The sequence below is a fragment of the Alkalibacterium psychrotolerans genome (genome assembly GCF_054784355.1).
The window spans coordinates 1-40745 of the sequence record NZ_BAAGPH010000044.1; the positions used below are offsets into that span (position 1 = coordinate 1).

Below are 40745 nucleotides of genomic sequence, written 5' to 3' on the forward strand. Positions count from 1 at the left end.
GAAGGTTCATTTAGTTAAAATCTACTTCGAGAACGCACTATTTTGTAGAAAAATTCCCAATTTTTCCAAGAACGATTAATTTATTCAAGAAACCAGCTTAAATTATAGAGCTATGAATTATTCAGGAACTTATAGTTTTAGGAAGTTCTTGAAGTTGTGAGAACTAAATTTGTAAAGGATGTAAATAGTGGCTATTAATTATGAAATAATAATTACTCGAATTATTTTATCTACTATTATTGGTAGCTTGATAGGCTATGAAAGAGAATTAAAAGGTAGAGATGCGGGAATGAGGACACATACGCTTGTTAGTATTGGAGCAACTATAATTACAATAATTCAAATTGAAGCCAGTAATACGATTATTAATATTATAGACATAAATCCAGAATTTGGCGCTGTACTATCGACTGATATAACTAGGTTAACAGCGCAAGTTGTTAATGGCATAGGTTTTCTTGGTGCAGGCACTATAATAGTAAGTAAAAAACATATCAGTGGACTAACTACAGCTGCTTCTATATGGGCGGTAGCCAGTATAGGTATTGCTATCGGTATGGGTAATTACTTTCTATCAATTTTTAGTACTCTAATCATATTAATAGTCTTAAGACTAATAAAAAAAATATTTAGCTTTAATCGTTCATATCAATTTTGTATTAAGTATAAGAATAAAGATTCAATTGAAAATACTTATGAAAACTACAACAATGAGAATAATATCTCAATAGTAGCGATTAGAAAATCCTTTTCTATAGAGGAAACTGAAGAAAAAACTTATGAGGATTATGTAACAATGAAATCAAAAAAAAATGCTTACGTAACAAAATTTCTAAATAGTCTTGAAGAGAATCCAAATATTATTTATGTTACTACAATAAATAATATACAAGACAGTTAACTATATAGGGAGATTGGAATGGTAAAAATAAATATCGAAGATTTTTGTTGGAAATTAATAGATAACTCAATAAGAAAAGAGTCTATAATTAATAATGAAACGTTATTTTCTCTCTCGAACGGTCATGTGGGAACACGCGGTAGTCTGGAAGAAAGTCATTTGGTGTCTGATTATGGGCATAGTGAAGCGACACTAGTCAATGGCTACTATGACAGTGAGCCGATCCAGTATGGCGAGTGGGCTTACGGTTATGCGAAAAATCACCAGACCGTCATACCTGTACCGCACGGCAAGCACGTGGTCATTGAAGTGAATGGTACGCCTTTTACATTGGAAGAGGGAAAGGTGTTGGAGCACTCGCGCCAGCTGAATTTAAAAGAAGGCTTGCTGACGCGTGCTTTTAAGTGGGAAGCACCAAGTGGTGAGGTCATTGAAGGACGGTTTGAGCGGCTAGTTTCTTACCGCTATCCAGAAATAGTGGCCCAGTCGCTGACTATAAAAGCCGTCGAATCGGAAGTGCCAATTAAAGTGTCCTTTGAACTGGACGAACTTGATACACTAGGAAAACAGACTGCTGAAGATGACAACGATCCGCGTGTTAAAGCACAAAAAGAGCGTCGTTTTACTATAGAAAACAGAGAATCGAAAGATGACTCCACTTATGTCCAGATTCAAACGAAAGCTTCAGACTTGTCGCTGTGGGTAGGGTCTTTTGTATCCACATATTCTGAACAATTACAGCGGAATGCTGAAAATCAGTCAGTTAGTTTCGAGGGATCAATTAAAGAAGGCGACATAGTTACATTTGAACAGTTTACTGCTTACAGTAATCAGTTTTCTTCAGGAGATGATGCTGAAAAAGTGTTGAAGCATCTTCATAATCAGATGCAGACTGTGCGTGATTTAGGTTTTGAAAAAGTGAAAGCTCAGCACTTAGAAGACATGGCTGAATTCTGGAAACAGTCAGACATTGAAATTGACGGAGACGATCAGCTTCAGTTAGGATTGCGTTTCAACTTGTTCCATTTAAATCAGGCAGCTGCTCGTGACGGCAAGCGCAATATGTCGGCTAAAGGACTGACCGGTGAAGGCTATGAAGGGCATTATTTCTGGGATACGGAAATGTATATGCTGCCATTTTTCATTTACACGCAGCCTGACGTGGCCAAGTCACTATTATCTTACCGCTATACTATTTTGGAACAGGCCCGTGACCGTGCTCGTGAAATGGCGATTCAAACTGGCGCGCTTTTTGCCTGGCGAACAATAAACGGGGAAGAAGCGAGTCCGTATTACCCAGCCGGAACAGCTCAGATTCATATCAATGGCGATATTGCGCATGCGGTTGATGAGTATGTGCAGGCTACTGATGATGCAGAATTTAAATGGAACAAGGGCCTGGAAATTGTCAGTGAAACAGCACGTTTTTATTATAATTGGGGTCATTTTGATGAGACGAAACAGGGCGCTTTTGTCCTGAATGAAGTTACTGGCCCGGATGAGTACACTGCTTTGGTCAACAATAATTACTACACGAACTTAATTGCTCAGAAGAATCTGTTGCTTGCAGCTGAGTGGATTGAAGAAGCTCTGGAAGACGATGTGAAAGAAGCGAAAGATGTATTGGATTCAATCGGCTTTTCGGAATCGGAATTAGAAGACTGGAAAGAAGCGGCCGACACAATGTTCTTCCCATATGAAGAAGAGCGTCAGCTATCGATGCAGGACGATTCCTTCTTTAGTAAGAAGGTCTGGGACTTTGAAAATACGCCTGAAGAAAACCACCCACTGCTCTTACATTATCACCCGATGACTATTTACAAACATCAGGTTAATAAGCAGGCGGATACTGTTCTAGCGCAAATTGTCTTTCCGGAAGTCTTTTCTCTGGAACAGCGGGCACGGGACTATGATTATTATGAAGGGGTTACTACTCATGACTCCTCATTGTCCCGATCCATTTTCGGCATTGCGGCTAGTGCTTTGGACCGAATGGACAAAGCCTACAGCTACTTCATGGATACGGCGCTGATGGACTTAAACGACATGCAAAGCAATACAAAAGACGGCGTCCATGCAGCGAATATGGGCGGCACCTGGATGAGTATCGTTACAGGCTTTGCCGGCATGTCAGTTGTAGATAATCAGCTGACATTTAAACCCCGCTTGCCGAAAGAATGGCAGGCTTTGCGCTTCAGCATTCAGTTTAAAAACCGCCACATAAGAGTGGAGATGACTGAAGGAGATACGCAGTATACGCTTCTTGAGGGCGAATCGCTTGAGATTAAGCATTTTGATGAAGTGAGAGAATTGAAATAGATTTATAGATGAGAGTACCCGCTGATTTCATATGATTAGCGGGTGCTTTATTTTCCTTAATAGCAATTATCTGACCATCTAAAAAAGTCTTTTACTATGTACAAATATAAATATTTATATCTAATAATTCAATGGTAACATATAATTTTTACTATATTTGCTTTACTATCTCTACCACTTCAAAAGATCAAAGAGTTCAATATTTCTAATCATATCTAGTATGATTTTTTCAATAGAATAAACAGTCAATCTCGATGGGGGGAGCTATTTCAGAATTCTGAAATAGCCGCCGCCATTCTTGATCGCCTGGTTCACCATGTTAAAGTCTTCAAGATTACTGGAAAATCATATCGTATGAAAGGGAAAATATAAATGGACTTCTAAATTAGACTGTCAAAAACCTACATTTTTATTCTGTCATAAACCTACAATTTTATACTGTCCTTGACATATGAGCAGACATAAAAACTGAATTTTAAGGATGAGTCTCGTTCTTTTAATCCTAAATTAATCAGCGTGTGATAGTATAATGAAATAGATAACGGGTTATGGAGGGAGAACAAATGCGCTTACTATTAGTTGAAGATGAACCTGAGTTGAATGAGATTATTGCCAAACGGTTGAAAAAAGAACATTATGGTGTGGATCAGTGTTTTGATGGGGAAGAAGCCTGGGATTACATTGAGTTCACGGAGTATGATGCGATTATTCTGGATATCATGCTACCTAAAATAGACGGGATCGAATTGATGAAGAGAATCCGTTCACAGAAGAGAGAGACGCCGGTCATTATGCTGACTGCCAAAGATTCCACGGAAGACCGCGTGAAGGGGCTGGATTCAGGAGCGGATGATTACCTCATCAAGCCCTTTGCTTTTGATGAACTGCTGGCGCGTATTCGGGTTCTTTTGAGAAGACATACCGGGCAGACGAGCAATACTATGACGTTAGCTGATCTGGTCCTGGATACAGATAAGAAGACCGTTAAAAGAGGAGAAAAGGCGATTATTCTGTCGAGTAAAGAGTACGCCATTTTAGAATACATGATGCATAATCAGGGTATTGTGCTTTCACGGGATAAGATCGAGCAGCATATCTGGAATTACGATTATGTTGGCGGGTCGAATATTGTAGATGTCTACATCCGTTATTTAAGGGTCAAGATCGACAAAGACGCTCCCCGAAAACTGATTCACACAGTCAGAGGAATGGGATATGTCATGAGGGAAGACCATGACTAAACTATCGATTAAAGCAAAAGTCACTCTCTGGTATGCCTTGCTGATGATATCCGTTATCGGTTTAGTGCTGGCTGTTATTTTCTATGTGGGGAATACAGTTCTGACGTCTTCTATAGAAAGCCGGCTGTTTGAGGTGGTTGAGGACAGTCTTCAGAAAATAGGGTATGATGAGGGCGATTTTGAGGTGGAAGAGGAGAACTGGATGATTGAAGAGGGGGTTTACCTTTCTTTTTATACAATGGACGGTCATTTTATAGATGGAAATACGGCACCGAATTTCACTTACAATGTGGCGTTTTCCGCAGGGGAAATTCAGACGGTGTCGATCGCAGGCAGAGGATGGGCAGTGTATGACCGCCTGATTTATATTGACGGGTACGGGAATGCATGGATACGGGGAATTGCTTCATTTTCCGAGGCTGAGTCGACTATCCAGACCATGGTCAATGTCTCGCTGATCATCCTGCCTTTTATGGTCATCATTGCCATAGTCGGTGGGTATTTTATTACGAGAAAAGCCTTCTCGCCGGTGAGAAAAATTACGGATTCCGCTGAATCGATTACAGATGGAAATGAATTATCCAGACGCATCAATCTGGGCAAAGGAAAAGATGAGATCTACACGTTAGCCAGTACCTTTGACCGTATGTTTGACCGACTGGAAAGTTCTTTTGAGACAGAAAAACAGTTCACTTCTGATGTATCACATGAATTGCGGACACCGATCGCAGTCATTATTTCTCAATGCGAGTATGCTCTGGAAAGTGCAGAAAGTGAGCAGGAGTTATTAGGTGCCCTGAAAGTCATCATGGGGCAGTCTCAGAAGATGTCCCGGCTGATTGCCCAGTTATTGTTTCTTTCCCGTTCAGACCGGAAAACCCAGCCACTGACAATCGAAGAGGTGAACATGAGTGCGTTGACAGAAGTGGTCATTGAAGAACAGAAAATACTGGCGGATAAAAAGAATATTACGATTCATCAGGAAATTGAACCCGATCTTATTCTTCAGGCTGATGAAACGATGATTATGAGCATGCTGATTAATCTGATTGCCAATGCAATAAAATACGGCAAGCAAGACGGGTATGTCTTTGTACAATTAAGGGAAACGGGGAATCAAATCGAGGGTGTCATTAGAGACAATGGGATCGGCATCAGCGAATCCGATCAAAGTAAAATCTGGACACGTTTTTATCAGGTCGATACGGCAAGAACATCTGAAAAAGAAGGTGGCATCGGTCTGGGACTGGCCATGGTCAAATGGATCATCGAATCACACAAAGGAACGATTTCTCTGGAAAGCGCACTATCAAAAGGCAGCACATTTACATTTGTCCTGCCCAAAAGAGCCAGACTGGAATAAATTCCGTCCGAATTTCCATAGATGACAGATTTCAAAAACTTTTTTAAAAAACTTTCAGCTTTAATGTTCGTTTAATCTTCAGAGCCTAAACTAATGACTATAAATAAGAAAGTTAGTTGAATGAGGGCAAACGAAAGGAGCTTGTGTCTTATGAATTAATGAGGCGAAGGTAGCGGTAAAGTTGAAGGAAACTTATTTAAAAAAGGGAGAGATTCAAAATGAACATGACAAAACAAATGAAGCTAATGCTAGTATCGTTATCATCCGTAGCGTTGATGGCTGCCTGTGGTGATGACGGCGCAAATGACTCATTGGGAACAACACCTGTCCAACCAGAAACCACAGAAGAAACAGAGATGGATGATGCTGGAGACACAACAGTAGATGAAGGTGCCGAAGAGGGTACAGCAGAAGAAGACACGACTGTGATAGATGACAGTACTAGTGAAGAAGGAACGGAAGATGCAGATGACACAGGGGTTACGGATGACTCAACCGATGCTTCTGATGCGCAGGTAAGCGATCCGGACAGTCCGGGAATCGAAAACATCGAGTTTCCAATCAGTGTCCAGGATGCCATCGAGATCTTTAATAATGAATTCGGCAGTCCCAATATAGATGAAATTAAATTTGAAAGAGACGACGGGCGTTACGTCTATGATTTTGAAGGCTGGGACGGAGAATTCGAATATGAAATGGAAATCGATGCCCAGACTGGAGAAATTTTGTCTCAAGAAACTGAAGCTGACACTGATCATGATGATATTCTTGACCTGGACGGCATAATCAGTCCGCAGGAAGCGATGGCTATTGCCCTTGAAGCAGCAGGATCAGGGTACGTTGAAGAATGGGATCTTGAGCTGGAAGACGGGTTTACTGTATACGATGTGGACATCGAAGGTGGCGAAGATCAGGAAGTCGATGCTCATACTGGTGAAATACGTTAAATTAGTTTTTCTTTCAAAAAGAAAAGAGGGTCTCATCATCAGGATGGGACCCTCTTTTTTCTGCTGATTAATTTAATGTAGGGACTGTTTTTAAATGTGAGGCCTGTGGTGAAATATATTAGTGAAAGAGACGATTTTGACCATAGAGAGTATATTAATCAAAGTCTAAATAGTGACAGGGTATTTAGAATAATAAATGACTTGATTGGTGTGAGTAGTGGATCCTCCAATAGTTATACTTATCATATAGTTACTAATCCTGACGAACATGCGGATGTAAAAGCGGTGGAAGATGTATTAACAAACACAGAGCCAAAAAACGAAAAAGAACAATTTATTAAGGAAGTTTTCCAGGAGTATTTAACTGGAGAAAAAGATATGTTTGGAATACCAAAAGGAATAAAAACTACAGAATCTAAAGATTTAAGGTTTGTTTGATACGAATGAAAATATTAATGTTGTCTCAATAAAACATAGGCGTATGCGTGAAAATTGAGTACAAACCATTACCAAAACCATTACTATATAACTATAAACGGTGATGCGAAGGGATTCAGATGAGACCCCTCAACTCCATACCCTAAGATGAAAGAAGTCTTGTTATCGTTGAGGTGAAAGCAATCTCACAACGGTGCAAGGCTTCTTTTTTATGTGTGCAGTGGTGGTGTGCATACGAACTGGTTTTCAGTATCGCTGCCTTTTTGTCATTTGAACACATATTTTCGTATACTAGAAAAACCCAGTAGAATAATTTTTACTATCAAATCGAACTAAGTTATAATAAAATGTATGGTGTTTCACTGATTAAAATGACTAATGTACTACTTTAAACCATATACATACAACCTATCTTTAAACCCCTTAATTGTGGCTTTGTTTACACAGTTGAGGGTATTTTACAATAAAGGAGCATGACTATGACCGTGATACAGGAAACCATTGCTAAGCAGCGCGTTTTTTTTGACAGCAATCAGTCAAAAGGCGTGGCTTACCGCATACAGCACTTGAAAAGATTGGGTCAGGTGATCAGACAGAAGGAAAAAGACATCATTGAGGCTTTGTATCTGGATTTAGGTAAATCCTACTTTGAAGCCTACAGCTCAGAAGTGGGCTTTATTCTGGAAAGTCTGCATCATGCCATAAATAATCTTGAAAATTGGGCGAAACCTAAGCGGGCGCGTTCGCCTTTATTTATGCCGATTTCTAAAAGTAAAGTTCACTATGAACCGCGGGGCGTGGTCTTGATTATTGGGCCATTTAATTATCCCTTTCAGCTGGTAATTGAACCCTTAATTGGCGCCATTGCGGCAGGGAACACGTGTGTCTTGAAACCATCTGAAAAAACACCCCATACCACTCACGTTATGCAGGACATAATAAAAGAAGTATTTGACCCTAGTTATGTAGATGTCATCAGCGGTGGAAAAGAAGTTGTCACGGAACTGATTCACTCAGATTTTGACTATATTTTCTTTACAGGCAGCACGCATGTCGGGAAAGTCATTATGGAGGCCGCTTCCAAGCAGCTCATTCCCGTGACCTTGGAACTTGGCGGGAAGAGTCCGACAATTGTTCATGAGGATGCAGACATCCAAAAAGCTGCCGCCAGAATTGTCTGGGGAAAATTTTACAATACCGGCCAGACCTGCATTGCCCCGGATTATGTTTATGTTCATGAGAGCGTGAAAGAAGATTTGCTGATTGCTGTAAAATCTAAAATCAAAGAATTTTACGGGGACAATCCGTTACACAGTCCAGACTACGGTAGAATTATTGATGAAAAAGAATTTGATCGACTGATTCATTTGATTGACGATAAAAAACTTTTCCATGGGGGACACGCGGACCGTGAGAAGTTGAAAATTGAACCGACTGTCTTAATGGATGTGTCCTGGTCGGACGCGGTAATGCAGGAGGAAATTTTTGGACCGATTCTGCCGGTGCTGTCTTATAAGAGTATTGATGACACACTGAAGGTGATTAGAAGCAAACCGCGACCGCTGGCTTTGTATTTATTTTCAGAAAGCAAAGAGCTGCAGAAGGAAGTCATCGAACACTACGCTTTTGGTGGCGGGTGCATCAATGATACCTTGTCTCATGTGACGTCTCCGCACTTACCCCTGGGTGGTACGGGTAACTCCGGCATGGGCTCCTATCACGGCAAGGAAAGCTTCCTTACGTTTTCAAACAAAAAATCGATGATGGAAAAGTCTACGCGCTTTGATATTAAAGCAATGTACCCCCCGTATAAAGGAAAATTGAAATTACTGAAAAAAATCATGAAATAAAGGAAGTGGAAACGTGACAATAGTGTTTATCATTATTACTCTTTTATGGATAGGAGAATTTATCTTCTTTCCTTCATTAAATAAAGAAGAACAATCCAAACAGAAGTCGTTTCGGGTCATTCTCGCAGCGATTTTATCGATTATCATTGTGAATGCTGTAATGGCCTGGCAGAACATTCTTTTAGTAGACAGTCCGTTGCTACAGGCTGTTGCGCTCGTTATTTATGGGTCAGGCCTGGTTATCCGTTTCTGGGCACTGATTATGCTGGGCACTAATTTTTCGAGGAATGTGGAAGTGTCAAAAGATCAGGAACTGATTAGTCACGGACCATACAAATACGTCAGACACCCATCGTATACCGGCCTGTTTCTGTTAGCTACCGCTGTCCCTTTGTTTGTGGGGAACTTACTAGTCTTTGTCCTTGCAGTTGCCTTAATGTACGTTGTGCTTAATCGCCGGATGAATGAGGAAGAAAGCTTTATGGAAGACGTCATGGGTGACCGTTATGTTCAGTGGAAGAAAGAACGGTATAAACTGCTTCCTTTTATTATTTAATGAATCAACTCTTATTGGACTAAAGCTGAACGTGCAGACTATCATGCACCTTCAGTTTTTTCTTTGGATGCACGCAAGGAAAATTGATGTATAATAGGAAAGATGGGTGGTGACCTTTCATCTAGTTTTGAACGGAAGACGGCCAATTAAATTAGAAGAAACAGCATAATTTTTAAATACGAGGAGTAATGATATGAAACCGAAAGCATTAGTATTTTTTGATTTAGATGGAACATTATTGAATGACCAGTCTTTAGTGGATGAGGATGTCAAAGAGGCTCTCGCACAATTGAAGGACAATGGAGCCGTTCCTTTTATAGCGACAGGCAGAAGCCCGATAGAAGTCCAGCATATAGTAGAAGATACAGTTATCGACTCCTTTATTACTCTTAATGGACAGTACATTCAATATGAAGGCAAGGAAGTCTTTCGTAATGTGATTCCAAAAGAGGTCGTCACTGACTTAAAGAAACTGACAAGCGAAAAGAATATGGCACTGTCTCTATACAGTGCAGACAAGATTCGAGCGACCTATCACAATGAAACGATTAAGAAAGCCTATGGTTTTATCCATGAGGATCCACCGGCTATTGATGACTCTCTTGATTTGAATGAAGAGATTTTAATGATGCTGGTAATTAATGAAGATTCATCTATAGACCATGAAATTACAGATGCATTTTCTAACCTGTCTTTCTACCGCAACACCCCTTACAGTATCGATACGATTTCAAAAGGACATAATAAGGCAAAAGGCATCGATGCCTTACTTGATTCTACAGGTCTTAGCGGTATTCCTTTGTATGCTTTCGGAGACGGAGCGAACGACAAAGAGATGCTGGAATGGGTTGATAACAGCGTAGCCATGGCAAATGGTCTGGATGAAGTGAAAGAGCTGGCGGATTATATCACGTCTGCTAATACAGACGGCGGTGTCATTGAAGGACTAAGACATTTTAACCTGATAGACTAAGCTCTCTATTTATATGAAAAGCATTTTTGAAATCTGAATAAAGCTTCCTTTATGCTTTATTAGATTGTATTTTAAACAGAGGAGTCCATATATGCTTTATAAAACACACGTAGCGGTGACCTATGCCACTGTTCTGCCGCTTATGGCCTCGTCGGGGAGTTTAAGCGTCGACAACTTATTTGCCTTGGGCCTGGGTTCCTTGTTTCCGGATATTGATCACCCTAAGTCATTCATCGGTAACCGCACAGGAGGAGTCAGTCATGGCGTAAGCATGGTATTCGGTCATAGGGGACTGACACATTCGTTTGCAGGAGCAGCTGTCTTTTTATTGGCAGCGCGCGCCCTGTTGTCCTTTTTTCAGCTGCCGGCAGAATGGGCCGACTGGTTTATTGTCGGCTACTTCGCGCATCTGATTCAAGACTCCTTTTCGAAAACCGGTGTCGCCTGGCTTCAGCCTATTAATAACAAACGGATACAGTTTGGCTTTAAAAAAGTGTACTACAGAACGGGGAAGCTGGCCGAAACGATTATCTTTCTGCTGGCATGTGGGGGCATCCTTTACCACTTGTCCAAAATTCTTTAATGAGGAAAGAGAGCTGGCTTAGTCAGCTCTCTTCTTTTAGATCTTTTGAAACTATTGAACGATGATTATCCACTAGTTAATCATCGTTTACACCTTTTTAAAATAATGAAGAACGATTATCCCGAGTTAATCGTTCTTCGCAGTAAAAAAAGCTGACGAACAATGATTATCTGCCAGTTAATCATTGTTCATCAGCCTATTGATTCCTAAAGTATGATTAACCCAAAAGCACAGCCATAAAACAAAAGAGACTGAACTCCAGATTATGGAGTCCAGTCTCTTTTATGTATTCTCATTAGACGAGAAAGGATTTCAGTTCGTTCAGTTCGTCATCAATGCCGTTGGGGTAATGTGAATAAAGCTGTGCCAGAAGCTTTGGATCGCTTGTAATAGTAGACAGCAAATGGGTAGTCTTTTTAAACAGCTCGTACTCGTCAAAAGAGTGACCTTTGTCACTGGATTCTTTATAGATAGCCAGTTTATCCAGTACTGCATGGAATTCTTCCACAAATAGTTTAAACTGGGGACCTTTTTGTAGTAAGACAGCTTTGTGGTTCTGATTTTTTTCATGGAGGCTTATTGCATACTCTTCGGGAGTCATGCCAATAGATTCAGCGTATTGTGTAAATTTTAGATAATCGTTATCAGCATAATTTTTCATTCGTTCACCTCGACTCGCATGTTCTATTACTGTATAGAAGAATGACGAGATATTTTATTCTTATCTAATAGTATAGGATGCATTCAAAATAGTAAATGAGTTAGACTCCACTGTCACACGAATGAAAACAAGTGTTCAAATTTCGGACACTTATTATTTGTAAGTTTACCAAGCTGAATATACTTAAATTATTCACTGTGCAAGAAAAATATAACCAATTGTCACAAATTAGACACAACCATTCTGTAAACGCTTCACTCGTTATAAAAAAAGGATTCTTAGTTTTCAAGGAGAGAAAGATGAGAAAACAATGATAACAAACTGCCTCGCCACCGATTGACAAAGGGTTAGTGCGCCGGTAAACTTTAAAAAACGTTAAGAAAAATGATAAACTTCTCATTTAAATTAAAAAACTCTTAAGGAGTGACAAGGCAATGACAGACATAAATCTAGCAAGTGAACTCGAAAAACTCTTCCCGCAGACGGTTGAGTGGAGACGATACTTGCATGAAAATCCAGAACCTTCTTTTGAGGAATGGAATACGAGACGCTATATATATGAAAAATTAAAAGAATTTGGTTACGAGGATATTGAACAGGAAGTAGGCGGTGGCGGACTGGTCACCTATGCCAGAGGAAAGAAATATGGACCGACCATTGCTTTTCGCGCTGACTTTGACGCCTTGCGTATTCAGGAAGAAACAGGCTTATCATTTTCTTCGAAAAATCCTGGAGTCATGCATGCCTGTGGTCATGATGGCCATACTGCTACGTTACTAAGCGTAGCTAAAGTACTGAAGGAGCACGAAGACCAGCTTGCCGGTTCCGTAAAATTCATTTTCCAGCATGCGGAAGAAGTCCTTCCGGGTGGAGGCAAGTCAATGGTAGACGCCGGTGTTCTGGATGATGTGGATGCTGTCTACGGCTTACATCTTAGATCGCCATTGGAATTTGGAACCGTGTCATACTGTTCAGAATATGCGATGGCCGCAGCTGACTTTTTCACCATTAACATTCAAGGTAAAGGCGGACATGCCGCTCATCCAAGTTCGACAGTCGATGCTGTGATTGTGGCTTCGTATGTAGTGAATCAGCTGCAGTCCATCATCAGCCGTCAGAAAGACCCGACTCAGTCAGGTGTCCTGACTTTTTCAACACTGCAGGCGGGTGAGGGCGCACATAACGTCATTGCAGACAAAGCAGTCTTAAAAGGAACGGTTCGGACATTTGATCCGGAACTCAGGAATTTAATAGAAGAAAAAATCAGTTCAATGACAGCAAGCATCTGTCAGGTGCATGGGGCGACAAGCGAAGTGAATTATGTTCGCGGCTATCCGGCCTTATATAATCACAAGGAAGAAACGGAACTGGTCAAGCAGCTCTTCACTGAGAAACTGACCGATGTATCGGTGGAAGCCATACCAATGCGCATGGGTGGCGAAGATTTCGCCTACTTTTTACAGGAGAAACCTGGCTCATTCTTCTTTGTCCATTCTGGCAACGAAGAAAAAGGCATTGTTTATCCTCATCATCATCCGAAATTCGATTTTGATGAACGCGCGCTTCTGGTAGGTGGACAGTGTTTTGCATCGATTGTTGAGCACTATCTTTTGGAAAGCGTAACTGAACCGACCGCAGCACACGAATCAGTAAGAGATTAGACAGAAGGAGGGGCTTAAATGGGATTTGCACAATGGAAAGAAGAACTGGAAAAGAACTACGGCGACACTGTTGCCTGGCGCAGACACCTGCACGCACATCCGGAACCTTCTTTTGAAGAAAAAGAAACAGCTAAATACATTATTGAAAAATTGAAATCATTTGGCGTGGATGACATACAGACAAACGTTGGAAATGGATACGGCATCGTCGGAAAAATAGAAGGTCAGTATCCGGGACCAACAATTGCCTTACGCGCTGACTTTGATGCGTTGCGAGTGAATGAAGAAGTGGATTCGCCCTTTAAATCGAATAGAGAAGGCATCATGCATGCCTGTGGACATGATGGACATACTGCGTCACTTCTTAGCGTAGCGAAAGTCATGGCTCAACATAAAGATGAACTGCACGGCAATATTGTCCTGCTGCATCAGCACGCAGAAGAGCTGTTGCCAGGCGGGGCCAAATCAATGGTAGAAGCCGGTGCACTTGAAGAGGTCGATTACGTTTTCGGTATACATCTCGGGGCCACTCAGCCACTCAATCAAGTCTTGTACAATGTGAGCTTTGGTTCAGCTAATTCCGACTCCTTTACGATGAAGATACAAGGAAAAGGCGGTCACGGAGCGGCACCGCATGACACACATGATGCACTGACAGTCGGAACTCAAATAGTTTCAGGGCTCCAGCAAATTGTCAGCCGCATGACCGATCCGGTTAAACCGGCTGTTCTGACCTTTGCAGGCTTTCAGGCCGGCGGGGAAGCGTACAACATTATTGCCGATAGTGCGGAGATTAAAGGAACCGTACGCACGCTGCATCAGGAAGTCCAGCAGAAAGTTGAATTCAAGCTTAAACAGATGAGTGAGATGATTGCAGCTGCCTACGATGCAACGGTTGAGATTGATTACAAAAAAGGGTATCCGTCGATTAAAAACACACCAGCAGAGGTTGAGAAAGTAAAAGAAACCTTCTTATCCGTCTTTCCGGATTCGGAAGTAGCTGAAGTGAAAGAATCGATGGGCGGCGAAGATTTCGCTTATTTCCTGGAAAGTAAACCGGGCGCCTTTTTCAGAGTCGGTGCACTGGCACCAGATAACAAAGAAGCCTATCCACATCACCACCCTAAATTTGAGATAGACGAACGCTCCTTGCTTCGTTCAGGAGAAGTGTTCCTAGCTATTATTCAGACCTATTTACAGGGTTAAGCTGAAACGGAACTAAGCAAAAGAAAGAAGGGAAAGAGATGAAAAAATACATTATCAAACGGTTGCTGACAGCTATTCCCGTTTTACTTATGATATCAGTCGGTGCCTTTATCATGATGAATCTGGCACCGGGCGATCCGACAGATTTGTACATCACGCCGGATGCAACACCGGTTCAAGTGGAAGCGACGAGACGCGCACTGGGATTGGACCAGCCTTATCCTGTACAGTATATTCGCTGGCTGGGAAGAGCACTGCAAGGTGATTTAGGAATTAACTATTCCACGCGCTACCCAGTACTCCCTATCCTTTTATCACGTGTGGGACCGACAATTGTTCTGATGGGATCAACACTCCTTGTCTCCTACCTTATCGCGATTCCGCTAGGCATATTAAGTGCCCGGAAGCATGGCACTTGGATTGACAACCTCTTGACAGGCGGGGCGTTCGTTGGTGTATCCATTCCCAACTTTTTCTTAGGGTTAGGACTCATTTATATCTTTTCAGTACAGCTGGGCTGGTTCCCGACAGGCGGGATGTCACAGCTGGGAGGAGAAAGCAGCTTTCTGAGCGTCATTCATCATCTGGTTCTACCGGTCACGGTTCTGTCCGCTTTTTATATAGCCAATATGACCCGTTACATGCGGTCGACGATGATTCAGGTGTACGGTGAAAATTACATCCGGACAGCTACGGCTAAAGGGCTGGCGGCAGAAGTCATTCTGACGAAACACGGGATTAGAAATGCCCTGATTCCAGTCATCACCATTATTGGAACAGATCTGCCGAGACTGGTTGGTGGAGCGATTGTAACGGAACAAATTTTCCAGTGGCCGGGCTTAGGTCGATTGACCATCATGGCCATTCAACAAAGAGAATACCCGATGCTGATGGCGATTACCATGCTGTCTGCTGTAGTGGTTTTGTTTGCTAACTTATTCGTAGATATTATGTATGCAGTGGTTGATCCACGAATCAAATACAATTAGAAAGGAGAGAGCCAAATGGCAGAAAATGTCGGAGGAAGAAATTCAAAAGCCTTGTTTCATCTCGTTGACGCGGTAGAGCGGAAAAGCTTGCCGGGTAACGAAGTGGAGCAGGTGGCAACGGATGGCGACAGTTATGTCAAAACCATAGCCAAACGCTTTTTCAAGAATAAAGTGGCTGTCATCAGTCTGACAGTCTTTCTCATTCTTCTATTAACAGCTGTCTTTGCCAATCAAATATCCCCGCATCCGCGAGATGCTTCAGTGGGACAGTTTCAGGCAGCGCCTTATGATAATTTTTATCTGGGAACAGATGACATCGGTCGAGATGTTCTGACGCGACTGATTCACGGGACGCGCGTTTCCATAATAGTTGGACTGTTTTCCGTTCTGGTCTACGTCCTGATTGGGACCACTCTGGGACTGATATCCGGTTACTTCGGTGGTTTTGTTGACAGCTTGATTATGAGAATTACAGAAGCGTTCATGTCGTTTCCATTCTTCATGGTTATTCTGACACTGGTCTCTCTTCTGGGATCAGGAATCTGGGTTGTGACGATTGTACTCGGTACATTAAGCTGGCCGCCATTATGCCGGCTGGTCAGAGGGCAGGTCATGCAGCTGAAAGATCAGGATTTTGTCCTGGCCGCAGTTGCAACAGGATACTCAACACCCGGAATTTTATTTATTCATATATTACCGAACGTCCTGTCACCAATACTTGTTAACGCAACCTTCGGAATTGCAACAGCCATTCTAACCGAAGCGTCACTCAGTTTCCTGGGTGTTGGGGTACAGAAACCACAGCCCAGCTGGGGGAACATTCTGGCTGAAGCACAGTCACTGAGGGTTCTAACAGCTGAGCCATGGAGATGGGTGCCGGCAGGTATACTGATCTTTATTGCTGTTTTGTCTATTAACTTTATTGGAGACGGCTTAAGAGAAGCGATTGAAGGAGAAACAAAATCATAGATTGTGTGTCGGGGGACCCATCTATGACTTTCGAAAAAAATGTCAAAGAGAGTTAAAAGGAATGATCAACAGACAAAGAATCGATTTATCGGTTACTTACTAAGGGGAGATTATCATGTCAAAATGGAAAAATGCACTTAAATACGGAACGGTAATGTTTGCGTCAACGGTTGTACTTGCAGCGTGTGGAAATGGGGATGTACCAGATTTAGATGATGATGCGGCTTCAGCGGATGTAGATGAAGACGATGATGCTGAAGCGTCAGCAGATGGACTGGAACTGGAAGAAGGCGACACGTCAACATTGATGATTGGTTTGACCAATGCACCGGACAGCTTTAATCCATTTTACAGACCAGGTGTAGCAGGTACATGGATTCAGCGGTTCTTCTATGACAGCTTACTGGTTATGCCGGAAGCAGACAGCTTCGAACCGGGCCTGGCAACCATCGAAACAGATGACAATCAGGTCTTTACCGTAACGGTCAATGCCGATGCAAACTGGTCAGATGGCGAACCTGTCACAGCAAACGATGTGGCTTTCACTTTGAATACGATTGCTGATCCGGAAGCTGAAACAACTTTAGGAACCAGTGTGGCAATGATTCAAGGCGCTGACTCTTCTGGTGTACGTGAAGAAGGTTCCGATGAATTGTCCGGTGTTGAAGTGGTGGATGATAAAACGTTGACTATTACGACAAAAAATCCGGTTGACTTGAACTACTTGTCTGAATTCCTGGGCTTCAACGTACTGATTGCACCGGAACACGTCTTTGGGGACATTGACGTTGTAGATATTCCGAATTCTGAAGCAGCAACAATGCCATCCGTTTTCAGTGGAGCCTATCAATTTGTTGAATATGACACAGATAATTATGTCCACCTGGAAGCGAATCCGGATTACTTCAAAGGGGCGCCTCAGATTGAAACAGTGTATGCTCGTGTCATGAACGGAACTGCGTTGATTACAGAATTCCAGGCAGGCAACCTTCACATGACAGCCGGTGGCGGAATTGGAATGGTACCTGTACAGGATATTTCCCTACTTGAAGATATCGATGGTCTGGTAGTAGATGAGAATCCAAGTTTTAATGGGCAGTATATGATTATCAATAATGAACGCTTTGACGATCCGCAAGTCCGTCAAGCCTTTGCGCATGCCTTTAATCGTGAATTGACAGTGGATAACCTGCTGGGTGGACGTGGGGAAGTATTGTCTTCTACCTACTCATCAGCTAGTCCGTATAAAGACGAAGATGTGACACCACTTGAATATGATCCGGATTTGGCTCGTGAAATGCTGGAAGATGCAGGCTTTGACTTTGATACACCATTAACGTTCGTTGTACCGACAGGTAATGCTATTCGTGAGCAAAATGGTGACCTGATTGAACAGTGGTTGACAGAGATTGGTGTAGAAGTCGACCAGCAGACTTATGACTTCCCTACATGGTTAGCGATGGCCAACGACCTGGATTACGATATTGGCCTAATGGGTTGGGGACACACAGTTGACCCTAATATTGCCAGCTATGTACAGACTGGTGGCGCATCAAATAACATGGGTATTTCTGATCCGGAAATTGATAGACTTCTGGAAGAAGGAATGGCAGGAACGACCTATGAAGAGCGTTTCGAAACGTATTCTGAACTGCAGAAATACTTGCAGGAACAAATGCCAGTTGTACCGTTATACTCTGATTCACAGTTTGGTGTTCGCGTCGATTACTTGAATGGGGGAATCAACGAATACTGGGCAGGTTCACTCCATGACTTACATGAATGGACACTGGATGCAAATGATTAATGAATAGTCAGTAGCTGTAAAGAGACACACTTAAATATATTATTTACAGTGTGTCTCTTTACTCTATTAACTGGAAAGATTGAGGTGAAAGAAATGGAAGACAAAACAATTCTGGATGTTAAAAATTTGGCAATTTCTTTCAAGACATTTGAAGGAGTTGTACAAGCTGTACGGGGTGTTGAATTTTCCTTGAAAAAAGGTGAGACGCTCGCAATTGTAGGTGAATCAGGAAGTGGGAAATCGGTGTCCACAAAAGCCATCAATCGGCTGCTGCCTAAAAAGAATACAATGGTTGAAAGTGGGGAAATCCTGTTTGAAGGAAAAGATATTCTACAATGCAGCGAAAAAGAAATGCAGAAAATCCGTGGAAATGACATAGCCATGATTTTCCAGGATCCGATGACCTCATTGAACCCAACGATGCAAGTAGGGAAGCAGATAGCCGAGCCGGTCCGGACGCACAAAGGCTGCACTCAGGAAGAAGCAAGGGAACGTGCACTCGAACTGATGGAATTGGTAGGGATTCATAATCCGAAACAGTCCTATAAAAGTTACCCGCACCAGTTTTCAGGCGGTATGAGACAGCGTGTTATGATTGCGATTGCTCTAGCCTGTGAGCCTAAAATTCTGATTGCTGATGAACCAACAACAGCTTTGGATGTAACCATCCAGGCACAGATTCTGGATCTGATGAATAAACTAAAAAAAGAACTGGACACCTCCATTATCTTTATCACACATGACTTGGGCGTTGTGGCTCAGATGGCGGACCGTGTTGCTGTTATGTATGCCGGTCAGATTGTGGAAGTGGGAACTGCAGATGAAATTTTCTATAATCCTATGCACCCCTATACTTGGGGGCTGCTGGCGTCAATGCCAACTCTCGATGTAGATGAGACCAACCTGTATACTATTCCCGGTTCTCCACCAAACTTACTTCATCCACCTGCTGGCGACGCTTTTGCAGCTCGTAATGAGTACGCCTTGGCCATCGATTTTTATGAAGAGCCGGAATTATTTCAGGTTTCTGATACGCATTACGCTAAAACATGGCTTCTTCACCCGGATGCACCATCAGTCACCCCCCCGGAAGAAGTCCTCAGACGAAAAGAAAAATTTGAGATGCTGCACTTGGGAAAGGGTCAGTCCACTAGAGTAGGAGGCGAAGCTATTGGCAGCCACAGTTGATGAAAGAAAACCGATTGTTGAATTCAAAGAATTGAAGCAGTACTTTAATGAAGGCAAGAAATCAGAAGTACGTGCAGTCAAGGATGTCAGTTTTTCCATCTATGAAGGGGAAACCTTTGGTCTTGTAGGAGAATCAGGCAGCGGAAAATCGACGACGGGACGCGCCCTGATTAAGTTGGGAGACATTACCGGCGGTCAGATTCTGTATAAAGGAGAAGATATATCAACAATAAAAAAACGTCGTGATTTGCTTAAATTCCGCAAATCAATGCAGATGATATTTCAGGATCCCTATGCCTCTTTAAATCCGAGACTGACAGTCAAAGAGATTATCGGAGGAGCGCTAAAAGTCCACGGAATGTCTAAAGACAGTCAGGAACGGACCGAAAAAGTCCATGAGCTGCTGGAATCGGTAGGGTTGAGCAAGGAATTTGCCAACCGTTACCCGAAAGAATTTTCCGGAGGACAGTGCCAGCGCGTCGGGATTGCCCGGGCACTTGCGGTGGAACCTGACTTTATTATTGCCGATGAAGCCATCTCAGCGCTGGATGTATCCATACAAGCACAAGTGGTCAATTTACTAAAAGAATTGAAGCAGAACAAGAAGCTAACGTATTTATTTATTGCGCATGACTTGTCGATGGTCAAATACATCAGTGACCGGATAGGGGTCATGAACAACGGACGGGTTCTTGAAGTGTGTGAAGCAGATGAGTTATATAAAGCACCGCTGCATCCGTACACAGAATCACTTCTATCCGCTATTCCGACACCTGATCCAGAAACGGAGCGGAGTCGTGTCCGTACTGAGTACGATCCGAAATACCATCATTATGATGACTTAGGTCAAGTTAGACTTCACGAGATTGCGCCGGGTCATTCAATCTATTGTCATAAAGACGAAGTGGCTTTATATAAGAAAAAACGCGAGAAATTACTGCGAAAGGTAAAGCAGTATGCCTGAAAAATAAACGGGTTTCCAAGCTGGTTAATGCTTGAGAAAACCCGTTTTTTATTTGGAAAAAATGAAAAAAATATAAGTGTTACTGAAATGTGAACAGTATGTAAATTTAATGTAAATAGAAAAGGTCTGAGAAGCTGATTTGACAAAACAAAATGTAAACGCATCAAGACTCTGAAATGATGCGATAAAACGAACGATACGAAAATTTTACCTTTTTAACATACGTTTTTTACATAATTAAATCTTGGAACGCGCTTTGGTTTTAATCGAATAGTGAAAATTTCGAACGGCCAGTTACATTAAATTTTTCTCATCTTCAAGTTTCTTGTTCAATTTGTCCGGTATAAGATTTAAGATAGGAAGTGGAAATAGCGAATTGGCAACAGGTAGAAACTGTTTTATTCAGACAGTCCATTCGTGAATTCCTTTGATTATACTTACTAATAAAATGGAGGTTTTTGTGTGGATGCACAGCAAATAGCATTTATATTTTTCGGTGGACTGGGGATTTTCTTATTCGGTCTAAAGTATATGGGAGACGGACTACAAAAATCAGCAGGGGATAGTTTACGTGAAATTCTAAATAAATTTACATCTACTCCACTGAGAGCCATTCTGGCTGGTATATTTGTCACGATTCTTTTTCAAACCAGTACCGGAACGACCGTTTTAACTGTCGGACTCGTTAGTGCCGGCTTTATGAAACTGAAACAGGCAATTGGAGTCATCATGGGTGCCAATATAGGGACCACGGCTACTGCATTCATCATCGGGTTTAACATTGGAGCCTATGCTTTGCCAATTATCGCTATCGGATCAGCCATGTTGTTCTTCTTCAAACGTCCGATTATAAACAACTTAGGTCAGGTTTTCTTCGGGATAGGAACAATCTTTTATGGGTTGAATTTGATGGGTGATGCCATGCGGCCGCTCAGGGACCTGGAAGTGTTCAGGGAAATTATGATTATCCTGTCTGACAGTCCCATCTTAGGTGTTATTGGCGGAACTATTTTAACGTTCATTTTGCAAAGTTCGACCGCTACGATTGGTATTGTACAGGAACTTTATGGACAAGGCAGTATTGAACTTTCAGGCGCTTTAGCCGTTTTATTTGGAAGCAATATCGGTACGACTTTTACAGCAATTATCGCTGCCATTGGAGCGAGTGTCGCAGCTAAACGTTCGTCTGCTTCCCACGTTATCTTTAACCTGGTCGGAACCATAATTGTTCTGCTGATATTCGCACCGTTTACCAATGCGTTAGTTGCTATATCAAGTGCTTTGAACTTAAATCCTGCTATGCAAGTTGCGTTCGCTCACGGAATGTTTAACGTCGTGAACGTTCTTGTTCAAATGTGGTTCATCACTCAGATGGCTGCCCTTGTAACAAAACTTGTTCCTGGAGACGACGCACTGATTGAATACGATGCCTCACATCTGGACTACTCATTGATTACGACTTCTCCAACCATTGCCTTAAATCAGGCTAAACGTGAAATTAATCAAATGGGCGATTTTGTACTCGAAGAATACCGCGAGATGTTCAAGTACTATAAGAATCAGGATGATATCAGTTTGGCTAATACCCTTCAACTGGAAGACGTCGTGAACAAAATTGACACCCATTTGACTGAATACTTGATGCTGATTTCTGTTGAAGATTTGCCAATCAAGAGTTCAACCGAACACTCTCAAATGATGGACATCACCAAGTACCTTGAACGTATTGGTGACCACAGTGAGAATATTACTAACAACATTAAAGAAGCTGTACGTGCCCACAAAAAACAATCTAAGGGCAGTAAGAATGGAAAAGATAAGGAAAGTGAAAAGATTTTCTACGACGAAGATCTTATTGCTCTGTTCCATTTAGTTGAACAGAACATTCAGGATGCTGTCCGTTCATTTACAGAAGACAGCTACTCTCTTGCCGGAAGTGTAATCAAGCGCGAGAAGGAAGTCAATCGTCTTGAAAACGAAATTCGTATCAAGTATATTGACAGGCTGAACTCAGGTGTCGGTTTGCCTTCTGACGGAATTCTATTTGTAGATATCGTATCCAACCTGGAACGTATGTCCGATCACTCAGCTAAGATTGCGAAGCACTCTCTGGGAATCCGCTACCCATTCCAGCATCAGAACCGTACGCCAAGACACGGTCAGCCTAAAGAACTGACTGACGGCATTGAAATTCCTGGTAATTAATTGACTAATTAAAAAAGCTCCGATTCAGTTGGTTTAAACGACTGAATGGGAGCTTTTTAAAGTTATAATGAGTGGGGTGACGCGTTAAATATTATTGAAACGTATTGGTCAGCGTCCCTACCTGATCGATAGTGATGGATACGTGATCACCCGGTTTGAGCCAGGTTGGGTTGGATTGTTCGAGTATAACGCCACTCGGTGTACCCGTAAATATCAGGTCACCCGGTTTCAGCGTCATGTACTGGCTTGCCTGACTGACAATTTTACCGACAGAAAAAATCATTTCACTTGTTGCACTGTCTTGTACCAGATTGCCATTCAACCAGGTTCGTATACTGAGCTGAGAGATATCCTCAATTTCATCTTTAGTAATGATGGCTGGGCCCGTGGGAGCAAAAAAGTCGAAAGATTTTCCGATTAACCACTGAGAGCTTTGAAACTGGAGCTGGCGTTCGCTTACATCATTTCCAACTGAGAAGCCGAAGATGCCGGTTTCTGCTTCTTTTTCGCAGACGCCGCTCATTTCTTTACCAATGACAATAACCAGTTCCCCTTCATAATCGACTTTCTGATAGGCAGGGGGCAGAGGAATCGTCTGGTTGTGTGCAGCTAATGCGTTGGCAAATTTACTGAAGAAAACTGGACTGGTCGGCACATCGCCGCCGGTCGCTTTAACGTGGTCGACATAATTCTGTCCTACACACAATATTTTTTCTGGCTTTTTGACTATGGGAAGTAAGGTAATAGACTTGTCAAATAAGGTATAAGGTTCCATTGTAAGGTGAAGTTCCTCGGCTCGGCTGAAGACATCTTCTATTTGTTCAAGACATATCTCAGCATTTTCAAGAAGTTTCTCCATCGTTTGAGGAACACTGCAGTTGAGATGATCGGCTAATTTGCTGATAGCAATAACACCTTTTTCAGATTGTACACCTAACTTTTCCGTAGAGCGGTCGTCATTAAAATAGCGTACAAGTTTCATGATCATTTCTCCTTTGTTTATGCTAGTTAGATTATAAGGGAAATATGAGGATATAACAAAAATAAGGATTGTTATATTCAACACAAATTATTAACTTGTGCTGTCAGTCTGTTTTTAGTAAACTTATGGAACAAGATAGAGTCAACATAGTGGAGGAATATAAAATGAGTAAGCGAAATAAGAACATCGAAGTGGAGATTAACGAAGTAGCCGGTTCAAGTAAAAACACAACTGAACTGGAACTGCTTGTAAGAAAAAAAGTTATCGGAAGAGTGTATCATCAAGAAGAAGGCTCCGTGACCGTGGAATTTAAATCCGGCAAAAAACGGACTGCGCATTCGGTTGATGAGGGCATCCAGCTGATTATTGAAGAATACAATTTACACGACGAATAATAGGAAGGCCGGGCAGAGGGTTAATCTGTCCGGTCTTTTTGAATGCTTATGAATAGGGAAGACCTGCTGTATTATGGTAAGATTGAAGAAAGATTAGGTGATAGATAAGGTGGGATACTGTGGAAAAAGTTGAAAAACTGGAAAAGAAAATACCTTTTAAAGATAGGCTGGCAAGGCTGATACCTATTCTTCAGTCAAATTGGGAAAGAGCAACGGTGAATCAGAGTGGTGCAGAGATGGCATTCTTTATTCTGCTGTCGCTATTCCCCCTTTTACTGGTGATAGCCAATATCATTCCTTTACTGCCGCTTGAAACAAATGAAGTACTGGCGCTGGTGGCGGATTTCGTACCCCAGGACATATTTAATGTAATTGAACCGATTCTCGAAGGCTATCTGGAAAGTGCCAGTGGGGGATTCATTTCCTTCGGGTTGCTGACGGCTATCTGGTCAGCAAGTAAAGTGATTACCATTCTCAGACGTGTACTGGATGATGTCTATGGGTCTGTTCAGAAGAAAAACGTTATTGTGGGACGGATATTATCGCTTTTTGTCATGATCGGGATTCTGCTGATTATTGGTGCTGCGATATTTGTATTTGTATTCGGCGAAGCCATCCTGGGATTCATTCAAAACGCAGTCGGCTTTGATATTCCCTTTATTCAGGAATTCCTGCTGCTGAGATGGGTAATCCTGCTGGTTATTCTATTTGCAGTATTGCTGGTAGTCTTCCGGTTTGTACCCAACCATCATTTGACGTTCAGATATTCGTATCAAGGAGCAATTTTCTCAACTATTGGCTGGATGCTTTTGACCCAAGGGTTTTCGATATACTTATCTCTTGCAAGTGATGATGCGCTGACCAATGCAACCTTTGGTGGTTTTCTGGCCTTGATGCTGTTCCTGTATTTCTCAAGTATAGTCATCCTGCTGGGTGCCTTACTCAATGCCATTATTTTTGAATGGAAAAATCATATGTCTGTTCCTGAATATGAAGCAGCCAAACGTAATGAGAAAAAAATGCAGGATTCAGATTGGACAGGCTATCCGAGTGAAGCCGAAACGGTAATTCTGAAGCGCAAGCTGTTTAAAGTAAACAAGCTGAAAGAAAAAGAACAGGAAGAATGGGACCAGATCGGTCAGGATCTGAAGGATGACTAATCTGTTTATCCAAAAATAGGACTAAGAGGAATCAGCTAATTGATTCCTCTTTTTTCTTTTAGGAAAGTGGTCTATAATGAAAAGAGAATACAAGGAGGAAGGCTATGGATTTTTATTGTCATCCGCGCTGCTCGACATGCAAAAAGGCAAAAGCTTTTTTAGACGAGCACGCCGTTCATTATGAAGAAAAAAACTTACTTGAAGAATCTCTTGATAAAGAGAGCTGGCTTCAGATATTATCTCAAACTGACCGCACACTGAAATCGTTCTTTAATACAAGCGGGAATGTTTATAGAGAAAACAATCTGAAAGACAAATTACCTGACATGACAACAGAAGAAGCTGCAGAGTGGCTATCCTCCAACGGAATGGTCGTTAAGCGCCCGTTTGCCATATCGGGAAATGTCTACACATCTGGTTTCAAGGCAGAAGAATACGAGCGAGTCTGGGTAAATAAAGGAGAAAGAGTATGACGATTAAGTACCATCCGAATGGATTATGGTTTGAGCAGACTGGAGAAAGTGACTACCGCATCGGCTTATCCGAAAAAGGACAGGATGATGTAGGTGAAGTGATGTTTGCCGAGTTAAGCGCTGCTCCCGGAGAGCTTTTAAAAGGAGAGCCCATTGTAAATGTAGAAGGAGCAAAAGCAGTAACGGAACTGACTGCACCCTTTGATTTGACTGTTACAGCAGTAAACGAGGAAATCGAAGATTCACCCGAACTGTTGAATGCAACAGACAGAATGAAAAACTGGCTGCTGGATATTTCCGGTTTTTCAAAAGAGGCGTTTAACAGTTTGAAGAATGAAGCATTTGAAGAATAAAGAAAGGAGTGACGTTTATGCCAATCGTACACGTTGACATGCTTGAAGGCCGTTCAAAAGACCAGAAAGAGAACTTGATCAAAGATATGGTAAAGGCTGTTGAGACACATACCGGTGCACCGAAAGAAGCCGTTACCGTCATCATCAATGAGATAAAGAAAGAAAACATTGCCACAAAAGGCAATTACCACGGATAATAATATCCTGCTCAATAGGATAAACGAAACGATAAAATATTTTTAACACTACAATCGACTCATCGGGGGAGCATATAAGCTGAGAAAGGTAAGACCTGACCCGTGACCTGACCTAGTTAGTGCTAGCGGAGGCAAGATGACTAAAAGGAAACGTCTGTCCAGGCAGACGTTCAACTCCACTTCCACTATTTTAGTGGGAGTTTTTTGTTTTCCAGTAGATATTAAATGAAGTACCATTAACTGACAATTATTATCAGCTAAACATAGAAAGGACAAACCAATGACTCAGATACCACAAGTTTTAACCATTGCAGGCAGTGACAGCGGAGGAGGAGCGGGAATACAAGCGGATCTCAAGACATTTCAGGAACGGGATGTTTTCGGTTTATCCGTCATTACGGCAGTCACAGCACAAAATACACTGGGGGTTCAAGCTGTACACCCGGTACCAGTAGAGTCTGTCCGTGACCAGTGGGAAGCCGTTTTTTCAGACTTTACAATATCTGCCATCAAGACGGGCATGCTGGTCAATGGCGATTATATGAAGCTAATCAGTGAAGTCTACAGTAACGTTTTTTCAGTTCCTCTCGTTATCGATCCGGTCATGATAGCAAAAGGTGGGCATTCTCTGATGGAAGAAACAGCCATTCAAGTGATGAAAGATACCCTCGCGCCTTTAGCTCATGTCATCACACCCAACATCCCTGAAGCGGAGGCATTAACGGGAATAAAGATTGAAGCCAAAGAAGACATGCTTAAAGCAGCACAGCAGCTCCGGGATAAGGGAAGCAAAAATATTGTCATTAAAGGCGGCCATGCAGTCGACAAGGAAAAGGCAGAAGATTTGCTGCTGCTGGAAAACGGTGAAGTAATCTGGTTGAGTACAGAGCGCATAGATACAAAAGACACACATGGGACCGGCTGTACTTTTTCAGCCTGTATTGCCGCGGAGCTTGGGAAAGGCCAATCAGTTGAAGAAGCCGTCAGAACAGCTAAAGCTTATATACAGGCAGCGATTAAACACGGTCTGGACATCGGACACGGTCATGGGCCGACGAACCATTGGGCTTATAGAAAGGAAAAGCAATGAAAGACACTATAAAAGAAAAACTCTCCCTTTATTTTATTGCCGGTACACAGGATTGTAAGGGGCGAACACTGCAGACAATTCTTGAAGAAGCGCTGCAGGCAGGTATTACCTGCTTTCAGTTTAGAGAAAAAGGATTGGGCAGTTTAGAGAATCAGCCAAAAGAATACAGACTGATGGCTCAAACGTGCCAGCTTCTCTGTAGACAGTATGGGGTCCCATTTATTGTAAATGATGACATCAAACTGGCTCAGGAACTTAAGGCTGATGGGATACACGTTGGGCAGGGTGATACACCAGTAGAGGAAGTTATCCGAGAGTGTGGCGAAGACTATATTATTGGACTCTCGACTAACTCTGTTGAAGAGTACCGAGCGGCTGAAAAAGTCAGTGGTCTGGATTATGCAGGAATCGGTCCAGCATTTATACCACGCTCTAAAGCGGATCACGAGGATGTGATTGGTCTGGAAGGCATAAGACAAGGAATGCACAATCATACATTGCCGGCTGTTGCTATTGGAGGGATTGACTTGTCCAATGCAGCTGAAGTCAGACAAACTGGAGTGGACGGCATAGCGGTAGTGTCAGCCATCGCTTCTGCACCTTCCGTAAGAGAGGCTGTCGAAGGATTAAAATAAGGTCAAATGTATGAGCCTTACAGCTTAGGTGAGAAAGCTGCAGCAATTACTGTAGAAAAACTGAAACGCTAAAGATTTCGAAGCTTAAATTATCCCTTCAATAAAAATGCATGTCTCGTTCGTCTTCTGATTAAAGAAGCAGCGGACAGAATGCATTTTTATTTTCCCATACATATTAGCCCGCTCTCATGGAGACTCGAGTAATGGTTTAGCGCGAGAATGAACGTTAATTCGCTTATGTGCAGACTCGAGTGTTTTCATCGTCCGAGAATAAAGGCTAGTTTCTTTACGATCAAACTCAATCAGTTTTATAAGACGACTGCAAACGCTAAATCGTTTACGTGCATACTCAAGTCAATTTATTGCTGTGAGTTGACCCGCTATAAGGATAGCAGTATACAGTCTCTTATGGTCACACATTAAATTAAGCACACTGTCTAACAGGAGAACAGCTTACTCTAGTCAGTATGAAGTGTTATTTTACGTTAAATAATGTAAAATGAAAGGGTAAGTTACAGAGAATGTGGGGAAATCAGATGAAAAAAGGAAAAACAGCGCAGTTAAAACAGGCTGTCAAACTAGCTGGAGGGCTGGTCGGTCTATATGTGCTTTATTTTATTGCTGGAGCAGTGGTGTTTCCAGTATTAAGTACGCCGCCAGATCTGGTAGAAAGAGAAGTGGAATTTTACGAAACAGAGGAACGAGTCGCTTTACTGGAATACGGTCTGGAGGCCTTCGGTGCCCGAATGGACATTATTGATCAGGCAGAAAAGTCAATTGAGGTATCCTATTTCTATATGGAAGATGGCGAAAGTGTGCAGCTTTTTTATTCTTACATAATGGCGGCTGCCGACCGCGGGGTTGAAGTACGCTATCTACTGGATGGTCTGTTCCATGGTGTACGTGGCGAAGATCGTGATGTGCTGCGCGCGTTTAATGATCACCCTAATATTGAGCTGAAATTATATGAACCGGTCGCTTCGGTATTTATTGCCCCGTGGCGACTGAATAACCGCCTGCATGATAAGCTGCTGATTGTCGATGGGGAATATGCGATTGTCGGCGGACGTAATGTCGGCGATTTGTATTACGAAAGAACCGGAGAAGACGTCGGGTATTCCTATGACAGGGATGTGCTTCTCGTCAAGCCGGAAGAAGCAGATAATGTATTGATAGAACAGATGCGTTCTTACTATACTGACCTGTTCGAAAGTGACTATGCATACAGCCAGGATACCCGCACGCTCTTTGGCTGGGAACAGAATAGAGCGGAAGAGCAGTATAATGAGCTGATTGAAACCTATGAGGAGCACCAGAGAGAACTGGCAGAACGAGAGTACACCAGTAATCTGGAAAGCTGGGAAGCGCGGTCGGTTGAAGTTAACAGCGGCTTTTTCACTCATAACNCACCTTGGGTTATTCCGGACCGACATATGCGGCGTCATCTCGAGGAAGCGGATATCTCTATAAGTGAGGGAACGATTCTGACGAATGGTATGTCCACGAATTCCAACACTGTAGCGCAGGCAGGAACAGAAAATAGACGTCAATTTTTTGTAGATTCATTTCTGGACTATCATGAATACCAGCCGAAAGAGTCGTCACTTCATATGAAGACAATGGTGGTGGATGAACAAATCAGCGCAGTGGGTGCCTTTAACTTTGATGCCAGAAGTACCTGGTTGAGTACCGAGTCAATGATTGTTTTGGACAGTGAAGAACTGGCCCGGCAGATTCTCGATGAGGCAGAGGAAAGTTATCTGAAGAAAAGTGTCCGCTTTGATGCTGATGGATCCAAGGTGCCCGGTGAAAAGACAGATGTAAAAGATGCTGTCTGGAGGCAGCGTATCCTCATACCTGCTCTCAGACCACTGGCCTGGATGCTGGAGAGTCTACTTTAACAACAGAATAAAAACCAAGCAATCACACAGCCTTTTAGTGCAGAACAGTCATCCGATTTATAGTCGGGTGGCTGTTTTTTATAGATAATAATTTTTATAATCTAGTAATCGCTTTGCTTTAGGCTTTTTCCAGAAATATCAAGCAAAAAGCGAAAGAAAACTTGATTAACATTCTCAATTAGACTAAAATTAAACACTGTAAGCATGACAGTTAAATTAGAAAGTTTAGCCGTCAATGCTCAAAAAAATACAAGTAGAAAAGGAAGGTACATAATGGCCGTATTAGAAATCAAGAACCTACATGTATCCATTGAGGACAAAGAAATTCTTAAAGGTGTTAACCTTAAAATGCAGACAGGTGAAATCCATGCAATCATGGGACCAAACGGAACAGGGAAATCTACCTTGTCAGCCGCTATCATGGGTCACCCAAGTTATGAAGTAACAGAAGGTGAAGTACTTTTAGACGGAGAAAACGTTTTGGAGATGGAAGTCGACGAACGTGCACGTGCCGGTCTATTCTTAGCTGTACAGTACCCAAGTGAAATTGCTGGGATTACAAACGCTGAATTCATGCGTGCAGCAATCAACTCAAGAAGAGATGAAGACGACAAAATGGGCGTTATGGACTTCATTAATAAGCTCGATGAAAAAATGGCTGTTCTGGACATGCCGGAAGAAATGGCTGAACGTTATCTGAATGAAGGATTCTCCGGTGGAGAGAAGAAACGTAACGAAATTCTTCAGTTAATGATGATTGAACCAACTTTTGCCATTCTGGATGAAATTGACTCAGGACTGGATATTGACGCCCTGCAAGTTGTTTCAACAGGCGTAAACGCGATGCGTGGAGAAGGCTTCGGCTCACTCATCATCACGCACTATCAGCGTTTGTTAAACTACATTACACCAGACGTGGTTCACATCATGATGGATGGACGCGTAGTCAAAACTGGTGGAGCAGAGCTTGCTAAGCAGCTTGAAGCCGAAGGATATAAAGGTCTAATGGAAGAATTAGGATTAGACATTGAAATAGAAGAAGACTAATTTTTGAGGAGGCCCTGACTTATGGCAACAAAGACGAAAGATTTTGTAAGTTACAGCGATGCATTAAAAGCCTTCTCTAAAGGACTACAAGAACCTGAGTGGATGCTTGAAATGCGTCTGAGCGCACTGGAACAAATAGACAACCTGGAATTGCCGGTAATCGAGCGATTGAGATACAACCGCTGGCCACTTTGGCAAGTACCGAACCTAACGGGCGCACCCGCTGCCAAGACTGTCGACCCCTTTGAATTTGTGGAAGACAAGGCAGATGCAGCACGCGTAATTCAGACAGGAAACGAAACAGTGATTGAAACATTACCAGAATCGCTGAAAGAAAAAGGGGTTATCTTTACTGATCTGCATACCGCACTCAGAGAGCACCCGGATTTGGTTAAAGAAGCCTACATGGCTAAAGCAATCAAGCCAGAAAGCAACAAAATTACCGCTTTCCACGCTGCTTTTATGAACTCCGGACTATTTTTATATGTACCAAAAAATCTGGAAATTGAAGAGCCGCTGGAAGCTGTATTCATTCAAAATAGTTTGGTTGAAGATTCCTTTGTGAAGCACGTTCTGATTTATGCAGACACGCATTCAAACTTTAACTATGTTGAAAAATTCATGACTAAAGGTGACGAAAAGAACTCGGCAAATATTGCTGTAGAAGTCGTAACGAAACCTGGCGCACAAGTGAAATTCAGCGCGGTCGATCAGTTAGGGTTGAACTCAACCGTTTACTTTAACCGTAAAGGCTATACACACAGAGATTCCACGATTGACTGGGCTATTGGTGTGATGAACTCTGGTAACGTTGTCTGTGACTTTGATACAGACCTCGTTGGTGAAGGTTCATCAACCGATTTGAAAGCTGTTGGAATCAGCAGCGGCCGTCAAACTCAAGTTATCGATTCAAACGTCGTTAACTACGGAAACAATACGGAAGGAAACATCTTCCAGCACGGCGTTATTTTAGACCGTGCAACCTTGACCTTTAACGGAATCGGACACATTGTCAAAGGCGCAAAAGGAGCAGATGCTCAGCAGGAGTCACGCGTCTTAATGCTGTCTGATAAAGCCCGCGGCGATGCGAACCCTATTTTGTTAATTCAGGAAAACGAAGTAACAGCGGGACACGCGGCCAGTGTAGGACGTGTGGATCCGGAAGAAATGTACTATTTAATGAGCAGAGGAATTGAACAATCCGAGGCAGAACGATTGGTTATTCGTGGCTTCTTAGGTAAAGTAATTTCTGCGATACCGATGAAGAGCATGCGTGACGACCTCGTTCACACAATCGAAAGGAAGCTGACCTCCAGATGACCGTGCCATATGAAGAGCTGAAAAAAGACTTTAAAATCTTGGATCAGCACGTCAATGATGAGCCGTTAGTTTATCTAGACAATGCCGCAACCACTCAGAAGCCTGAAGCCGTCCTGAAAGCAGTTGAGGCGTACTACCAAACCTCCAATGCCAATGTGCACCGAGGTGTGCATACGCTGGCGGAAAGGGCCACCACGCAATTTGAAGGGGCTCGTGAAAAAGTCCGTCGCTTCATCAATGCGCCGGAGACAGCCGAAGTTCTGTTAACGAGAGGAACAACAACCAGTCTGAACTGGCTTGCTGAGAGTCTGGGCAACCTGGTCGTTATGCCTGGCGATGAAATCGTGATTTCCTTTATGGAACATCACTCCAACATCATCCCGTGGCAGCAGCTTGCCAAACGTAAGGGAGCGATACTGAAATATATCGAACTCACTGACGAAGGCATGCTGGATTGGGAAGATTTGGAAAACAAGATTACCGACAAGACAAAAATTGTCTCCCTGGCGCATGTCTCAAATGTGCTGGGTGTTGTGAATCCGATTAGAAAAATTGCTGACTATGTCCATAGTAAAGGCGGCTTGCTGGTGGTGGATGGTGCACAAGCTGTCCCGCACATGCCTGTTGACGTTCAGGAACTGGATGCTGACTTCTATGCCTTTAGTGGCCACAAAATGATGGCTCCGACGGGTATTGGTGTGCTTTACGGCAAGCGTCAGTGGCTGGAACAGATGGAACCTGTCGAGTATGGCGGCGAAATGATTGACTTTGTCGAACTGCTGGACAGCACCTGGAAAGAACTGCCTTGGAAATTTGAAGCCGGTACGCCAAATATTTCCGGTGCGATTGGCTTAGGTGCTGCCATTGATTACTTGGAAAATATCGGCATGAGTGAGATAATGGACCATGAACAAAATCTGGTGGCGTACTTGATGCCGAAGCTGGAGGAAATTGAAGGTCTGACACTGTTCGGTCCGCACAAAGCCGAAGACCGTACAGGTGTGATTGCCTTTAACATTGACGGTGTTCACCCGCATGACGTTGCCACGGCAATGGATATGGAAGGGGTCGCTGTCAGAGCAGGCCATCATTGTGCCCAGCCTTTGATGAACTACCTGAATCAGCCTGCAACAGCTCGTGCAAGTTTTTACTTGTACAACACCTTAGCTGATGCAGACAAATTCGTAGAGGCACTGAAAGCCACGAAGGAGTTTTTCTTACATGGCCTTGACTAAATTAGATCAGTTATATCGCGCAGTGATTCTGGACCACTCCAAGCATCCGAGAAAGCAGGGGGTGCTGGACGAAGCGACCACTCAAATCGAATTGAAAAATCCGACATGTGGGGACGTTATCCAGGTTCAACTCGCTATTGAAGACAATAAAATTAAAGATGTCCGTTTTGACGGCAGTGGCTGTACCATTTCCATGTCCAGTGCCAGTATGATGACCGAAGCCATTCTCGGCAAGACTGTTGAAGAAGCATTAATGCTGGCTGACGAATTTTCAGGTGTGGTTCAGGGAAAAGAAGCCGTTCACCAAAAGGAACTGGGCGATGCGATGATGCTTTCAGGCGTCTCCAAATTCCCGGCCCGCATCAAATGTGCAACTTTGTCCTGGAAGGCGCTTGAAAAAGCTCTGGAAACGGACGGCACTGGCGTAGACGGACAACTCAAACACGACTAAATCAGCAAAAAGGCTGAATTGAATGTAGAGAAACATGTAGGAAAGGGGAAAGTTACATGACTCAAGTACCAGAAAAAAATGAATACAAGTACGGCTTCCATGATGATGTCGAGTCAGTTTATGATACGGGTAAAGGGTTGAACGAAGATATTATCCGTGACATTTCTGCTCGTAAAGAAGAACCTGAGTGGATGCTGGACTACCGTATGAAATCCTATGAGCACTATAAATCCCGTCCAATGCCGGAGTGGGGAGCTGACTTGTCAGATGTCGATTTCGACAACTATACGTACTACCGTAAAGCAAGTGATGCACCTGCCCGCAGCTGGGATGATGTGCCTGATAAAATTAAAGAAACCTTTGACCGTCTAGGTGTTCCAGAAGCGGAACGTCAATTCCTTGCGGGATCAGGGGCTCAGTATGAATCAGAAGTGGTTTACCACAACATGAAAGAGGAATTCGAGAAGCTGGGTATCGTCTTTACTGATACCGATACAGCTTTGAAAGAATACCCTAAAATCTTTAAAGAGCATTTTGGGACTGTTGTACCACCAACTGACAACAAGCTGGCTGCACTGAACTCTTCAGTCTGGTCTGGTGGAACTTTCATTTACGTCCCTAAAGGCGTTAAATGTGATGTTCCCCTGCAGATGTATTTCCGTATCAACAACGAAATGATGGGTCAGTTCGAGCGTACCCTGATTGTTGTAGACGAAGGCGCAAGTGTCCACTACGTTGAAGGGTGTACCGCACCGACATTCTCATCCAGCTCGCTTCACGCAGCGGTTGTAGAAATCATCGTTAAAAAAGACGCTTACTGCCGTTACACGACTATCCAGAACTGGTCAGATAACGTGTACAACTTGGTTACAAAACGTGCTCACGCTGCAGAAGGCGCAACGGTTGAATGGATTGACGGTAACCTTGGTGCCAAAACAACCATGAAATACCCAAGTATCCACTTGAACGGACGCGGCGCGCGTGGGACAACCATGTCCATCGCTATGGCCGGAGAAGGACAAGTTCAGGATACTGGTGCTAAAATGATTCACAATGCACCGAACACATCCAGTTCAATCGTCTCCAAATCCATCGCTAAAGATGGCGGAGCCGTAAACTACCGTGGACAAGTTACCTTCGGAAAAGATTCTGCCGGTTCCATTTCCCACATCGAGTGTGACACCATCATTATGGATGAACTGTCGTCATCAGATACCATTCCATTCAATGAGATTCACAACTCAAACGTGGCACTGGAACACGAAGCGAAAGTTTCGAAGATTTCTGAAGAACAGCTTTACTACTTGATGAGTAGAGGACTCGACGAAGAAACCGCGACAGAAATGATTGTCATGGGCTTTGTTGAACCCTTTACCAAAGAACTCCCAATGGAATACGCCGTTGAACTTAACCGTCTCATTTCTTATGAGATGGAAGGGTCAGTGGGTTAATAGTTATAAGGAAGCGAAGATGTAAAAGTCTTCGCTTCTTTTTTATTTAATAAATAGTTACCTTGTATTTACAAGACCTGCTGATATAATGAACTTGAAACCAGCAGAGAGGGTGAACTGAGATGAAAGCTATAAAACAAGGAAATGCAATTGTTTTGACTGTCCCAACAAAATTCAATATTGAACCCCATCAGGAATTTGTGGCAATTAAAGGTGAAATGGGCAGTATCACCTTTGTTCCAAAAGTGGAGAATATATTTAAACAAGCTTTGGATAAGGATGAAGACCTTCGATTTGATGATGAGTTTGAAGAGGATAAAGAGTTAGTCGGAAGAGAAGAAGACTGATATTGATGACTCAAATCGTCAGCAGTATATTCTCTTTTGATGACTTGATGGGTGACTGACGGATAATGAAGTAAAAGCATGGCACCCATTCTTTTTGAATGTTGGTCGTGCTTTTTTGACAGCTATTTAAAATTATAATCTCACACCTTGCATTAAATGGTATACTTGAAAACGAACGAGGGAAGCTTTCACATTGTCAGCCTAAATAGACTTTCCTAGCAAGGGGGATTTATGTTTTATTTATTTTTAGCTGTCTTATGCAGTGCATCAATTGGCCTTATTTTTAAATACACGGAAACGAGCAATACCAATCGTTATGTCATTACCAGCTCAAACTACTTTATTGCCTTTATGACGAGTTTATTTATGATTTTTTATCAGGGTTTGTTGACTGGGGTGAGTAGAGAAACAGCTTTTACTGAAGAAGTCAGCTTAATGCTGGGGAATAATCAGTATCTACTGAGTCCTTTTTCCAGTATTGTCTGGGGAGTCAGCGTGGGAGCCTTGGCTGGTGTGTTCTTCTTTCTTTCCTTTATTTTTTACCAGAAAAGTGTGAAAGATAATGGGGTAGGCATATCGGGGACATTTGGCAAGCTGGGCATTCTTATTCCAATGATTTTCTCCATCATTATCTGGAGAGAGTATCCAACGTCGATTCAGTGGGTGGGGATTGTATTATCTATGATTTCCATCGTGGTGGTTAACTTATCGAAACAGTCTATTAAAAAGTTCGATTTCAAGCCGACTGTTCTGTTGTTGTTTGTCTTCGGGGGAATGGCAGAGTTTTCCAATAAAATTTATCAGCAGTATGCCTTGAATGATTACAAAGATATCTTTCTCTTCACCATATTTTTTGTCGCCTTTATTATCAGTGTAACCTATACAGCGAACAAAAAAGTAAAGGTAACAAAAAAAGATATCCTGACCGGTTTTATGGTAGGAATTCCGAATCTCTTTTCCTCTTACTTTTTGATTATGTCACTGGAGACGGTCAGGACCTCGGTCGCTTTCCCGATCTATAGTGCCGGCAGCATTGTGCTGATAAATCTAGGGGGACTGCTCATTTATAGAGAAACGCTTGCCCGGAAGAATCAGGTTGCTATAGCCATGACGATTATTGCTCTCATCCTTATTAATGCATAATAAAAGCGTAGAGTCTAAATCAGCTCTACGCTTTTACCTTTATAAATTATTTAATGTCTTTATACTCAGCGTCCAGGCCACGCTTGACGGCAGGTCGTTCACCGACCCGGTCAGCCCATGCTTTCAGGTTAGTATACTCATCTGCCTTTAGGAATGTAGCTGCATCGCCGTACAAGGCGCCTTGAACAAGACGGCCGTACCATGGCCAGATTGCCATATCGGCTATGGAGTACTCGGCACCGTTGATGTAATCTTTGTCTGCCAGGTGTCTGTCTAAAAGATCCAGCTGGCGTTTTGTTTCCATCGTGAAGCGGTTGATTGGATACTCCTGCTTAGTCGGTGCATAAGCGTAAAAGTGACCGAAGCCGCCGCCGACATAAGGAGCTGCACCGGTTTGCCAAAACAGCCAGTTCATCAGTTCCGTTTTTTCAGCCAAATCATGCGGCATGAACTTGTCGAATTTCTCAGCTAAATAAAGCAAGATATTGACGGATTCAAAAACGCGAATCGGTTCATCCTGTGAGTAATCCATCATAGCCGGAATTTTAGAATTAGGATTAATGGAAACAAAATCACTGCCGAACTGATCGCCTTCTCCGATATGAATTTTGTATAAATCATAGTCTGCACCTTCGACACCGGCTTCTTTCAGCTCCTCAAGCATAATGGCCACTTTCTGGCCGTTCGGTGTGCCCAGTGAGTACAACTGGTGAGGGGCGTCTCCAACTGGTAGCTTTTGTTCAAACCGGCTGCCCGCTACCGGCTGATTACCAAATTGGTTCTTTTCATCTTTATCCCATTCCCATACGTTCGGTACTTCATAATCTGACATCGTATCCGCTCCTTCTGTAATATAGTGTCAGTATACTGATTATTTGTTATTGAAACAAGAATTCCACATGACTGGCAACTTTGCTTGAGCAAGTGCAGCATATTATTTAAGAGTTATTCGCATGGTAACGGTCTCTCAGAATTCCCATTGATAAGCTCGTATGATAATCGCCCTGTATAAACAGCTGCTGTTCCTGCTTGCCTTCTACTTTGAAGCCGACTTTTTCATAAATATAGACAGCTTTTTCGTTAAAGTCGACGACATCCAGATTAATTTTATTTAAATTAAGCTGGTAAAAGCCGTAATCAACCGTCCGGCGCACCACTTCTTCAGCGTAGCCTTTTCCTTGGTTCTTAGGATCAACCATAACTGCAAAAACAGCCGTGCGGTGACGTAAGTTGATGTGATGAAGATTGGCATAACCAATGCGGTCTTCATTCACATAAGCAATGAACTGTCTGAGAGAAGGGTCTTTTTGTCGTTCTTCAAAAGTGGCATTGAATTTCTCCCTGTTCATATAAGGTTCGCTGAACCAGAAATCCATGATATCCGGGTTTTTCCACAAGGTCAGCAAGTAGTCGATATCTTCTTTCTCAATTGGTTTTAAATACACTCTCTGTTCCATAAAAATCTCCTCCTGAATTCTATTGTGACTCTCTTTGCATAATCCTTTTAATTGTAGAGCCCACAAGCCTTTATTTCAAGTACGATAGGTAGTGTTGAACTTGCTTTGCACAGTTAAAAGTATATACTAATTGTACGGTGTTTGAGTACCACAATGCCTTAGACGTTTAACAGCTCATTATAATTGTCCCTTGAATGAACTTCTTACATAACTAAATGGAGATGAAAAAAATGATCAACTATAAAGGTTACGCGTTATTGTCTTTATTTTCTGCAGCAGTTGCGTTGGCTATCACATTTATGCTGAAGGCTTCTGTTGGAGTAGGTGCTTTTGACGCAGCTACTCAGTCCTTGTCTGTTCTATCCGGCATTAGAATCGGAACGATTGCTATGAGTTTAAATCTGACATTTGTAATCGGGCAATTTATTATATTGAAGAAAAATTTTGGTTTTACCCGCTTTCTACAAATTCCTTTGAGTATACTGATTGGGATGCTCGTCAATTTTTTCTACTATGATTTGTTTGCGGCCGTTGAGTTTAGCACTTATGCTGGTTCGATGCTGGTTTATATTCTAGCGTTAATTTTGGCTAGTTTTTCTGTCAGCATGGTTATGACCTTAAATCTCGTGACCTTTCCAATCGAAAGTCTTTGCCTGGCCTTAACAAAAAAATTACCAATTAAATTCGCAGTTATCAGACAACTAGCGGACATTCTGTTCATAGCTGTTTCTGTGGGATTGACCTTTGTCTTTGGCCTGTCACCGGCTGTTAGGGAAGGAACTGTGATTGGCATGCTTCTGTTCAGTCCTCTGATGGGCTTTTTCATCAGCAAAGTTCATCCAGTATTGACCAAAAAAGGAATTGTGGAAGAAGTAAGAGTTTAAATTTTCTTGATGTCTAACTTGTAATCACAAGTCTGAATTCTGTCCTCAAAAAATAAATTTTATTATACTAAAAATAAAAAGGGGACAATCATGGAGAAGAACGAATTAGAAACTAAACTGGCTGAAAGAAAAGACACATTAAAAAAGCTGCGTAGTCAAAACAAGCAAGATGTAGAAGTAGGGACAGGCCCGTATGCTAATGTTGAACTGGATGAAGAAATAGAGCAGCTGGAGCTGGAAATCAATTCACTTGAATCACAATTGAAGGACTCCTAAGGGGGTCTTTTTTTTGATAATGAACAGACGTGCCGATCCGCACGTCTGGACTATCGCAAAGATCTTTATTCAGTTCAAACGATTTACTAAGGAACTCAAGAGAGGGAGGCTTGCGGGTTAAGGGTCTAATGTTTTTTCAGTATTAACTCAGTAATTAAAAACATCTGAGCAAGGGGTCAATAGCCATTACAGCCGTGCTCAAAGATTTTTTTAATCTGAGTGACTGGGCAAAGGGTGTTACACCCGGAACTCATAGTTAAACTTATCTTCAGCTACTGGTCAAAAGAGCTTTCACCGGTAGCTCATTTCGCTAGACACCATGAGTCCCGGGCAACAAGTAGTTCACCCGTAACTCCTCTGATAATCTGAGTTGAGTAGCTGCTCAACCATGAGTGTAGTCGTAAAGAGCTGATCTGAATATAATAAAGCAGTCTGGAATTCTTTAATTTAGCTATAAGACATAATCTTTGCGTGACCGTTTTTTCTCTGTCATAGTGTAAACAAACCAATAAGGAGTTGTAAATAATGTCAGAGGTTAAAGACAAAGCATTGAAGATTATGTCTAAAAATGATGTGGGGGTACTGGCTACAGTCTCGGGAAATAAACCAGTAGCCAGATATATGTCCTTTTACAGCGAAGAATTTGTTTTATATACCATCACGGATAAACGGACAGAAAAAGTGGAAGATATTGAAGAAAATCCACATGCCTTCATTCTTTTAGGGTACACAGAAGGTGTTTTCGATAAGGATTACGTTGAAATAGAGGCAAAAGTGTCGACGACTCAGGATTCAGAAATTATTGACCATGCATGGAATGACTATATGGATAATCAGTATTCTGGAAAAGACGATCCCAATATTCTCGTGCTGAAATTGAGCCCCATTAGTGTCACTTTGAAGGAAAATAAAGGCGAAAAGAGTACGCCTATTGAATTATAAAGCTAGTTAATATTTTAAGTAGAGGAGGAAAGACGGCTGACCGTCTTTCTTCTTTTTAATAGTATAGGAAAGTATAAAGTTTTACCTTTTAGAAAGCCCATCACCTCAATCGCAAGTGACAATCAGTTGATTTGAAAAGAGAGGGATTGTAAGGGTATTATAAACATATGGTAAAGAAAAGAATT

Annotated in this window: 40 protein-coding genes and 1 pseudogene; 37 read left to right on the forward strand and 4 right to left on the reverse strand. The window is 42.4% G+C overall.

Going from position 1 to position 40745, the window contains the following annotated elements; all coding sequences use genetic code 11:
- Positions 1 to 187: 187 nt before the first annotated feature.
- The 11 genes and pseudogenes from ACYVLS_RS07700 to ACYVLS_RS07750 all read left to right on the forward strand — a co-directional run bounded on the left by ACYVLS_RS07700 (position 188) and on the right by ACYVLS_RS07750 (position 11171).
- Positions 188 to 901 carry an MgtC/SapB family protein gene (locus ACYVLS_RS07700; RefSeq protein ID WP_460323244.1) on the forward strand — a complete coding sequence of 238 codons (714 nt, stop codon included), beginning with the start codon at positions 188 to 190 and terminating at the stop codon, positions 899 to 901.
- Between the two features lie 18 nt (positions 902 to 919).
- Positions 920 to 3220 (forward strand): glycoside hydrolase family 65 protein, encoded by a 2301-nt coding sequence (locus ACYVLS_RS07705; protein ID WP_460323247.1) that lies wholly within the window; start codon positions 920 to 922, stop codon positions 3218 to 3220.
- A gap of 249 nt (positions 3221 to 3469) precedes the next feature.
- A pseudogene (locus ACYVLS_RS07710) lies at positions 3470 to 3592 on the forward strand (ATP-binding protein); the annotation flags it as partial.
- A gap of 191 nt (positions 3593 to 3783) precedes the next feature.
- Complete coding sequence (locus ACYVLS_RS07715) at positions 3784 to 4461, forward strand: response regulator transcription factor (RefSeq protein ID WP_460323249.1); 678 nt, start codon at positions 3784 to 3786, stop codon at positions 4459 to 4461.
- Complete coding sequence (locus tag ACYVLS_RS07720; RefSeq protein WP_460323252.1) at positions 4454 to 5824, forward strand: sensor histidine kinase; 1371 nt, start codon at positions 4454 to 4456, stop codon at positions 5822 to 5824. The genes ACYVLS_RS07715 and ACYVLS_RS07720 overlap by 8 nt, the downstream gene beginning before the upstream one ends.
- Before the next feature lie 218 nt (positions 5825 to 6042).
- The gene (locus tag ACYVLS_RS07725) at positions 6043 to 6771 is read left to right on the forward strand and encodes a PepSY domain-containing protein (RefSeq protein WP_460323254.1); all 729 of its coding nucleotides are present in this window, start codon (positions 6043 to 6045) and stop codon (positions 6769 to 6771) included.
- A 108-nt stretch (positions 6772 to 6879) separates the two neighbouring features.
- A complete protein-coding gene (locus tag ACYVLS_RS07730; RefSeq protein WP_460323257.1) occupies positions 6880 to 7209 on the forward strand; it encodes a hypothetical protein in 330 nt (109 codons plus the stop codon).
- A gap of 479 nt (positions 7210 to 7688) precedes the next feature.
- A complete protein-coding gene (locus ACYVLS_RS07735; RefSeq protein WP_460323259.1) occupies positions 7689 to 9059 on the forward strand; it encodes an aldehyde dehydrogenase in 1371 nt (456 codons plus the stop codon).
- Positions 9060 to 9072: 13 nt separating this feature from the next.
- Positions 9073 to 9615, forward strand: a complete 543-nt coding sequence (locus ACYVLS_RS07740; protein ID WP_460323261.1) for a methyltransferase family protein — start codon at positions 9073 to 9075, stop codon at positions 9613 to 9615.
- 193 nt (positions 9616 to 9808) lie between these two features.
- Positions 9809 to 10588 (forward strand): Cof-type HAD-IIB family hydrolase, encoded by a 780-nt coding sequence (locus ACYVLS_RS07745; protein WP_460323263.1) that lies wholly within the window; start codon positions 9809 to 9811, stop codon positions 10586 to 10588.
- 91 nt (positions 10589 to 10679) lie between these two features.
- Positions 10680 to 11171 (forward strand): metal-dependent hydrolase, encoded by a 492-nt coding sequence (locus tag ACYVLS_RS07750; protein WP_460323265.1) that lies wholly within the window; start codon positions 10680 to 10682, stop codon positions 11169 to 11171.
- Between the two features lie 295 nt (positions 11172 to 11466).
- Here the strand turns inward: ACYVLS_RS07750 and ACYVLS_RS07755 are convergent, their stop codons facing one another.
- Positions 11467 to 11832, reverse strand: coding sequence for a hypothetical protein (locus ACYVLS_RS07755; protein WP_460323268.1), 366 nt, complete (start codon positions 11830 to 11832; stop codon positions 11467 to 11469).
- A gap of 434 nt (positions 11833 to 12266) precedes the next feature.
- Between ACYVLS_RS07755 and ACYVLS_RS07760 the strand changes: the two genes are divergently transcribed.
- From ACYVLS_RS07760 to ACYVLS_RS07795, 8 genes are all read left to right on the forward strand, one after another.
- Positions 12267 to 13493 carry a M20 metallopeptidase family protein gene (locus ACYVLS_RS07760; protein WP_460323270.1) on the forward strand — a complete coding sequence of 409 codons (1227 nt, stop codon included), beginning with the start codon at positions 12267 to 12269 and terminating at the stop codon, positions 13491 to 13493.
- 18 nt (positions 13494 to 13511) lie between these two features.
- Complete coding sequence (locus ACYVLS_RS07765) at positions 13512 to 14699, forward strand: amidohydrolase (RefSeq protein ID WP_460323272.1); 1188 nt, start codon at positions 13512 to 13514, stop codon at positions 14697 to 14699.
- Between the two features lie 38 nt (positions 14700 to 14737).
- Positions 14738 to 15688 carry an ABC transporter permease gene (locus ACYVLS_RS07770; protein WP_460323275.1) on the forward strand — a complete coding sequence of 317 codons (951 nt, stop codon included), beginning with the start codon at positions 14738 to 14740 and terminating at the stop codon, positions 15686 to 15688.
- Between the two features lie 15 nt (positions 15689 to 15703).
- A complete protein-coding gene (locus ACYVLS_RS07775; RefSeq protein WP_460323277.1) occupies positions 15704 to 16657 on the forward strand; it encodes an ABC transporter permease in 954 nt (317 codons plus the stop codon).
- A gap of 115 nt (positions 16658 to 16772) precedes the next feature.
- Positions 16773 to 18464 carry an ABC transporter substrate-binding protein gene (locus tag ACYVLS_RS07780; RefSeq protein ID WP_460323279.1) on the forward strand — a complete coding sequence of 564 codons (1692 nt, stop codon included), beginning with the start codon at positions 16773 to 16775 and terminating at the stop codon, positions 18462 to 18464.
- Positions 18465 to 18557: 93 nt separating this feature from the next.
- Entirely contained in the window at positions 18558 to 19652 is a 1095-nt protein-coding gene (locus tag ACYVLS_RS07785; RefSeq protein WP_460323282.1) for an ABC transporter ATP-binding protein, read from the forward strand.
- Positions 19636 to 20616, forward strand: coding sequence for an ABC transporter ATP-binding protein (locus ACYVLS_RS07790; protein WP_460323285.1), 981 nt, complete (start codon positions 19636 to 19638; stop codon positions 20614 to 20616). The genes ACYVLS_RS07785 and ACYVLS_RS07790 overlap by 17 nt, the downstream gene beginning before the upstream one ends.
- A 462-nt stretch (positions 20617 to 21078) precedes the next feature.
- Positions 21079 to 22821, forward strand: coding sequence for a Na/Pi cotransporter family protein (locus ACYVLS_RS07795; protein ID WP_460323288.1), 1743 nt, complete (start codon positions 21079 to 21081; stop codon positions 22819 to 22821).
- Between the two features lie 91 nt (positions 22822 to 22912).
- On the opposite strand, the gene ACYVLS_RS07800 is transcribed toward ACYVLS_RS07795, so the two are convergent.
- On the reverse strand, positions 22913 to 23803 hold the full coding sequence (locus tag ACYVLS_RS07800; RefSeq protein WP_460323290.1) for a fumarylacetoacetate hydrolase family protein: 891 nt from the start codon (positions 23801 to 23803) through the stop codon (positions 22913 to 22915).
- A 164-nt stretch (positions 23804 to 23967) separates the two neighbouring features.
- On the opposite strand from ACYVLS_RS07800, the gene ACYVLS_RS07805 reads away from it, so the two are divergent.
- From ACYVLS_RS07805 to ACYVLS_RS07875, 15 genes are all read left to right on the forward strand, one after another.
- A complete protein-coding gene (locus ACYVLS_RS07805; protein WP_460323293.1) occupies positions 23968 to 24198 on the forward strand; it encodes a DUF2969 family protein in 231 nt (76 codons plus the stop codon).
- Between the two features lie 119 nt (positions 24199 to 24317).
- Entirely contained in the window at positions 24318 to 25358 is a 1041-nt protein-coding gene (locus ACYVLS_RS07810) for a YihY/virulence factor BrkB family protein (protein ID WP_460323295.1), read from the forward strand.
- A gap of 104 nt (positions 25359 to 25462) precedes the next feature.
- Positions 25463 to 25831 (forward strand): Spx/MgsR family RNA polymerase-binding regulatory protein, encoded by a 369-nt coding sequence (locus ACYVLS_RS07815; protein WP_460323297.1) that lies wholly within the window; start codon positions 25463 to 25465, stop codon positions 25829 to 25831.
- Positions 25828 to 26184, forward strand: coding sequence for a glycine cleavage system H family protein (locus ACYVLS_RS07820; RefSeq protein WP_460323300.1), 357 nt, complete (start codon positions 25828 to 25830; stop codon positions 26182 to 26184). The genes ACYVLS_RS07815 and ACYVLS_RS07820 overlap by 4 nt, the downstream gene beginning before the upstream one ends.
- 17 nt (positions 26185 to 26201) lie before the next feature.
- Positions 26202 to 26381 carry a 2-hydroxymuconate tautomerase gene (locus ACYVLS_RS07825; protein WP_460323302.1) on the forward strand — a complete coding sequence of 60 codons (180 nt, stop codon included), beginning with the start codon at positions 26202 to 26204 and terminating at the stop codon, positions 26379 to 26381.
- Positions 26382 to 26661: 280 nt separating this feature from the next.
- Positions 26662 to 27471: a bifunctional hydroxymethylpyrimidine kinase/phosphomethylpyrimidine kinase gene (gene thiD / locus ACYVLS_RS07830; protein ID WP_460323304.1), complete on the forward strand. Its 810-nt coding sequence runs from the start codon at positions 26662 to 26664 to the stop codon at positions 27469 to 27471.
- Complete coding sequence (gene thiE / locus ACYVLS_RS07835; protein ID WP_460323306.1) at positions 27468 to 28106, forward strand: thiamine phosphate synthase; 639 nt, start codon at positions 27468 to 27470, stop codon at positions 28104 to 28106. Before thiD ends, thiE begins: the two co-directional genes overlap by 4 nt.
- Positions 28107 to 28852: 746 nt before the next feature.
- Entirely contained in the window at positions 28853 to 30007 is a 1155-nt protein-coding gene (locus tag ACYVLS_RS07840; protein ID WP_460323331.1) for a phospholipase D-like domain-containing protein, read from the forward strand.
- A gap of 273 nt (positions 30008 to 30280) precedes the next feature.
- On the forward strand, positions 30281 to 31054 hold the full coding sequence (gene sufC, locus ACYVLS_RS07845; RefSeq protein WP_460323308.1) for a Fe-S cluster assembly ATPase SufC: 774 nt from the start codon (positions 30281 to 30283) through the stop codon (positions 31052 to 31054).
- Positions 31055 to 31075: 21 nt separating this feature from the next.
- On the forward strand, positions 31076 to 32374 hold the full coding sequence (gene sufD, locus ACYVLS_RS07850) for a Fe-S cluster assembly protein SufD (protein ID WP_460323310.1): 1299 nt from the start codon (positions 31076 to 31078) through the stop codon (positions 32372 to 32374).
- A complete protein-coding gene (locus ACYVLS_RS07855) occupies positions 32371 to 33609 on the forward strand; it encodes a cysteine desulfurase (RefSeq protein ID WP_460323312.1) in 1239 nt (412 codons plus the stop codon). The genes sufD and ACYVLS_RS07855 overlap by 4 nt, the downstream gene beginning before the upstream one ends.
- Positions 33596 to 34060 (forward strand): Fe-S cluster assembly sulfur transfer protein SufU, encoded by a 465-nt coding sequence (gene sufU, locus ACYVLS_RS07860; protein WP_460323314.1) that lies wholly within the window; start codon positions 33596 to 33598, stop codon positions 34058 to 34060. Before ACYVLS_RS07855 ends, sufU begins: the two co-directional genes overlap by 14 nt.
- Before the next feature lie 56 nt (positions 34061 to 34116).
- The gene (gene sufB, locus ACYVLS_RS07865) at positions 34117 to 35511 is read left to right on the forward strand and encodes a Fe-S cluster assembly protein SufB (protein WP_460323316.1); all 1395 of its coding nucleotides are present in this window, start codon (positions 34117 to 34119) and stop codon (positions 35509 to 35511) included.
- Between the two features lie 122 nt (positions 35512 to 35633).
- The gene (mazE, locus tag ACYVLS_RS07870) at positions 35634 to 35858 is read left to right on the forward strand and encodes a type II toxin-antitoxin system PemI/MazE family antitoxin (RefSeq protein ID WP_460323318.1); all 225 of its coding nucleotides are present in this window, start codon (positions 35634 to 35636) and stop codon (positions 35856 to 35858) included.
- A 231-nt stretch (positions 35859 to 36089) separates the two neighbouring features.
- Positions 36090 to 37001, forward strand: coding sequence for a GRP family sugar transporter (locus ACYVLS_RS07875; RefSeq protein ID WP_460323320.1), 912 nt, complete (start codon positions 36090 to 36092; stop codon positions 36999 to 37001).
- Between the two features lie 46 nt (positions 37002 to 37047).
- Here ACYVLS_RS07875 and yghU read toward each other — a convergent pair whose 3' ends face one another.
- Both yghU and ACYVLS_RS07885 read right to left on the reverse strand, forming a co-directional pair.
- Positions 37048 to 37833, reverse strand: coding sequence for a glutathione-dependent disulfide-bond oxidoreductase (gene yghU / locus ACYVLS_RS07880; RefSeq protein WP_460323322.1), 786 nt, complete (start codon positions 37831 to 37833; stop codon positions 37048 to 37050).
- Between the two features lie 106 nt (positions 37834 to 37939).
- Positions 37940 to 38458: a GNAT family N-acetyltransferase gene (locus ACYVLS_RS07885; RefSeq protein ID WP_460323324.1), complete on the reverse strand. Its 519-nt coding sequence runs from the start codon at positions 38456 to 38458 to the stop codon at positions 37940 to 37942.
- A gap of 230 nt (positions 38459 to 38688) precedes the next feature.
- Between ACYVLS_RS07885 and ACYVLS_RS07890 the strand changes: the two genes are divergently transcribed.
- From ACYVLS_RS07890 to ACYVLS_RS07900, 3 genes are all read left to right on the forward strand, one after another.
- Positions 38689 to 39342, forward strand: coding sequence for a YczE/YyaS/YitT family protein (locus ACYVLS_RS07890; protein WP_460323326.1), 654 nt, complete (start codon positions 38689 to 38691; stop codon positions 39340 to 39342).
- A gap of 90 nt (positions 39343 to 39432) precedes the next feature.
- The gene (locus ACYVLS_RS07895) at positions 39433 to 39618 is read left to right on the forward strand and encodes a hypothetical protein (RefSeq protein ID WP_460323328.1); all 186 of its coding nucleotides are present in this window, start codon (positions 39433 to 39435) and stop codon (positions 39616 to 39618) included.
- A gap of 525 nt (positions 39619 to 40143) precedes the next feature.
- Positions 40144 to 40560, forward strand: coding sequence for a pyridoxamine 5'-phosphate oxidase family protein (locus tag ACYVLS_RS07900; RefSeq protein ID WP_460323330.1), 417 nt, complete (start codon positions 40144 to 40146; stop codon positions 40558 to 40560).
- The last annotated feature ends 185 nt before the right edge of the window (positions 40561 to 40745 follow it).

What these genes read in the sequence shown, in the direction of transcription:
- mazE (WP_460323318.1), top strand. Translation starts at nt 35,634, where the DNA reads ATGAAAGCTATAAAACAAGGAAATGCAATTGTTTTGACTGTCCCAACA.
- ACYVLS_RS07815 (WP_460323297.1), top strand. Translation starts at nt 25,463, where the DNA reads ATGGATTTTTATTGTCATCCGCGCTGCTCGACATGCAAAAAGGCAAAA.
- ACYVLS_RS07760 (WP_460323270.1), top strand. Translation starts at nt 12,267, where the DNA reads ATGACAGACATAAATCTAGCAAGTGAACTCGAAAAACTCTTCCCGCAG.
- ACYVLS_RS07825 (WP_460323302.1), top strand. Translation starts at nt 26,202, where the DNA reads ATGCCAATCGTACACGTTGACATGCTTGAAGGCCGTTCAAAAGACCAG.
- sufD (WP_460323310.1), top strand. Translation starts at nt 31,076, where the DNA reads ATGGCAACAAAGACGAAAGATTTTGTAAGTTACAGCGATGCATTAAAA.
- ACYVLS_RS07720 (WP_460323252.1), top strand. Translation starts at nt 4,454, where the DNA reads ATGACTAAACTATCGATTAAAGCAAAAGTCACTCTCTGGTATGCCTTG.
- thiE (WP_460323306.1), top strand. Translation starts at nt 27,468, where the DNA reads ATGAAAGACACTATAAAAGAAAAACTCTCCCTTTATTTTATTGCCGGT.
- ACYVLS_RS07715 (WP_460323249.1), top strand. Translation starts at nt 3,784, where the DNA reads ATGCGCTTACTATTAGTTGAAGATGAACCTGAGTTGAATGAGATTATT.
- ACYVLS_RS07890 (WP_460323326.1), top strand. Translation starts at nt 38,689, where the DNA reads ATGATCAACTATAAAGGTTACGCGTTATTGTCTTTATTTTCTGCAGCA.
- ACYVLS_RS07895 (WP_460323328.1), top strand. Translation starts at nt 39,433, where the DNA reads ATGGAGAAGAACGAATTAGAAACTAAACTGGCTGAAAGAAAAGACACA.
- ACYVLS_RS07705 (WP_460323247.1), top strand. Translation starts at nt 920, where the DNA reads ATGGTAAAAATAAATATCGAAGATTTTTGTTGGAAATTAATAGATAAC.
- ACYVLS_RS07805 (WP_460323293.1), top strand. Translation starts at nt 23,968, where the DNA reads ATGAGTAAGCGAAATAAGAACATCGAAGTGGAGATTAACGAAGTAGCC.
- sufC (WP_460323308.1), top strand. Translation starts at nt 30,281, where the DNA reads ATGGCCGTATTAGAAATCAAGAACCTACATGTATCCATTGAGGACAAA.
- ACYVLS_RS07820 (WP_460323300.1), top strand. Translation starts at nt 25,828, where the DNA reads ATGACGATTAAGTACCATCCGAATGGATTATGGTTTGAGCAGACTGGA.
- sufB (WP_460323316.1), top strand. Translation starts at nt 34,117, where the DNA reads ATGACTCAAGTACCAGAAAAAAATGAATACAAGTACGGCTTCCATGAT.
- ACYVLS_RS07775 (WP_460323277.1), top strand. Translation starts at nt 15,704, where the DNA reads ATGGCAGAAAATGTCGGAGGAAGAAATTCAAAAGCCTTGTTTCATCTC.
- ACYVLS_RS07900 (WP_460323330.1), top strand. Translation starts at nt 40,144, where the DNA reads ATGTCAGAGGTTAAAGACAAAGCATTGAAGATTATGTCTAAAAATGAT.
- ACYVLS_RS07885 (WP_460323324.1), bottom strand. Translation starts at nt 38,458, where the DNA reads ATGGAACAGAGAGTGTATTTAAAACCAATTGAGAAAGAAGATATCGAC.
- ACYVLS_RS07755 (WP_460323268.1), bottom strand. Translation starts at nt 11,832, where the DNA reads ATGAAAAATTATGCTGATAACGATTATCTAAAATTTACACAATACGCT.
- ACYVLS_RS07735 (WP_460323259.1), top strand. Translation starts at nt 7,689, where the DNA reads ATGACCGTGATACAGGAAACCATTGCTAAGCAGCGCGTTTTTTTTGAC.
- ACYVLS_RS07785 (WP_460323282.1), top strand. Translation starts at nt 18,558, where the DNA reads ATGGAAGACAAAACAATTCTGGATGTTAAAAATTTGGCAATTTCTTTC.
- thiD (WP_460323304.1), top strand. Translation starts at nt 26,662, where the DNA reads ATGACTCAGATACCACAAGTTTTAACCATTGCAGGCAGTGACAGCGGA.
- ACYVLS_RS07770 (WP_460323275.1), top strand. Translation starts at nt 14,738, where the DNA reads ATGAAAAAATACATTATCAAACGGTTGCTGACAGCTATTCCCGTTTTA.
- ACYVLS_RS07765 (WP_460323272.1), top strand. Translation starts at nt 13,512, where the DNA reads ATGGGATTTGCACAATGGAAAGAAGAACTGGAAAAGAACTACGGCGAC.
- ACYVLS_RS07800 (WP_460323290.1), bottom strand. Translation starts at nt 23,803, where the DNA reads ATGAAACTTGTACGCTATTTTAATGACGACCGCTCTACGGAAAAGTTA.
- ACYVLS_RS07725 (WP_460323254.1), top strand. Translation starts at nt 6,043, where the DNA reads ATGAACATGACAAAACAAATGAAGCTAATGCTAGTATCGTTATCATCC.
- sufU (WP_460323314.1), top strand. Translation starts at nt 33,596, where the DNA reads ATGGCCTTGACTAAATTAGATCAGTTATATCGCGCAGTGATTCTGGAC.
- yghU (WP_460323322.1), bottom strand. Translation starts at nt 37,833, where the DNA reads ATGTCAGATTATGAAGTACCGAACGTATGGGAATGGGATAAAGATGAA.
- ACYVLS_RS07750 (WP_460323265.1), top strand. Translation starts at nt 10,680, where the DNA reads ATGCTTTATAAAACACACGTAGCGGTGACCTATGCCACTGTTCTGCCG.
- ACYVLS_RS07745 (WP_460323263.1), top strand. Translation starts at nt 9,809, where the DNA reads ATGAAACCGAAAGCATTAGTATTTTTTGATTTAGATGGAACATTATTG.
- ACYVLS_RS07780 (WP_460323279.1), top strand. Translation starts at nt 16,773, where the DNA reads ATGTCAAAATGGAAAAATGCACTTAAATACGGAACGGTAATGTTTGCG.
- ACYVLS_RS07855 (WP_460323312.1), top strand. Translation starts at nt 32,371, where the DNA reads ATGACCGTGCCATATGAAGAGCTGAAAAAAGACTTTAAAATCTTGGAT.
- ACYVLS_RS07875 (WP_460323320.1), top strand. Translation starts at nt 36,090, where the DNA reads ATGTTTTATTTATTTTTAGCTGTCTTATGCAGTGCATCAATTGGCCTT.